This is a genomic window from Serratia sp. EWG9 (assembly GCF_019913725.1).
GTDB lineage: Bacteria > Pseudomonadota > Gammaproteobacteria > Enterobacterales > Enterobacteriaceae > Serratia > Serratia ureilytica.
Genome location: NZ_JADNRO010000005.1, coordinates 281,220 through 338,890, shown reverse-complemented (window position 1 = coordinate 338,890; position 57,671 = coordinate 281,220). Strand labels below are relative to the sequence as shown.

At 60.8% G+C, this 57,671-nt stretch carries 50 protein-coding genes and 1 pseudogene (2 of these 51 cut by a window edge); 29 read left to right on the top strand and 22 right to left on the bottom strand.

Translation table 11 applies throughout. The annotated features are described in order from the left end of the window. Positions 1-272, bottom strand: partial view of an L-asparaginase 2 gene (gene ansB / locus ITX55_RS14315; RefSeq protein WP_033650671.1) — the start only. It extends 775 nt beyond the left edge of the window; 272 of the gene's 1,047 nt are visible here — the first part of the coding sequence; its start codon is at positions 270-272; the stop codon falls past the left edge of the window. Between the two features lie 148 nt (positions 273-420). Between ansB and ycaO the strand changes: the two genes are divergently transcribed. The 4 genes from ycaO (at position 421) to pflA (ending at position 6,864) form a co-directional block, all read left to right on the top strand. Further along, positions 421-2,184 (top strand): 30S ribosomal protein S12 methylthiotransferase accessory factor YcaO, encoded by a 1,764-nt coding sequence (gene ycaO / locus ITX55_RS14310; RefSeq protein WP_072627952.1) that lies wholly within the window; start codon positions 421-423, stop codon positions 2,182-2,184. Positions 2,185-2,644: 460 nt separating this feature from the next. After that, positions 2,645-3,505, top strand: coding sequence for a formate transporter FocA (gene focA, locus ITX55_RS14305; protein WP_019454548.1), 861 nt, complete (start codon positions 2,645-2,647; stop codon positions 3,503-3,505). Between the two features lie 54 nt (positions 3,506-3,559). Beyond that, positions 3,560-5,842 (top strand): formate C-acetyltransferase, encoded by a 2,283-nt coding sequence (gene pflB / locus ITX55_RS14300; protein ID WP_004928286.1) that lies wholly within the window; start codon positions 3,560-3,562, stop codon positions 5,840-5,842. 281 nt (positions 5,843-6,123) lie between these two features. Continuing rightward, positions 6,124-6,864 (top strand): pyruvate formate lyase 1-activating protein, encoded by a 741-nt coding sequence (gene pflA, locus ITX55_RS14295; protein WP_031299859.1) that lies wholly within the window; start codon positions 6,124-6,126, stop codon positions 6,862-6,864. A gap of 48 nt (positions 6,865-6,912) precedes the next feature. Here pflA and ITX55_RS14290 read toward each other — a convergent pair whose 3' ends face one another. Then, entirely contained in the window at positions 6,913-8,064 is a 1,152-nt protein-coding gene (locus tag ITX55_RS14290) for an MFS transporter (protein WP_033642558.1), read from the bottom strand. 163 nt (positions 8,065-8,227) lie between these two features. On the opposite strand from ITX55_RS14290, the gene ITX55_RS14285 reads away from it, so the two are divergent. Further along, positions 8,228-8,593 carry a DUF1801 domain-containing protein gene (locus ITX55_RS14285; RefSeq protein ID WP_033650668.1) on the top strand — a complete coding sequence of 122 codons (366 nt, stop codon included), beginning with the start codon at positions 8,228-8,230 and terminating at the stop codon, positions 8,591-8,593. Between the two features lie 54 nt (positions 8,594-8,647). Here the strand turns inward: ITX55_RS14285 and serS are convergent, their stop codons facing one another. The 5 genes from serS to lrp form a co-directional block, all read right to left on the bottom strand. Next, positions 8,648-9,940 carry a serine--tRNA ligase gene (gene serS / locus ITX55_RS14280; RefSeq protein WP_033642556.1) on the bottom strand — a complete coding sequence of 431 codons (1,293 nt, stop codon included), beginning with the start codon at positions 9,938-9,940 and terminating at the stop codon, positions 8,648-8,650. A 109-nt stretch (positions 9,941-10,049) separates the two neighbouring features. Then, on the bottom strand, positions 10,050-11,336 hold the full coding sequence (locus ITX55_RS14275; protein WP_197845201.1) for a replication-associated recombination protein A: 1,287 nt from the start codon (positions 11,334-11,336) through the stop codon (positions 10,050-10,052). A 67-nt stretch (positions 11,337-11,403) separates the two neighbouring features. Beyond that, positions 11,404-12,015, bottom strand: coding sequence for an outer membrane lipoprotein chaperone LolA (gene lolA, locus ITX55_RS14270; protein WP_033642555.1), 612 nt, complete (start codon positions 12,013-12,015; stop codon positions 11,404-11,406). 198 nt (positions 12,016-12,213) lie between these two features. Beyond that, positions 12,214-15,864: a DNA translocase FtsK 4TM domain-containing protein gene (locus ITX55_RS14265; protein WP_223085171.1), complete on the bottom strand. Its 3,651-nt coding sequence runs from the start codon at positions 15,862-15,864 to the stop codon at positions 12,214-12,216. Positions 15,865-15,984: 120 nt separating this feature from the next. Beyond that, positions 15,985-16,479, bottom strand: coding sequence for a leucine-responsive transcriptional regulator Lrp (gene lrp / locus ITX55_RS14260; RefSeq protein WP_004928318.1), 495 nt, complete (start codon positions 16,477-16,479; stop codon positions 15,985-15,987). A 55-nt stretch (positions 16,480-16,534) separates the two neighbouring features. On the opposite strand from lrp, the gene ITX55_RS14255 reads away from it, so the two are divergent. From ITX55_RS14255 to infA, 6 genes are all read left to right on the top strand, one after another. After that, positions 16,535-16,975 (top strand): hypothetical protein, encoded by a 441-nt coding sequence (locus ITX55_RS14255; protein ID WP_129993320.1) that lies wholly within the window; start codon positions 16,535-16,537, stop codon positions 16,973-16,975. 158 nt (positions 16,976-17,133) lie between these two features. Beyond that, a complete protein-coding gene (trxB, locus tag ITX55_RS14250) occupies positions 17,134-18,105 on the top strand; it encodes a thioredoxin-disulfide reductase (protein WP_019454557.1) in 972 nt (323 codons plus the stop codon). A gap of 240 nt (positions 18,106-18,345) precedes the next feature. After that, positions 18,346-20,112 (top strand): cysteine/glutathione ABC transporter permease/ATP-binding protein CydD, encoded by a 1,767-nt coding sequence (cydD, locus tag ITX55_RS14245; RefSeq protein WP_108680391.1) that lies wholly within the window; start codon positions 18,346-18,348, stop codon positions 20,110-20,112. 2 nt (positions 20,113-20,114) lie between these two features. Further along, positions 20,115-21,854: a cysteine/glutathione ABC transporter ATP-binding protein/permease CydC gene (gene cydC / locus ITX55_RS14240; RefSeq protein ID WP_108680390.1), complete on the top strand. Its 1,740-nt coding sequence runs from the start codon at positions 20,115-20,117 to the stop codon at positions 21,852-21,854. 29 nt (positions 21,855-21,883) lie between these two features. Beyond that, positions 21,884-22,609: a leucyl/phenylalanyl-tRNA--protein transferase gene (gene aat / locus ITX55_RS14235; RefSeq protein WP_108680389.1), complete on the top strand. Its 726-nt coding sequence runs from the start codon at positions 21,884-21,886 to the stop codon at positions 22,607-22,609. Between the two features lie 105 nt (positions 22,610-22,714). Continuing rightward, complete coding sequence (infA, locus tag ITX55_RS14230) at positions 22,715-22,933, top strand: translation initiation factor IF-1 (RefSeq protein ID WP_002211347.1); 219 nt, start codon at positions 22,715-22,717, stop codon at positions 22,931-22,933. A gap of 207 nt (positions 22,934-23,140) precedes the next feature. Here the strand turns inward: infA and clpA are convergent, their stop codons facing one another. Continuing rightward, positions 23,141-25,420, bottom strand: coding sequence for an ATP-dependent Clp protease ATP-binding subunit ClpA (gene clpA, locus ITX55_RS14225; protein ID WP_004928343.1), 2,280 nt, complete (start codon positions 25,418-25,420; stop codon positions 23,141-23,143). 27 nt (positions 25,421-25,447) lie between these two features. Further along, the gene (gene clpS / locus ITX55_RS14220; protein ID WP_004928347.1) at positions 25,448-25,768 is read right to left on the bottom strand and encodes an ATP-dependent Clp protease adapter ClpS; all 321 of its coding nucleotides are present in this window, start codon (positions 25,766-25,768) and stop codon (positions 25,448-25,450) included. Between the two features lie 355 nt (positions 25,769-26,123). Here clpS and cspD point away from each other — a divergent pair, with 355 nt between their 5' ends. Further along, entirely contained in the window at positions 26,124-26,345 is a 222-nt protein-coding gene (gene cspD / locus ITX55_RS14215; RefSeq protein ID WP_004928349.1) for a cold shock-like protein CspD, read from the top strand. Positions 26,346-26,432: 87 nt separating this feature from the next. Here cspD and macB read toward each other — a convergent pair whose 3' ends face one another. Both macB and macA read right to left on the bottom strand, forming a co-directional pair. Continuing rightward, a complete protein-coding gene (macB, locus tag ITX55_RS14210; protein WP_108680388.1) occupies positions 26,433-28,379 on the bottom strand; it encodes a macrolide ABC transporter ATP-binding protein/permease MacB in 1,947 nt (648 codons plus the stop codon). After that, positions 28,379-29,494, bottom strand: coding sequence for a macrolide transporter subunit MacA (gene macA / locus ITX55_RS14205; protein ID WP_033642548.1), 1,116 nt, complete (start codon positions 29,492-29,494; stop codon positions 28,379-28,381). Before macA ends, macB begins: the two co-directional genes overlap by 1 nt. Positions 29,495-29,688: 194 nt before the next feature. Between macA and ITX55_RS14200 the strand changes: the two genes are divergently transcribed. Next, positions 29,689-30,642 carry a VirK/YbjX family protein gene (locus ITX55_RS14200; RefSeq protein WP_089191452.1) on the top strand — a complete coding sequence of 318 codons (954 nt, stop codon included), beginning with the start codon at positions 29,689-29,691 and terminating at the stop codon, positions 30,640-30,642. A 14-nt stretch (positions 30,643-30,656) separates the two neighbouring features. Here the strand turns inward: ITX55_RS14200 and ITX55_RS14195 are convergent, their stop codons facing one another. Next, positions 30,657-32,315 carry an ATP-dependent endonuclease gene (locus ITX55_RS14195; RefSeq protein ID WP_033650660.1) on the bottom strand — a complete coding sequence of 553 codons (1,659 nt, stop codon included), beginning with the start codon at positions 32,313-32,315 and terminating at the stop codon, positions 30,657-30,659. Positions 32,316-32,502: 187 nt separating this feature from the next. Between ITX55_RS14195 and ITX55_RS14190 the strand changes: the two genes are divergently transcribed. From ITX55_RS14190 to ltaE, 5 genes are all read left to right on the top strand, one after another. Beyond that, positions 32,503-33,399 (top strand): lysine exporter LysO family protein, encoded by an 897-nt coding sequence (locus ITX55_RS14190; protein ID WP_033642544.1) that lies wholly within the window; start codon positions 32,503-32,505, stop codon positions 33,397-33,399. Positions 33,400-33,580: 181 nt separating this feature from the next. Continuing rightward, positions 33,581-35,230, top strand: a complete 1,650-nt coding sequence (gene hcp, locus ITX55_RS14185; protein WP_033650659.1) for a hydroxylamine reductase — start codon at positions 33,581-33,583, stop codon at positions 35,228-35,230. A gap of 55 nt (positions 35,231-35,285) precedes the next feature. After that, positions 35,286-36,287 (top strand): NADH oxidoreductase, encoded by a 1,002-nt coding sequence (hcr, locus tag ITX55_RS14180; protein WP_108680387.1) that lies wholly within the window; start codon positions 35,286-35,288, stop codon positions 36,285-36,287. A gap of 198 nt (positions 36,288-36,485) precedes the next feature. Beyond that, complete coding sequence (gene poxB / locus ITX55_RS14175) at positions 36,486-38,207, top strand: ubiquinone-dependent pyruvate dehydrogenase (protein ID WP_042784096.1); 1,722 nt, start codon at positions 36,486-36,488, stop codon at positions 38,205-38,207. Between the two features lie 75 nt (positions 38,208-38,282). Further along, positions 38,283-39,299: a low-specificity L-threonine aldolase gene (ltaE, locus tag ITX55_RS14170; protein ID WP_197756020.1), complete on the top strand. Its 1,017-nt coding sequence runs from the start codon at positions 38,283-38,285 to the stop codon at positions 39,297-39,299. Positions 39,300-39,328: 29 nt separating this feature from the next. Here ltaE and ITX55_RS14165 read toward each other — a convergent pair whose 3' ends face one another. Next, positions 39,329-39,676 carry a DUF1294 domain-containing protein gene (locus ITX55_RS14165; RefSeq protein WP_033642539.1) on the bottom strand — a complete coding sequence of 116 codons (348 nt, stop codon included), beginning with the start codon at positions 39,674-39,676 and terminating at the stop codon, positions 39,329-39,331. 150 nt (positions 39,677-39,826) lie between these two features. Between ITX55_RS14165 and ITX55_RS14160 the strand changes: the two genes are divergently transcribed. Together ITX55_RS14160 and ITX55_RS14155 are read left to right on the top strand one after the other, a co-directional pair. Continuing rightward, the gene (locus tag ITX55_RS14160) at positions 39,827-41,266 is read left to right on the top strand and encodes a DUF2867 domain-containing protein (RefSeq protein ID WP_108680385.1); all 1,440 of its coding nucleotides are present in this window, start codon (positions 39,827-39,829) and stop codon (positions 41,264-41,266) included. Between the two features lie 158 nt (positions 41,267-41,424). Beyond that, complete coding sequence (locus tag ITX55_RS14155) at positions 41,425-42,435, top strand: NAD(P)-dependent oxidoreductase (RefSeq protein ID WP_004928393.1); 1,011 nt, start codon at positions 41,425-41,427, stop codon at positions 42,433-42,435. Here ITX55_RS14155 and ITX55_RS14150 read toward each other — a convergent pair whose 3' ends face one another. Further along, a complete protein-coding gene (locus tag ITX55_RS14150) occupies positions 42,436-43,272 on the bottom strand; it encodes an N-acetylmuramoyl-L-alanine amidase (RefSeq protein WP_047024954.1) in 837 nt (278 codons plus the stop codon). 187 nt (positions 43,273-43,459) lie between these two features. On the opposite strand from ITX55_RS14150, the gene ITX55_RS14145 reads away from it, so the two are divergent. After that, positions 43,460-45,025, top strand: a complete 1,566-nt coding sequence (locus tag ITX55_RS14145; protein ID WP_108680384.1) for a DUF3300 domain-containing protein — start codon at positions 43,460-43,462, stop codon at positions 45,023-45,025. A gap of 53 nt (positions 45,026-45,078) precedes the next feature. Here ITX55_RS14145 and ITX55_RS14140 read toward each other — a convergent pair whose 3' ends face one another. After that, complete coding sequence (locus tag ITX55_RS14140; protein WP_004928400.1) at positions 45,079-45,402, bottom strand: heavy metal-binding domain-containing protein; 324 nt, start codon at positions 45,400-45,402, stop codon at positions 45,079-45,081. 159 nt (positions 45,403-45,561) lie between these two features. Between ITX55_RS14140 and ITX55_RS14135 the strand changes: the two genes are divergently transcribed. From ITX55_RS14135 to ITX55_RS14100, 8 genes and pseudogenes are all read left to right on the top strand, one after another. Beyond that, positions 45,562-46,104 carry a lipoprotein gene (locus ITX55_RS14135; protein WP_033642535.1) on the top strand — a complete coding sequence of 181 codons (543 nt, stop codon included), beginning with the start codon at positions 45,562-45,564 and terminating at the stop codon, positions 46,102-46,104. Between the two features lie 264 nt (positions 46,105-46,368). Continuing rightward, positions 46,369-47,097, top strand: coding sequence for an arginine ABC transporter ATP-binding protein ArtP (gene artP, locus ITX55_RS14130; RefSeq protein WP_089192582.1), 729 nt, complete (start codon positions 46,369-46,371; stop codon positions 47,095-47,097). A gap of 32 nt (positions 47,098-47,129) precedes the next feature. Then, positions 47,130-47,861: an arginine ABC transporter substrate-binding protein gene (artJ, locus tag ITX55_RS14125; RefSeq protein WP_004928409.1), complete on the top strand. Its 732-nt coding sequence runs from the start codon at positions 47,130-47,132 to the stop codon at positions 47,859-47,861. A 9-nt stretch (positions 47,862-47,870) separates the two neighbouring features. After that, complete coding sequence (gene artQ, locus ITX55_RS14120) at positions 47,871-48,587, top strand: arginine ABC transporter permease ArtQ (RefSeq protein WP_025159684.1); 717 nt, start codon at positions 47,871-47,873, stop codon at positions 48,585-48,587. Then, positions 48,587-49,255 carry an arginine ABC transporter permease ArtM gene (gene artM / locus ITX55_RS14115; RefSeq protein ID WP_033650651.1) on the top strand — a complete coding sequence of 223 codons (669 nt, stop codon included), beginning with the start codon at positions 48,587-48,589 and terminating at the stop codon, positions 49,253-49,255. The genes artQ and artM overlap by 1 nt, the downstream gene beginning before the upstream one ends. A gap of 199 nt (positions 49,256-49,454) precedes the next feature. After that, positions 49,455-50,189 (top strand): arginine ABC transporter substrate-binding protein, encoded by a 735-nt coding sequence (gene artJ / locus ITX55_RS14110; protein ID WP_223085170.1) that lies wholly within the window; start codon positions 49,455-49,457, stop codon positions 50,187-50,189. A 101-nt stretch (positions 50,190-50,290) separates the two neighbouring features. Beyond that, a complete protein-coding gene (locus ITX55_RS14105) occupies positions 50,291-50,542 on the top strand; it encodes a type II toxin-antitoxin system Phd/YefM family antitoxin (RefSeq protein ID WP_004928423.1) in 252 nt (83 codons plus the stop codon). Beyond that, positions 50,532-50,814, top strand: a pseudogene (locus ITX55_RS14100) (type II toxin-antitoxin system RelE/ParE family toxin). The gene ITX55_RS14105 and the pseudogene ITX55_RS14100 overlap by 11 nt, the downstream one beginning before the upstream one ends. Here the strand turns inward: ITX55_RS14100 and rlmC are convergent. The 7 genes from rlmC to ITX55_RS14065 all read right to left on the bottom strand — a co-directional run. Then, complete coding sequence (gene rlmC, locus ITX55_RS14095) at positions 50,811-51,938, bottom strand: 23S rRNA (uracil(747)-C(5))-methyltransferase RlmC (protein WP_108680383.1); 1,128 nt, start codon at positions 51,936-51,938, stop codon at positions 50,811-50,813. The pseudogene ITX55_RS14100 and the gene rlmC overlap by 4 nt on opposite strands. A gap of 68 nt (positions 51,939-52,006) precedes the next feature. Then, the gene (locus ITX55_RS14090; protein WP_047024958.1) at positions 52,007-52,486 is read right to left on the bottom strand and encodes a YbjO family protein; all 480 of its coding nucleotides are present in this window, start codon (positions 52,484-52,486) and stop codon (positions 52,007-52,009) included. A 161-nt stretch (positions 52,487-52,647) separates the two neighbouring features. Then, positions 52,648-53,493 (bottom strand): putrescine ABC transporter permease PotI, encoded by an 846-nt coding sequence (potI, locus tag ITX55_RS14085; protein ID WP_042784088.1) that lies wholly within the window; start codon positions 53,491-53,493, stop codon positions 52,648-52,650. Then, positions 53,490-54,452, bottom strand: a complete 963-nt coding sequence (potH, locus tag ITX55_RS14080; RefSeq protein ID WP_042784087.1) for a putrescine ABC transporter permease PotH — start codon at positions 54,450-54,452, stop codon at positions 53,490-53,492. The genes potI and potH overlap by 4 nt, the downstream gene beginning before the upstream one ends. A 24-nt stretch (positions 54,453-54,476) precedes the next feature. Next, positions 54,477-55,610, bottom strand: a complete 1,134-nt coding sequence (potG, locus tag ITX55_RS14075; protein WP_004938650.1) for a putrescine ABC transporter ATP-binding subunit PotG — start codon at positions 55,608-55,610, stop codon at positions 54,477-54,479. A gap of 120 nt (positions 55,611-55,730) precedes the next feature. Beyond that, positions 55,731-56,840, bottom strand: a complete 1,110-nt coding sequence (potF, locus tag ITX55_RS14070) for a spermidine/putrescine ABC transporter substrate-binding protein PotF (RefSeq protein ID WP_033642524.1) — start codon at positions 56,838-56,840, stop codon at positions 55,731-55,733. A 406-nt stretch (positions 56,841-57,246) separates the two neighbouring features. Then, positions 57,247-57,671, bottom strand: partial view of a YbjN domain-containing protein gene (locus tag ITX55_RS14065; protein ID WP_004938666.1) — the 3' portion only. The gene runs 55 nt beyond the window's last position; the window shows 425 of its 480 coding nt (coding positions 56-480); the start codon falls outside the window, past its right edge — the gene reads right to left on this strand; its stop codon occupies positions 57,247-57,249.

Below are 57,671 nucleotides of genomic sequence, written 5' to 3'. Positions count from 1 at the left end.
AACGTCAGCCAGACCTGATCGTTCATGTCCTGCGAGCCGATGTTAACCACCTGCTCCCCCTGCACGTTGGCGATGTTCTTCAGCGCCGGCACCGCATCGACCAGCGCCTCGACGCCCAGTTTGCCCGCGGTATAGTTGGATTTCGTCGCCGAATCGCCGCCGCCGGCGATGGTGCCGCCGGTCGCCAGCAGGGTGATGTTGGGCAGCGCCAGCGCCGAGGCGCTGACGCCGGTCAACAAAAGGGTTAACACGCTGAGTTTCACTGATTTCATTAGATTTCTCCGTGACAGATAACTCGCTGAATTATGGCCTTTATCCTTAAAAAAACTGTGACTTTGCCGCCGCTTTAGGAATACGTGGAGCTCCAGCGTAAAACCCCGTATCATTGCGCGTTTTTAGTACGCGCAAAAAGTGAAGACAATGACGCAAACTTTTATCCCCGGTAAAGACGCCGCCCTGGAAGATTCCATCGCCCGTTTCCAGCAGAAACTGAGCGATCTCGGTTTCAACATCGAAGAAGCCTCCTGGCTGAACCCGGTGCCGCACGTATGGTCGGTGCACATTCGCGATCGCGATTGCCCGCTGTGCTTCACCAACGGCAAAGGCGCCAGCAAAAAAGCCGCGTTGGCCTCTGCGCTGGGTGAATATTTCGAGCGCCTGTCCACCAACTACTTCTTCGCCGATTTCTATCTGGGCAAGCAGATCGCCGAAGGCGACTTCGTGCACTACCCGAATGAGAAATGGTTCCCGATCCCGGCGGACGATGCGCTGCCGGCCGGCATCCTCGACGAGCGTCTGCACGCCTTCTACGATCCGCAACAAGAGCTGAGCGCCAGCGATCTTGTCGATCTGCAGTCCGGCAATGCCGATCGCGGCATCTGCGCGCTGCCGTTCACCCGTCAGTCCGATCAGCAAACGGTGTACATTCCGATGAACATCATCGGCAACCTGTATGTTTCCAACGGCATGTCCGCCGGCAACACCGCCAACGAAGCGCGCGTGCAGGGCCTGTCGGAAGTGTTCGAGCGCTATGTGAAAAACCGCATTATCGCCGAATCCATCAGCCTGCCGGCGATCCCGGACGAGGTGCTGAATCGCTACCCGGGCGTGGTGGAAGCCATCGCCAAGCTGGAAGAGGAAGGTTTCCCAATCCTCTCCTACGACGCCTCGCTGGGCGGCAACTACCCGGTGATCTGCGTGGTGCTGTTCAACCCGACCAACGGCACCTGCTTCGCCTCGTTCGGCGCGCACCCGGACTTCGGCGTGGCGCTGGAGCGCACGGTGACCGAACTGCTGCAGGGCCGCAGCCTGAAAGATCTCGACGTGTTCACCGCGCCGACCTTCGATGACGAAGAAGTGGCGGAACACACCAACCTGGAAACGCACTTCATCGACTCCAGCGGTCTGATCTCTTGGGATCTGTTCAAGCAGGACGCGGACTATCCGTTCGTTGACTGGAACTTCAGCGGCAGCACGCAGGAAGAGTTCACCACCCTGATGAGCATCTTCGACAAAGAAGACGCGGAAGTGTACATCGCCGACTACGAACACCTGGGCGTCTACGCTTGCCGCATCATCGTGCCGGGCATGTCCGATATCTACCCGGCGGAAGACCTGCTGCTGGCCAACAACAGCATGGGCGCGCACCTGCGCGATACGCTGCTGGCGTTGCCGGGCAGCGAGTGGGAGCCGGAAGAATACCTGGCGCTGATCGAGCAGTTGGACGACGAAGGGCTGGACGATTTCACCCGCGTACGCGAACTGCTGGGCATTGCCAGCGGCAAAGACAACGCCTGGTATACCCTGCGCGTGGGCGAGCTGAAGTCGATGCTGGCGCTGGCGGGCGGCGATCTGGATCAGGCGCTGATTTGGACCGAATGGACGCAGGACTTCAACGCCTCGGTGCTGAGCCCGGCGCGCAGCAACTACTACCGTTGCCTGCAAACGCTGTTGCTGCTGGCGCAGGAGCCTGAGCGCGAAGCGGCGCAATACTATACCGCGTTCGTGAAAATGTACGGCCAGGAAGCTGTGGACGCGGCCTCGGCCGCCATCAGCGGTGAAGAGCGCTTCAACGGGCTGTTCGCCGTCGATGCCGATCTGAAGGCGTTGCCGGCCCATCAGGCGCTGCTGGCGGCCTACGAGAAGCTGCAGGCGGCCAAGCGCCGTCACTGGGCCAAGGCCTAATCGCCATTGGGGGTACCGCCACTTTTGGGGTACCCTCCCCGGTCAAACGCCGCACTCCGCTGCGGCGTTTTCATTTTGCGGTTTATTTCAACGCATCCTGTTTTATTTTCCCGCAGGAAAATAGGCGGTTAAACGAGCATAAGAATAAATAAACCGGCGATTGTTGCCGGACGGTGAAATAATAATTAACCGATAATTAAACTTTCAGCGACGAACGGCGACAAAACGCCTAAAAATTTAACTTTGACACCCTCGGCACATCGGGTGGATTCAAAAAAAATTGCAAACATTAAAAAATTGTTTTTTGTTTAAATTCAATAAATTAACCATAAAAACCACACAGAAAACATGCCATTTTGGCGCTCTACTTCCCCGCCTTATGATCCAAATCAAATTTTCCCCTATACTGCTTTGCTAGTATCTCATTGCGTTGTTTTAACCCTTAAGAGCGAGAGTTAGTTTGAAAACTGACAGCCCATTCGATCTGATTTTACCTGCGGCAACGGCGAAAATCGCTGAAGATGCCGGCGTGTATAAAGCCACCAAACATCCGCTGAAAACGTTTTATTTGGCGATCACCGCCGGTGTCTTCATTTCCATCGCCTTCGTTTTCTACATCACGGCGACCACCGGCACCGCCGGCGTGCCTTTCGGGCTGGCTAAACTGGTCGGCGGCATCTGTTTCTCTCTCGGGTTAATGCTGGTGGTGGTGTCGGGCGCCGACCTGTTCACCTCTACCGTGCTTATCGTCATCGCCAAGGCCAGCGGCCGCATCAGCTGGGGCCAACTGGGCGCCAACTGGCTGAACGTTTATCTCGGCAACCTGGTCGGCGCGCTGTTCTTCGTGGCGCTGATCTGGTTCTCCGGCGAGTATATGGTCGCCAACGGCCAGTGGGGCCTGAATGTTCTGCAAACCGCAGACCACAAGCTGCATCACACCTTTATCGAAGCCGTCTGCCTCGGCATTCTGGCTAACCTGATGGTCTGCCTGGCGGTCTGGATGAGCTACTCTGGCCGTACCCTGACCGACAAGATGCTCGCCATGGTGCTGCCGGTCGGTATGTTTGTCGCCAGCGGCTTCGAACACAGCATCGCCAACATGTTTATGATCCCTATGGGCATCGTGGTCAAACACTTCGCCACGCCGGAATTCTGGCAAGCCGTAGGGGCGGTACCTGAGCAATTCGCTCATCTGACAGTAAGCAATTTCATCATCGACAACCTGATTCCGGTCACCATTGGTAACATCATCGGCGGCGGTCTGCTGGTTGGGTTGACTTACTGGGTAATTTATCTGCGCGGGGGCCGCGAACAGCACTAAGCTGTGAGTTACCGCGCGCAGAGTTAGAAATCCACAATCAAAGGTAGGTGTACAATGACCGAACTTAACGAGAAATTAGCCAACGCTTGGGAAGGTTTCAGCAAGGGTGACTGGCAGAATGAAGTCAACGTTCGTGACTTCATCCAGAAAAACTACACGCCTTATGAAGGTGACGAATCCTTCCTGGCTGGCGCAACTCAAGCCACCACCACCTTGTGGGACAAGGTTATGGAAGGGATCAAACTGGAAAACCGCACTCATGCGCCGGTTGATTTCGACACCAACGTTGCTTCAACCATCGTTTCTCACGACGCGGGTTACATCGCCAAAGAGCTGGAAACCATCGTGGGTCTGCAGACCGACGCCCCTCTGAAACGCGCGCTGATCCCGTTCGGCGGCATCAAAATGGTCGAAGGTTCGTGCAAAGTGTACGGCCGCGAACTGGATCCGCAGCTGAAAAAAGTGTTCACCGAATACCGTAAAACCCACAACCAGGGCGTATTCGACGTTTACACCAAAGACATCCTGAACTGCCGTAAATCCGGCGTGCTGACCGGTCTGCCAGACGCTTACGGCCGTGGCCGCATCATCGGCGACTACCGCCGCGTGGCGCTGTACGGCATCGACTTCCTGATGGCCGACAAGCTGAACCAGTTCAAATCGCTGCAGGAAAAACTGGAAAACGGCGAAGACCTGGAAATGACCATCCAGCTGCGCGAAGAGATCGCTGAACAGCATCGCGCTCTGGCTCAGATCAAAGAGATGGCCGCCAAATACGGTTACGACATCTCCGGCCCGGCCACCAGCGCCCAAGAAGCGGTGCAGTGGACCTACTTCGGCTACCTGGCCGCGGTGAAATCCCAGAACGGCGCCGCCATGTCCTTCGGCCGCGTGTCCACCTTCCTCGACGTGTTCATCGAACGCGACATCAAGGCGGGCAAACTGACCGAAGAGCAAGCGCAGGAACTGATCGACCACCTGGTGATGAAACTGCGTATGGTGCGCTTCCTGCGTACCCCTGAGTACGATGAACTGTTCTCCGGCGACCCAATCTGGGCGACCGAATCCCTGGCCGGTATGGGCGTCGACGGCCGTACCCTGGTCACCAAAAACAGCTTCCGCTTCCTGAACACCCTGTACACCATGGGGCCGTCTCCGGAGCCGAACATGACCATCCTGTGGTCTGAGAAGCTGCCGCTGAACTTCAAGAAATTCGCGGCGAAAGTGTCCATCGACACCTCTTCCGTACAGTACGAAAACGACGACCTGATGCGTCCTGACTTCAACAACGATGACTACGCCATCGCCTGTTGCGTCAGCCCGATGATCGTCGGTAAGCAAATGCAGTTCTTCGGCGCCCGCGCCAACCTGGCGAAAACCATGCTGTACGCCATCAACGGCGGCGTTGACGAGAAACTGAAAATGCAGGTCGGCCCGAAAGAAGCGCCGATGATGGACGAAGTGCTGGACTATGACAAAGTCATGGCCCGCATGGACCACTTTATGGATTGGCTGGCCAAGCAGTACGTGACCGCGCTGAACATCATTCACTACATGCACGACAAGTACAGCTACGAAGCTGCGCTGATGGCGCTGCATGACCGTGACGTTTATCGCACCATGGCTTGCGGCATCGCCGGTCTGTCCGTTGCGGCCGACTCCCTGTCCGCCATCAAGTACGCGAAAGTCACCACCATTCGCGACGAAGACGGCCTGGCTATCGACTTCAAAGTGGAAGGCGAGTATCCGCAGTTCGGTAACAACGACGCCCGCGTCGATGACATCGCCTGCGACCTGGTGGAACGTTTCATGAAGAAAATTCAGAAACTGCGCACCTACCGCAACGCGGTACCGACTCAGTCCGTACTGACCATCACCTCCAACGTGGTGTACGGTAAGAAAACCGGTAACACCCCGGATGGCCGCCGCGCAGGCGCACCATTCGGCCCAGGTGCCAACCCGATGCACGGCCGTGACCAGAAAGGTGCAGTCGCCTCCCTGACCTCGGTAGCCAAACTGCCGTTTGCCTACGCGAAAGACGGGATCTCCTACACCTTCTCCATCGTGCCTAACGCGCTGGGTAAAGACGACGACGTGCGTAAAGCCAACCTGGCAGGCCTGATGGATGGTTACTTCCACCATGAAGCCTCCATCGAAGGCGGCCAGCATCTGAACGTCAACGTAATGAACCGCGAAATGCTGCTGGACGCGATGGAAAATCCTGAGAAATACCCTCAGCTGACCATCCGCGTCTCCGGTTACGCCGTGCGCTTCAACTCGCTGACCAAAGAGCAACAGCAGGACGTCATTACTCGTACCTTCACTCAAACGATGTAATAACGCCGACCGGGCGGGAAACCGCCCGGTGCCAACGTCAGGGCCGGTTCTGCCGGCCCTTTTCTCCCACCGCTCTCCCCTGACTCTGTGCGAGTCTGTTTTGCCGGACATCTATACTGAAATGGATAGCCGGCAAAACAGTTATCCGGCAACTGACCGGCCGACAGGCATCATTACCCCCGGTGGCGGATCCCCCGCCGCTGCATCGCAGATACCTGGCCGGCGGCCACGCGCCTATTTTTAGACTGCGTTTGACAGTCCATATTGGAGAAAACCCCGCAATGTCAGTAACTGGTCGCATCCACTCCTTCGAATCCTGCGGCACCGTCGATGGGCCCGGGATCCGCTTTATCGTCTTCTTCCAGGGCTGCCTGATGCGCTGCCTCTATTGCCATAACCGCGACACCTGGGACACCCACGGCGGCAAAGAAGTGACCGTCGAAGAGCTGATGAAAGACGCGGTGGCCTACCGCCACTTCATGAACGCTTCCGGCGGCGGCGTGACCGCGTCCGGCGGCGAGGCGATCCTGCAGGCTGAATTCGTGCGCGACTGGTTCCGCGCCTGCCATGCCGAAGGCATCAACACCTGCCTGGACACCAATGGCTTCGTGCGCCGCTACGATCCGGTGATCGACGAATTGCTGGACACCACCGATCTGGTGATGCTGGATCTGAAACAGATGAACGACGAGATCCACCAGAATCTGGTCGGCGTCTCCAACCACCGCACGCTGGAATTCGCCCGCTATCTGGCGAAACGCAACCAGCGCACCTGGATCCGTTACGTGGTGGTGCCGGGCTGGTCAGACGACGATAAATCGGCGCACCTGCTGGGCGAGTTCACCAAGGACATGACCAACATCGAGAAAATCGAGCTGCTGCCTTACCACGAGCTGGGCAAGCACAAATGGATAGCGATGGGGGAAGAGTACAAACTGGACGGCGTGCATCCGCCGAAGGCCGAGACCATGGATCGCGTCAAAGGCATCCTGGAAAGCTACGGCCACAAAGTGATTTACTGACTGACGCAGCGCCAAAGAAAAAACCGGCTCATGGCCGGTTTTTTATGCTCAGGCGGCGGCGAACGGCGTGTGATGGCGATCCGGCTTCTGCTTTTTCAGCAGCATCAGCAGGTAAACCAGCGCCACGGCGGCGATCATCACGAACAGCACGCGGTCGGAATAGTTCTGCATCAGCAGCGCCGTCATCGATGGGCCCAGCAAGCTGCCGATGGTGTAACTCATCAGCAGCGCCTGGTTCATCGCCACCAGTTCGTGCGGCATTGCCTTCTCACAGGCCCAGGACATCGCCACCGGATACAGGGTAAAGCCGGCGCAGCCGAGGATGAACAGTGAAGGCGCCATGGCGTAGTTGCCGAGCATCGCCACGCTGGCGAGGATCACCACAAACACCTGAATCCGCAGCACCAGCAAGCGCCCGTAACGATCGGCCAGGCGCCCGACCGGCCATTGGCCGACGATGCCGGAGCTGACCAACAGCGCCATCCAGTAACCGACGTTAGCGTCGCTCATGCCCTGATGAGAGAGATACAGCGGCATCAGGCCATACAGCGAACCGAGCACAATGCCGGAGATGATGCAGCCGTTGATGCCCAGGCGCGCGCTGCGGCGTCTCAACATTGTCCATACCGCCGCCTGCTGCGGCTCGTCTTCATGGCGGTTTACCCGCGCGAACAACATCGGCAACATGGCGCTGATCACGATCGCGGTCACCCACGGCACCACGTGCAGCAATTCGGTCGAGGTCATGCTCAACAGTAATTGGCCGGTCACCGTACCGAGGTAATAGACAATCATATAGGCCGCCAGCAGCTGGCCACGGTTGCTCAAATTGCCGCTGCGCAAAAGCGCGCTCTCCACGATCACCCAGATCCAGGCGCAACCGACGCCGGCGAAGAAGCGCCAGCCCAGCCAGCTCCAGAAATCGATCGACAGCACCATGCCGGCGGTCGCGGCGGCGAACAGCAAACAAGAGAGATGATAGCTGCGGGTGAAGCCGACGCGCTGGATCAGTTTGCCCGCTACCAACGTGCCCAACAGATTGCCGCTGAAATAAGAGGAGCTGACCATACCCACTTGCCAGGTCGACAGCTGAGCATGGGTTAACCAAAGCGGCACTAACGTATTCAAAACGGCAATGGATACCGTAAGCAGCAAAAGGCCGCAGAGCAATAAGAGCACCGGGCGGGAGTAAGCGGACATAGTGAAATTGTGACCGAACGCGCATTGAGAGTGCGCGCATCATGCCACTGGCGATAAAAAAGTCAATCGCCTCTTATCATTCCAGCGCACGATTTGTTTCCGGCTAAGCGGCTGAAAAAGCGCTATGCTCAGCGCAGAGCGGATTTAACGACGGAGAAGCGAGATGAGTCAGGCAAATAATGCGGCGGTCGAGACCTTGCTGGCAGACATCGGCAGCACGCACGGCGAGCTGCTGGAGATCGTACAACAGGTGCGCCGGGTCGCCACGGCGAGCGGCAGTGGCGTCACCGAATCGGTCAAATACGGCGGCATCATGTTCTCGCATACTCAATTTTTCTGCGGCGTTTTCGCCTACCGCAGTCACGTCACGGTGGAATTCGGCCAAGGGCACCGACTGGAAGATCGCTATCAGCAACTTGAAGGCAACGGCCAATATCGGCGGCACATCAAGCTCCACACGCCCGCCGAAGTGAAAAGCAAGCACCTGGCGGACTACATTAAACAGGCCTACGCGCTGGCGACAGACTGAATTTCCAACATAAAAAAAAGCGCCCGCAGGCGCTTTTTTCAAATGCTTTGCCGTTTAACCGATGTATTCCAGGCCGCCCATATAAGGACGCAGCACTTCAGGCACCTGAATGCGACCGTCGGCCTGCTGGTAGTTTTCCAGCACCGCCACCAGCGTACGGCCGACCGCCAGGCCGGAGCCGTTCAGCGTGTGGACCAGACGCGGCTTCTTGTCGGCCTTGCTGCGGCAGCGAGCCTGCATGCGGCGCGCCTGGAAGTCCCACATGTTGGAGCAGGACGAGATCTCGCGGTAGGTGTTCTGCGCCGGCAGCCACACTTCCAGATCGTAGGTCTTGCAGGCGCCGAAGCCCATGTCGCCGGTGCACAGCAGCACCTTGCGGTAAGGCAGGTTCAGCAGCTGCAACACTTTCTCCGCATGGCCGGTCAGCTCTTCCAGGGCATCCATCGAATCTTCCGGACGGACTATCTGCACCATTTCGACCTTGTCGAACTGGTGCATACGGATCAAACCGCGGGTGTCACGGCCGTAAGAACCGGCTTCCGCACGGAAGCATGGCGTGTGCGCGGTCATCTTCAGCGGCAGAGTTTCCTCTTCCACGATCTCGTCGCGCACCAGGTTGGTCAGCGGCACTTCCGCCGTTGGGATCAGCGCGTAGTTGCTGCTGTCGGCTTCTTCTTCCAGCGGACGAGTATGGAACAGGTCTTCGCCGAACTTCGGCAGTTGGCCGGTGCCGTACAGCGTGGCGTGGTTGACCAGGTAAGGCACGTAGGCCTCCAGATAGCCGTGCTGTTCGGTGTGCAGATCCAGCATGAACTGGGACAGCGCGCGGTGCATGCGGGCGATTTGCCCTTTCATCACCACGAAGCGCGAACCGGTCAGCTTAACCGCGGCGGCAAAATCCAGCCCGCCGGCCATTTCGCCCAGATCGACATGATCGCGCACCGCGAAGTCGTATTGGCGCGGTTCACCCCAGCGGGTGACTTCCAGGTTTTCGCTGTCGTCTTTACCGTCCGGCACGGCGTCGTCCGGCAGGTTAGGCAGCGTCAGGGCATAATCGCGGATCTCGCTCTGCAGCGCATCCAGTTCCGCCTTGGCGGCATCCAGCTTGTCACCCAGCTCGTTCACTTCGCGACGCAGCGGCTCGATGTCTTCCCCACGCGCTTTGGCCGCGCCGATGGATTTCGATCGGGAGTTGCGTTCCGCTTGCAGCGTTTCAGTTTCTACCTGCAGAACTTTGCGGCGTTCTTCCTGCGAACGCAGCAGATCCAGATCGAGTTTAAAGCCTCGGCGAGCCAGTTTGACGGCGACTGCGTCTAGCTCATTACGCAGCAGATTGGGATCGAGCATGCTAATCCTGTGCTTGTTGTTATTGAAAGAAGTGTTGTTGTTCTATGCGGCTGATTTATAGCCGCATAAAAGAAGAGTGATACCCGCTAACCTTACCGCAACGGCCACGCTAGCGGTAGCGTTTTGTCGGGCTATTTTGATCCTGCTCAGCCAGCCATGCCAACTTTTCGCCGATTTTCCCTTCCAGCCCTCGCGAGGTCGGTTGATAGTAGCGCGTGTTGGCCATTTCGGGCGGGAAGTAATTCTCGCCGGCGGCGTAGGCGTTGGGTTCGTCGTGAGCGTAACGGTATTCCGCCCCCAGCCCCATTTCCTTCATCAGCTTGGTCGGCGCGTTGCGCAAATGCTCCGGCACGTCATAATCGGCCTGCTCTTTGGCGTCGCGCATGGCGGCCTTGAACGCGGTGTAAACCGCGTTGCTCTTCGGCGCGCAGGCCAGGTAAACAATCGCCTGCGCAATGGCGCGCTCGCCCTCCGCAGGCCCCACGCGGGTGAAACAGTCCCAGGCGGCGATCGCCACCTGCATGCCGCGCGGATCGGCGTTGCCCACGTCTTCAGAGGCAATCGCCAACAGACGGCGCGCCACATAGAGCGGATCGCCGCCGGCGGTAATGATGCGCGCATACCAGTACAGCGCGGCGTCCGGCGCCGAACCGCGCACCGATTTATGCAGCGCGGAAATCAGGTCGTAATAACGGTCGCCCTTGTTGTCGAAACGCGCGCTGCGCTCGCCCGACACCTCCTTCAGCAGCTCCGGCGTCAGCACCCGTACGCCTTTGGCGTCGAGCTCCGCCATGTCCGCCATCATTTCCAGGCTGTTCAGCGCCCGGCGCGCATCGCCCCCCACCAGCTCCGACAGCAGGCGGCGCGTTTCCGCCGGCAGCTCGACGTTCTGGCCGCCAAAACCGCGCGCCTTGTCGTTCATCGCCTGATCCAGCACCTGGCAGATGTCTTCGGCAGTCAGCGCCTTCAACAAATAGACGCGGGCGCGCGACAGCAGCGCCGAGTTCAGTTCGAACGACGGGTTTTCGGTAGTGGCGCCGATAAAGGTGATGGTGCCGTCTTCAATGTGCGGCAGGAAGGCGTCCTGCTGACTTTTGTTGAAGCGGTGCACTTCATCGACGAACAGAATAGTGCGGCGGCCGGCGTCACGGTTTTGCCGCGCCCGTTCGATCGCCTCGCGGATCTCCTTGATCCCGGAGGTCACGGCGGAGATCCGTTCGACGTCCGCCTGACCATAACGGCCGATCAGCTCTGCCAACGTCGTCTTCCCTGTGCCCGGCGGCCCCCATAGAATCATCGAGTGCAGCTGCCCGGCCTCGATAGCGCGCGGCAGCGGCTTGCCGGCGGCCAGCAGGTGCTGCTGGCCGATATACTGCGCCAGCGTGGTCGGCCGCATACGCGCGGCCAACGGCTGGAACTCGTTCTGGGAAAAATCGAGCGACAGATTATTACTCACTTGCACCTCACTGGCGCTGGTCGTCCAGCGTCACCCCCTTCGGCGGGGTAAATTTGAATTTGGCCGGATCGGCGGTGACGTTCTGCTGGCTTTTCAGCGTATAAGCGCTGCGCTGGCCGTCCTGCTCCACCGCGGCGAAGCTGCGGATGGTGCCGCTGTTGGTCACGCTGATGGCGAACTGCTTCAGGTTGCCGCTGGCGGATTTCGGCGTCAGCTCGAAATCATCGCCCTTTTGCTTCACGTTGTACTGCTTCCAGTCGCTGGCATTGTTGCGGGTGATCAGCATAAACGGCGTATTGCCGGTGGCGTTCTTCAGCCAGGTAGCCGTCACCTGCTCAACGAACGGGTTATAGAACCACAGGGTTTGGCCATCGGAGACCAGCACGCTCTCATCGGGTGACGTCATGTGCCAGTTGAACAGGTTCGGCCGCTTCACCCATAGCTCGCCTTCACCCTGTTGCACCGCGGCACCGTCGGCGCTGGTCACGGTTTGCGAGAAGCTGGCGTGGAAACTGTTCACCTTCGCCAGGCGACTTTGCAGATCCTGTGCGGCGTCGGCCAGCACGGAGGTAGAAGCGAATCCCGAAAGCAGACAGCAGGCAACTAACAGTTTTTTCATTATTCCAGATACCTTATGAAATGCGTTAACCGCAAGGCGACGCCGTGCGGGTCAAATCAACCCTTTACCCCGTTACTTTACCCGAAGCCGGCGAACGGCCGGTAGGCCAATGTTCCGAGAAGAAACGGGTTTACGCTTCTTTGCACAAGGGCCGCTTAAGCGGCCCTTTCTTATTGAGTTGCAATGGCTAAACGACCATCAATCGTGCCGCGGCGGCGCCAGCACCTCGCGGTTGCCGTTGTGCCCCTGCTCGCTGACGATGCCCTGCGCTTCCATCTGTTCGATGATGCGCGCGGCGCGGTTATAGCCGATGCGGAACTGGCGCTGTACGCCGGAGATGGAGGCGCGGCGTTTATCCACCACGAAATCCACCGCCTGATCAAACAGCGGATCCAGCTCTTCGTCACCGTCCATACCGCCGCCGGCACCGCCCTCGCCGTCTTCACCGCCGCTGAGAATGCCCTCTTTATATTGGGGCCGCTCGCGCGCTTTCCAATCCTTGACCACCGCGTGCACTTCCTGATCGCGCACGAATGCGCCATGTACGCGCACCGGGATCGAGGAGTTCGGCGCCAGATAAAGCATATCACCCATGCCCAGCAAGGACTCGGCGCCCCCCTGATCGAGGATGGTGCGGGAGTCTATCTTGCTCGACACGGTAAAGGCGATACGCGTCGGGATGTTGGCCTTGATAAGACCCGTGATCACATCCACCGACGGACGCTGGGTCGCCAGCACCAGGTGGATGCCCGCCGCACGCGCTTTTTGCGCCAGACGGGCGATCAGCTCTTCGACCTTCTTGCCGACCGTCATGATCAGGTCGGCGAATTCGTCGACCATCACCACGATGTACGGTTCTTTCTCCAGCACCGGCGGCGTGATGTCCATGCTGTCGGTCGGTTTCCAGAACGGATCCGGGATCGGACGCCCCATCGCTTCGGCCTGATCGACACGTTCGTTGTAGCCGGCCAGGTTACGCACGCCCAGAGCTGACATCAGCTTATAGCGGCGTTCCATTTCACCCACGCACCAGCGCAGCGCATTGGCGGCGTCTTTCATGTCGGTGACCACATCGGTCAACAGGTGCGGAATGCCTTCGTAAACCGACAGTTCCAGCATTTTCGGGTCAATCATGATAAAGCGCACTTCTTTCGGCGTGGCCTTATACAGGATGCTCAGGATCATGGCGTTGACCCCGACCGATTTACCGGAGCCGGTGGTACCGGCGACCAGCAAGTGCGGCATTTTGCCCAGATCGGCCACCACCGGCTCGCCGGAGATGTCTTTACCCAATACGATGGACAGCGGCGACGGGTTGTCGCGGAAGGCCGGGCAATCCAGCACCTCGCGCAGATATACCGTTTGCCGCTTGGCGTTCGGCAGCTCCAGACCGACATAAGGCTTACCGGGGATCACTTCCACCACGCGCACTGCCGAAGTCGACAGCGAACGCGCCAGATCGCGCGACAGGTTGGAAATGCGCGCCGCTTTAACGCCCGGCGCCAGATCCAGCTCGAAGCGGGTGATGACCGGCCCCGGCAGGATGTCCACCACGTCGGCTTTCACGCGATAATCGGCCAGGCTGGCCTCCACCAGGCGCGCTTTCTGTTCCAGCGCGAAGGAATCGACCGGCTCCACTTCTTTCGGCGCTTCGGTCAGCAGATCCAGCGTCGGCAGAGGCGTGGTCGGTTTCTGCAGCGGCTGATCGTTGCGCATCAGGAACGGGTGAATTAAGCTGTCCATCGCCGGATGCTGCTCGGCCTGAGGTTGCTGAGGCTGCTGCACCTGCGGCTGTTGCTGCGGCTGCTGATATTGCTGCTGCGACGGCTGCTGATACGGTTGCTGCTGCGGCTGCTGGTATTGTTGAGGCTGAGAGTGCGATTGCTGAGGTTGAGCAGCCGGCGCCGCAGGCTCAAACTGGCCGAACGGCACATCGTCCTCTTGTTCGCTTTCCAGTTCAATGCGCTCTTCAAGCTGCGGCGACAGCGTGAACATCGGCTCGCTCGGACCATCGTCCACCAGATCCGCCATCGGCGAGAAGCTGAAAGCATTGCGGGTATCGACCGGACTGGCGGCCGGCGCCTGCGGAGCAGGCTCTTGCTGGCCATAACGCGCCTGCTGCTGCTCGGCGAATGCCTGACGCAGCGCAGCCTCTTGCCGCGCCGCTTCGTCGTCCTGCTGGTCTTCGCCGTAACGCTGGCTCTGTTGCTCGGCGAACGCTTTGCTCAGCTCAGCCTCCTGCTGAGCCTGTTCATCATCCTGCTCCGACGCGTAGCTTTCGCCGTAGCGCTGGCTTTGCTGCTCGGCGAACGCCTGGCGCAGCGCGGCTTCTTGCAGCGCCTCTTCTTCCTGCGGGTTCGCCGCCGTCAGCTGTTGAGGCTCCGCCTCTGTCTGGCGCTGTTCCTGTTCGGCCGCACGCTGCGAAGGCAGCTTGATACCGTAGGAAGCCAGCTCGCGACGGGTCGGGATGCGCACCGGGTTCGGCCGCGGCAGCTCAGGACCGATGCCCTGCTTAACCTGCGGGTTGCCGTCGCTGGTCGCCGTGAAGGCCGGCATAAAGGTCGCCGCCGCAACGCCCGCAGCAGCGGCTGCCGCCGTATCCGGCTGCGGTTTGGCGCCGGTGGCGCTGAAACCGCTCGAACTGCCGATGTCAACGCTGTCACGCTGTGCGGCGGTAAAATCAAAGGGAGAACGCGCCGGCGGCTGCGGCGCGGCCGGCTCTTGCCAGTTACCAAGGCGCGGCTCATCGTCATCCTGATAAGGATCGACAGGACGCGTCGCCTTAGGCGCAGGCGTTTCTTCCGGGATCTCGAAGGAATACAGCGGCGGCGTAGCGTCTTGCGCCGACGCACTTACCGGGTGCTGATTGACCGAGGCCGGCGCGGCCGGCGCCACCGTTACCGACGGCGCCTGAGCGGCGATCGGCGCAGCAACGGGCTCGTGGATCTCTGCCTTCACCGTCGGTGCAGGCGAAGCCACCGGCGCGCTGGGTGCGGCTTCTGCTTCAAGCTCACCATCGTCGGCGCGCAGGCCGCTGAGCAGCGGATCGGCGGCGTCTTCCGCCGCCGCTTTGGCGCTTTCGGTAACCGAAGGCGCGGAGAACAGCACGTCGTCATCGGCGGCCGCGGCTCCGACGGCGGTCGCGGCAACCGCTGCGGCGGCACCCTTCCCTGCCTGCTCAGGCTCGTCGTCAACGTAACGCTCGTCATCTTCGAAATAGCGCTCTTCGCGGCGTGAGCGATTGGTCATCACCGTCGCAACGCCCAACACCGCCCCGCCGATCTTCTCGGCGATCACCAGCCAGGACCAGCCGGTAAACAGCGTCAACCCCGCCGCCCATACGCACAGCAGCGCCAGCGTAGCGCCGATGCCGTTGAACCACGGCAACATGGCGTTGCTCAGCAGGCTGCCGATCACGCCGCCGGAGGCGAAGTAATAGAGATCGTCAACGTTCAGCGACGCCAACCCACAGGAGGTGAGCACTAACGCCAGGGTGCCGATCAGGCGCAGGGAAAGCGCGAAATAGTCGATGTAGTCTCTGTTGCTGCGTTGGCGATAAGCCGCCCAGCACAGGACCAGCATGATCGGCGGTATCGCGTAGGCGAGCACCCCGAAGGTGAAGAACAGCGTATCGGCCAACCAGGCCCCGACACCGCCGCCCAGATTGTGAATCGGCTCATGCCACGCGGTCTGCGACCAGCTTGGGTCAGACGGGTTGAAACTGACCAGCGCAGCCATGAGGTAAACGGCAAAAATCGCTACCACGATAAGCACAGCTTCCAGCAAACGCCGGCCACTGCTGAGTCTTTTCAGGGTAACTTCTTTATCTTCTGTATATTCCTGGCTCAAGAAAGGCTCTCCAGGTTCCTGTTAGCTGACATAGCAACAGCGCCGAGAAACTGCCCCGGCGCCGAAACTGTATGAATAAACAGGAGTGTAACCAATTTAATCAGGTTTTGCACCTGCACCTTACCGTGTTTTGATAACCAGACGGTTACTCTGTTTCACTTCTTCCATCACTACGTAGGTACGGGTGTCGTTAACCCCCGGCAAACGCAGCAAGGTTTCGCCCAGCAATTTGCGGTAAGCCGACATGTCCGGTACGCGGGTTTTCAACAGGTAGTCGAAATCGCCGGAAACCAGATGACACTCCTGAATCTCTTCAAGCTTCTGCACTGCCGAGTTGAATTGCTCAAACACATCCGGCGCGCCGCGGTTCAACGTGATCTCCACGAAAACCAGCAGGGACGCATCCAGATAATGCGGGTTCAGCAATGCGGTATAGCCATGAATGAAACCCTGGCGCTCGAGACGGCGCACGCGTTCCAAACATGGTGTCGGGGATAACCCCACGCGCTTCGAAAGCTCGACGTTCGAAATACGCCCATCCTTCTGCAGCTCATTCAGGATGTTGCGGTCGATACGGTCAAGATCTTTACCCGGGCGTTTCTTGTTGTCTGCCATTATTATTGTCTCTCTTATTTTCTTCCGTGCACTTGCCACACCCTAGCCAACGTCAATGTGTAAGGGTTCGTTCCAAGCGAAGACCCGATGCCTGTCATGTGCTTCTTCACTACCATCATTCCACGCCGCGCAGCCTGTCTGTCCAACTCCGCGCAGCGCCGGCAACGATGTTTCGGTCGAGAAAAAATCAGCAAACGCTTGCGCGCCCTGCTCCGCACTCCCGCTGCGTATCGTTGCCTTGCGGCGCAAATACGTACGATTTGCTGGTGTTACGGGGATAATTTCTTCTTCCTATGATGTTTTCGCAAATGCGCAGCGGATTGTCAAAGTAAAAGAAGCAAAATCAGAACAACGTACCGTCATGAAAAGTCTGCATCCCATTTTTGATTATGAATCTCTGGCTGATAAACCCCGGTCGGGAGCGGCGGAAGCCGCAGAGTGCGCCGTTTTTGCACGGTTGGCGATTCGCTGGCCGAATGCGGCTTTGATAAGTTAAATTTCTGCGTTCGACGACCGATTTACCGACAACGGATGCATTAATAGGCGACAACTATCATACAAATCGTTAACAACGTCGCCCGGCGCTTTTTTTACTGCGCCATTTTCCCTACAATCGGCTTCATTGTCCGCCATTGTGGAATAAAGAGGTTATTCATGGGCACGGCTAAACATAGCAAATTACTGATTCTGGGTTCCGGCCCGGCCGGTTACACCGCCGCCGTCTACGCGGCGCGCGCCAACCTGAACCCGGTGCTGATCACCGGTCTGGAACAAGGCGGCCAGCTGACCACCACCACCGAAGTGGAAAACTGGCCGGGCGACGCCGAAGGCCTGACCGGCCCGGCGTTGATGGAGCGCATGCGCGAGCACGCGGAGAAGTTCCAGACTGAAATCGTCTTCGACCACATCAACAGCGTCGATCTGCAGCAGCGTCCGTTCCGCCTGTTCGGCGACAGCGGTGAATACAGCTGCGACGCGCTGATCATCGCGACCGGCGCCTCCGCCCGCTATCTTGGCCTGCCTTCCGAAGACGCGTTCAAGGGCAAAGGCGTTTCCGCCTGCGCAACCTGCGACGGTTTCTTCTACCGCAACCAGAAAGTCGCGGTGGTCGGCGGCGGCAATACCGCCGTTGAAGAAGCGCTGTACCTGTCAAACATCGCCGCCGAGGTTCACCTGATCCACCGTCGCGACAGCTTCCGTTCGGAGAAAATCCTGATCGACCGGCTGATGGAAAAAGTGAAGAGCGGCAACATCGTGCTGCACACCGACCATACGCTGGACGAAGTGCTGGGCGATGAAATGGGCGTGACCGGCGTGCGTATCCGCAGCACCAAAGCGGAAAACGAAACCCGTGAGCTGGAACTGGCCGGCGTGTTCATCGCCATCGGCCACAGCCCGAACACCGGCATCTTCGGCGGTCAGCTGGAGCTGGAAAACGGCTACATCAAGGTGCAGTCCGGCATTCACGGCAATGCGACCCAAACCACTATCCCCGGCGTCTTCGCCGCGGGCGACGTGATGGATCACATCTACCGTCAGGCGATCACCTCCGCCGGCACCGGCTGCATGGCGGCGCTGGACGCAGAGCGTTATCTGGACGGCATCGCCGGCGCAGAAGTCTGCTAAGACGTTTTCATCATCGGCAAAAAGCGGCTCTCGAGCCGCTTTTTTTGTTTCTGGGTTCAGCAATCTCTCCCTCCCATCTGTTATAGCCATATTTGCCCGCTTTATTCTTTTCAGTCTGCCGGGTCACGAGGTAACATGAGGCCTCGCTTGTTTGTCGCCGATTGCGCCAAACACTATTATTTAACAGTACGTTAACCCAGCCCGTAACAAACGGGCGCCGGCGACGCAGACGCATATCTGATGAAAAAAACCAGACAGCAACAGTTAACCCGTTGGCTTAAAACCCAGAGTTCGTTAGCGCAGCGTTGGCTGCGCCTTTCCATGCTGTTGGGGTTGTTCAGCGGCCTGCTGATCGTGGCGCAGGCGTGGCTGCTGGCCAGCCTGCTGCATGCCCTGATCATCGAACATACCCCGCGTGAGCAACTGATCCCTTCGTTTATCTGGCTGGCCATCGCGTTCGCGCTGCGGGCGCTGCTGAGCTGGCTGCGGGAACGGGTCGGTTTTCTGTGTGGGCAGGTGATCCGCCAGCGCATGCGCCGGCAGGTGCTGGATAAGCTGCAGCAGCTCGGGCCGGCCTGGATCCAGGGCAAACCGGCGGGCAGCTGGGCCAGCATCATCGTCGAACAGATCGAGGATATGCAGGACTATTACTCGCGCTATCTGCCGCAGATGTATCTGGCGGTGTTTATCCCGCTGCTGATCTTGATCGCCGTCTTCCCGATCAACTGGGCCGCCGGTTTGATTCTGTTGGCGACCGCGCCGCTGATCCCGCTGTTTATGGCGCTGGTGGGCATGGGGGCCGCCGACGCCAACCGCCGCAACTTTGTGGCGCTGGCGCGATTGAGCGGTAACTTCCTCGACCGCCTGCGCGGCCTGGACACCCTGCGGCTATTCGACCGCGCGCAGGCCGAAACCGCGCAGATCGCCAAATCCTCCGAAGACTTCCGCAGCCGCACCATGGAAGTGCTGCGCATGGCCTTCCTCTCCTCCGGCGTGCTGGAGTTCTTCGCGTCGATCTCCATCGCCGTAGTGGCGGTGTATTTCGGCTTTTCTTACCTCGGCGAACTCAACTTCGGCAGCTATGGCCTCGGCGTAACGCTGTTTTCCGGTTTTCTGGTGCTGATTCTGGCGCCGGAGTTCTTCCAACCGCTGCGCGATCTCGGCACCTTCTATCATGCCAAGGCGCAGGCGGTCGGCGCGGCGGAAGCGCTGGAAACCTTCCTCAGCGCCGAAGGCGAGCAGATGGGCAACGGCACGCGGAAGTTGCCCGCCTATCAATCGCTGACGCTACAGGCGAACGAATTGGAAATTCTGTCGCCGAACGGCGTGTTGCTGGCCGGGCCGCTGAGTTTCACCCTGCAACCGCAGCAGCGCGTGGCGCTGGTCGGGCTGAGCGGCGCCGGCAAAAGTTCGCTGCTCAATCTGCTGCTCGGCTTCCTGCCCTACCGTGGATCGTTGACCGTCAACGGCATCGAACTGCGTGACTTGTCCGCAGAGAACTGGAGGCAGCAGCTGAGCTGGGTCGGGCAAAACCCGCACCTGCCGGCGCAAACCTTGCGCGCCAATATCCTGCTAGGCTGCCCGCAGGCCGATGAAACGCAGCTGCAGCAGGCGGTGGAACACGCCTACGTCAGCGAGCTGTTGCCGTATCTGCCGCAGGGGCTCGACACCGAAGTGGGCGATAACGCCGCCCGCCTGTCGGTCGGCCAGGCGCAGCGCGTGGCGGTCGCCCGGGCGCTGATCGGCCCGCGCCGCTTGCTGCTGCTCGATGAACCGGCCGCCAGCCTCGATGCCCATAGCGAACAACGGGTGATGCAGGCGTTGAATGCCGCTTCGCATCAACAAACCACCCTGCTGGTGACGCATCAGCTGGAAGATACCGAAGACTACGATCAGATTTGGGTGATGGATAACGGGCGTATCGTGCAACAGGGCGATTACGCCACCCTCAGCGCCCAACCGGGCCTGTTCGCCACTCTGATCGCCCACCGCCGCGGGGAGCTTTAATCATGCGCGTGTTGCTGCCGTTTTTGGCGTTGTATCGCCGCCATAGCCTGCTGATTAGCCTGGGCATCATTTTGGCGATCGTCACCCTGCTGGCCAGCATCGGCCTGCTGGCGCTCTCCGGCTGGTTCCTGGCCGCCTCTTCGCTGGCCGGATTGGCGGGCCTGCTAACCTTCAACTACATGCTGCCCGCCGCCGGCGTGCGCGGCGCGGCGATCTTCCGCACCGCCGGGCGCTACGCCGAGCGTGTGGTCAGCCACGACGCCACCTTCCGCGTGCTGTCGCACCTGCGGGTGTTCACCTTCAGCAAGATCCTGCCGCTGACGCCGGGCGGCATCGCCCGTTTCCGCCAGGCCGACCTGCTCAACCGCCTGGTGGCGGACGTGGACACGCTGGATCATCTTTATCTGCGGGTGATCTCGCCGCTGATCAGCGCGGCGGTGGTGATCCTGGTCGTCACTTACGGCCTGAGCTGGCTGGATCCTGTGCTCGCCCTGACGCTGGGTGGCATTCTGCTGCTGTTGCTGCTGCTGGTGCCGCCGGTATTCTATCGCGCCGGCAAACCGATCGGCGGCCAACTCACCGCGCTGCGCGGTCAATACCGCACCGACCTGACCGCCTGGCTGCAGGGGCAGGCGGAACTGGTGGTGTTCGGCGCCGTCAACGACTTCCGCCAGACGCTGAACGCCACCGAACAGCGGTGGCAACGCCGCCAGTGGCAGCAGGCCTCGCTGAGCGGCAAGGCGCAGGCGCTGATGATCCTCGCCAGCGGGCTGACGGTGACGCTGCTGCTGTGGCTGACCGCCGCGGGCATCGGCGGCGATACCCAACCCGGCGCGTTGATCGCGTTGTTTGTCTTCGCCGCGCTGGCGTCGTTCGAAGCGCTGATGCCGGTGGCCGGCGCCTTCCAGCATCTCGGTCAGGTGATCGCCTCCGCCACGCGGGTCAAACAGATCATCGATCGCCAACCGGAAGTCACCTTCCCTGCCGCCGGCCCGGCCGCGGCCGATCGGGCGCAGCTCAGCCTGCGGCAGCTGAGTTTCACCTACCCCGATCAGCCGCAGCCGGTGCTGCGCGACGTCACGCTCGAGGTGGCGGCCGGCGAACACATCGCCTTGCTCGGCCGCACCGGCTGCGGCAAGTCCACCCTGCTGCAGCTGCTGACCCGCGCCTGGCGCACCGACGGCGGCAAAATTCTGCTCAACGGCGAACCGCTGGAGGATTATGATGAAACCACGCTGCGCCGAATGACCACGGTCGTCAGCCAGCGAGTGCATATCTTCAGCGATACGCTGCGGGAAAACCTGCGGCTGGCCGCACCGGATGCCGACGACGCTCGTTTGAGTGACGTCCTGCAGCAGGTGGGGCTCGGCAAATTACTGGCCGGCGACGGCGGGCTGAACGCCTGGCTCGGCGAAGGCGGCCGGCAGCTGTCCGGCGGCGAACAACGCCGACTGGGTATCGCCCGCGCGCTGCTGCATCCGGCCCCGCTGCTGCTGCTTGACGAACCGACCGAAGGGCTGGACGCCGAAACCGAGCAGCAGATCCTGGCGCTGCTGCGCCGGCATTGTCAGGGCAAAACGCTGATCCTGGTGACGCACCGTTTGTACGGCCTGGAACATCTCGACCGCATTTGCGTGATGGATGACGGCCAAATTGTCGAACAGGGCAATCACGCGGCCCTGATGCGCCAGCAGGGCCGCTATGCCCGCTTTCGCAACCGTATCAGCAACCTGGCGCCTTAATCGGCCCGTAGAGGACGCAGAGACCCTGTATGCGCATCGTTAAGCTCTCCCCGCAGTCGCTGGCGTTTCCCTCGCCTGAGGGCGCCCTGCGCGACCCCAACGGCCTGCTGGCGATCGGCGGCGACCTCACGGCGCCGCGGCTGCTGGCGGCCTATGAGCGCGGCATCTTCCCCTGGTATTCGCCGGGAGAGGCCATCCTGTGGTGGTCGCCCGATCCGCGTGCGGTGCTGTTCCCGGCCGAGTTTCATCTTAACCGCAGCCTGAAACGCTTTCTGCGCCACGATCCGTTTCGCATCACGCTCAATCACGACTTCGCCGCGGTGATCGCCGCCTGCGCCCACCGACCGGATGAAGGCACCTGGATCGGCCCGGAGGTGCAGCGCGCCTATCAGCATCTGCATCGCCTCGGCTACGCGCACTCGGTGGAGGTCTGGCAGGATGATCAACTGGTTGGCGGCATGTACGGCGTGGCGCAGGGCGCGTTGTTCTGCGGCGAATCGATGTTCAGCCGCGTCACCAACGCCTCAAAATGCGCATTGATGGCCTTTTGCCGCCATTTTGCCGCTTATGGCGGGGAATTGATTGACTGCCAGGTGCTGAACGCTCACACTGCCCGCCTTGGCGCGCGTGAAATTCCGCGCCGTCAATTCTTGCAGCAGCTCAGCACCCTTCAACGGCGGCCTTTGGCACCGGCGTGCTGGGCGCCGCAAGTCATATCCCCACAGCCGGTTGAACCGCCCCATCCAGTAAACTAATTGATGGAAACGGTGCAATGTTCACCGACACATCTTTACATAATGGGGGTTTTTCGGCATTATCTTGCCGGTTAAAAACTAAGGTAGTTAGACCTAGAGGATTCGATGGCCAAAGAAGACAATATTGAAATGCAGGGCACCGTTCTTGATACGCTGCCCAACACCATGTTCCGCGTTGAATTGGAAAACGGGCACGTGGTAACCGCACACATCTCCGGTAAAATGCGTAAAAACTATATCCGCATCCTGACGGGCGACAAAGTCACTGTAGAGCTGACCCCGTACGACCTGAGCAAAGGCCGCATTGTCTTCCGTAGCCGTTAATCGGCTCATCGCGCGCCACACGCTGGCGGCATCGAGGATGTAATCCCTCGGGAGCCCTTTCCGTTTACCCCCGCAGCGACGTTAAACAACGGGTTGCAGGTGCGCAGGTAAACTGAGAGGGCTCACTCGTTTCTGTTGTACGGTGAATCTCACCCATAAAAAAAAAGCGATGCCGAAGCATCGCTTTTTCTTTGCCTGCAGGCAGCCTTAGTGCACCGCGCCCTCGTCCGCCTTGCGCTTGGCGGCGCTGAGGAAGTGGTAAGTCAGCTGTTTCTTGTCCTTGTCCAGCTCGACCTTCACGGAACCGCCGTCCACCAGCGAACCGAACAGCAATTCGTTGGCCAACGGTTTCTTCAGGTTTTCCTGCATGACGCGCGCCATCGGACGAGCGCCCATCGCACGGTCGTAGCCCTTCACCGACAGCCAGTCGCGCGCTTCGTCGCTCACTTCCAGCGAGACGCCCTTCGCATCCAGCTGCGCCTGCAGTTCGACGATAAACTTGTCGACCACCTGCTGGATCACCTCGGTAGACAGATGGTTGAACCAGATGATGTTGTCCAGACGGTTGCGGAATTCCGGCGTAAACACCTTCTTGATCTCTTCCATCGCGTCGGTGCTGTTGTCCTGCTGCACCAGGCCGATCGACTTGCGTTCGGTTTCCCGCACACCGGCGTTGGTGGTCATCACCAGGATCACATTGCGGAAGTCCGCCTTGCGGCCGTTGTTGTCGGTCAGCGTGCCGTTGTCCATCACCTGCAGCAGCAGGTTGAACACGTCCGGGTGCGCCTTCTCGATCTCATCGAGCAGCACCACCGCATGCGGATGCTTGATCACCGCATCGGTCAGCAGCCCGCCCTGATCGTAACCGACGTAGCCCGGAGGCGCGCCGATCAGACGGCTGACGGTATGCCGCTCCATGTACTCGGACATGTCGAAACGCAGCAGCTCGATATCCATCGCCTTGGCCAGCTGTACGGTGACCTCGGTTTTCCCGACCCCGGTCGGCCCGGCGAACAGGAAGGAACCGACCGGCTTGCGCTCGTGGCCCAGACCGGCGCGGCTCATCTTGATCGCTTCCGTCAACGCTTCGATCGCCTGATCCTGACCGAATACCAGCATCTTCAAGCGATCGCCCAGGTTTCTCAGCACGTCGCGATCGCTGGCCGACACGGTTTTCTCCGGGATGCGAGCGATACGCGCCACCACGGATTCGATATCGGCCACGTTGACGGTTTTCTTGCGCTTGCTGGCCGGCATCAACCGGCTGCGGGCGCCCGCCTCGTCGATCACGTCGATCGCCTTGTCCGGCAGATGGCGATCGTTGATGTATTTCACCGACAGCTCCACCGCGGCGCGGATCGCCTTGGCGGTATAACGCACGTCGTGGTGCGCTTCATACTTGGCCTTCAGGCCGTTGATGATCTGAACGGTCTCTTCCGCCGTCGGTTCGGTGATATCGATCTTCTGGAAACGGCGCGCCAGAGCGCGATCCTTTTCGAAGATGTTGCTGAACTCCTGGTAGGTGGTCGAGCCGATCACCCGGATCTTGCCGCTCGACAGCAGCGGTTTGATCAGGTTGGCGGCATCCACTTGCCCACCGGAAGCCGCACCGGCGCCGATGATGGTGTGAATTTCATCGATGAACAGGATGCTGTTCTGATCCTGTTCCAGCTGCTTGAGCAGCGCCTTGAAGCGTTTCTCGAAGTCGCCGCGGTATTTGGTGCCGGCCAGCAGTGAACCGATATCCAGCGAATACAGCGTGCAGTCCGCCATCACTTCCGGCACGTCGCCCTGCACGATACGCCAGGCCAGGCCTTCGGCGATGGCGGTCTTGCCCACGCCGGATTCGCCGACCAGCAGCGGGTTGTTTTTACGACGACGGCACAGCACCTGAATCGCGCGCTCCAGCTCACGATCGCGGCCGATCAGCGGATCGATGCCGCCCACACGGGCCAACTGATTGAGGTTGGTGGTGAAGTTTTCCATACGGTCTTCCCCTCCGGACTGCTCTTCGTTCACCGGGTTTTCCGCATTCGGCGCTTGGCCCGGCTCGTCTTTACGCGTGCCATGTGAAATGAAGTTCACCACGTCGAGACGGCTGACGTCGTGCTTGCGCAGCAGATAGGCCGCCTGCGATTCCTGCTCGCTGAAAATAGCCACCAACACGTTGGCGCCGGACACTTCGCTGCGGCCGGAGGATTGCACATGGAAGACCGCGCGCTGCAGCACGCGCTGGAAGCTGAGCGTCGGCTGAGTGTCGCGCTCTTCTTCGCCGGCGGGCAGCGTCGGTGTGGTTTGTTCGATGAAGGCTTCCAGCTCCTGGCGCAACGCGGCCAGATCCACCGTACATGCCTCGAGCGCTTCTCGCGCGGCAGGGTTGCTCAGCAACGCCAGCAACAGGTGCTCCACGGTCATAAACTCGTGTCTGTGCTCACGCGCCCTGGCGAAAGCCATGTTGAGACTGAGTTCCAGTTCTTGATTGAGCATAAGCACCTCCCCAATAGATTGCCTTATTCAGGCTTTTTCCAGCGTACAAAGCAACGGATGCTCGTTCTCCCTTGCGTACCGGTTCACATGGACGACTTTGGTTTCCGCCACCTCGGCGGTAAAAACACCACAGATCGCCTTGCCTTGATAGTGGACCGTGAGCATCAGTTGCGTTGCGCGTTCAATATCATAAGAAAAGAACTTTTGCAGAACGTCAATCACAAATTCCATCGGTGTGTAATCGTCGTTGTTAAGTATAACTTTATACATAGACGGCGGTTTTACCGCATCGATTTGTTTTTCTTCGGCCAAGTGTTCAAAGTTTAGCCAATCGTTGTTATTGCCCATCGCTGCTCATCTTCTCTGCTCTGCCCTCTGATATGGGGACAGGTTTCGGTTATTCAAAGTGGGGATAGTTACTATTTTATCATCTTCGGCATCGTCCCGCCGCACTGTAACGTGCGCAAAAAAACGGGCCAATTGTGACTGAATCGTGGCAATAGCGTTACCTGCTTCAAACTTTGGTGAACTGCTCCCCGCCGACAAAAGCCGATCCCTTGACGCCCCGATCATTTGCTCTAGAGTGTAAATTCGTGGCTGGTGGTCTTTTAACCACCCCTTGTCCACCCTGCTACTCGCCCACGGCGAGTGCGAAATCAGTTATTCATCTCACTTAAAATAGCGTTGCGAGGGATGTAAAAGCATGGAGACGGGTACTGTTAAATGGTTTAACAACGCCAAAGGTTTTGGCTTCATCTGCCCAGCCGGCGGCGGCGAAGATATTTTCGCGCATTATTCCACAATCAAGATGGATGGTTACAGAACGTTGAAGGCGGGCCAGCAGGTCAGCTTTGACGTGCATCAAGGGCCCAAAGGCAACCATGCCAGTCTTATTGTGCCAGTGGAAAGCGAGGCGCTGTCCTAAACGCTTCCGGCAGCGTCGCGCTGCACTGACTCTGACTGCGATAAAAATGCCAGCCGCCGTGTGACTGGCATTTTTTATGCCTGTGACTTACTCGCGCGCCAGCGCATCGATCGGATTCAGCCGCGCGGCATTGCGCGCCGGCAGATAGCCGAACACCACGCCGATGCCGGTGGAACAGAGGAACGCGCTCAGCAACGCCGCCGGCGGGAAACTGATCTGCCAACCCGGCAACACCAGCTGCACCGCCAAACCGATAGCGAACGACAGCGTAATCCCCAGCGCGCCCCCCACCAGGCAAACCAATACCGCCTCGATCAGAAACTGCTGCAACACATCGCCGGAACGCGCGCCCACCGCCATGCGGATGCCGATCTCGCGCGTGCGCTCGGTCACCGACACCAGCATGATGTTCATCACGCCGATGCCGCCCACCACCAGCGAAATCACCGCCACCAGCGTCAGGAACAGCTGCAGCGTGCGAGTGGTTTTCTCCGCGGTTTGCACCAGGCTGTCCATGTTATAGGTGAAGAAATCCTTCTTGCCGTGGCGCAACGTCAGCAGACGCGACAGCTGTTGTTCCGCTTCCTTGCTGTCGTAGCCGTCGCGGATGCGCACGGTGATCGAATCGAAATAGCTGTTGCCCATCAGCCGGTTGGCCATGGTGCTGTACGGCACCCACACGTTCAGCGTCTTGCTGCTGCCGAACATCGACTGCTTCTCTTTAGCCACGCCGACCACCGTCGCCGGCATGTTGCCCACCAGGATCACCTCGCCCACCACGTTTTTCTGGTGCGGGAACAGCCGCCGTTGGGTATTGGCGTCGATCACCACCGTCTGCGCCTGTGACTGCACCTGCATCGGGTCGATGCCGACGCCCTGGGTAAAGCTCATGCCGTACACGCGGAAGAACTGCTCGCTGACGCCGTTGACGTTGGCCGCCGCGTCGACGTTGCCCAGCCGCAGCCGCATGCTGCTGCTGATGCTCGGCGACAGCGCGCTGATGTACGGCTGTTCGCGCAGCGCGTCGAGATCGCCGTATTTCAACGATTGCCGGTAGGTCGGATCGTCGTCGCCGAAGTCCTTGCCGGGGTAGATATCGACGGTGTTGGTGCCGATCGATTTGATGTCCGCCAGCACCATCTTCTTGGCGGCGTCGCCGATCACCAGGATCGATACCACCGAGGCGATGCCGATAATGATGCCGAGCATGGTCAGCGCGGTGCGCATCTTGTTGGCCGCCATCGCGCGCCAGGCCATGACCAGCGCTTCGCGAAAGCGGCCGCCCATCTGCCGCCAGGAAGGCGCCGCGGCGGCCAGCGTCAGCGGCTTGGCCTGGGCATCCTCCGACGGCGCCGGACGGGAATCGGCGATGATTTCGCCGTCGCGGATCTCGATGATCCGTTCAGCCTGACGCGCCACCGCCGGATCGTGAGTCACCAGGATCACCGTGTGGCCCTGGGCGCACAACTGTTTGAGGATCGCCATCACCTCTTCGCCGGAATGGCTGTCGAGCGCGCCGGTCGGCTCATCCGCCAGGATCACCTGCCCGCCGTTCATCAGCGCGCGGGCGATACTGACGCGCTGCTGCTGGCCGCCGGAAAGCTGGCTCGGCCGATAGTTGACGCGCTCCCCCAGCCCCAGACGGCGCAACAGCGCCTCCGCCCGTTCGCGCCGCGCCGCTTTGCCCAGCCCGGCGTACACCGCCGGCACCTCGACGTTATGCGCCGCGCTCAGGTGCGGCAGCAGATGATAACGCTGAAAGATAAAGCCGAAATGCTCGCGCCGCAGCTGCGCCAGCGCATCGTCGCTCAGCGTCGCCACGTCCTGGCCGGCCACCCGATAGACGCCGGCGCTCGGCTTGTCCAGGCAGCCGAGAATGTTCATCAGCGTCGATTTGCCGGAGCCGGAAGCCCCCATGATCGCCACCATTTCACCGGCGTCGATGCTCAGACTGATCCCCTTCAGCACCTCCACCGTCTGCTCGCCGGAACGGTAGCTGCGGCGAATGCCGTTCAGCTGCAACAGCGCCGCCATCAGCCGGCCTCCACGCCGCCGCGGCTGACGATCACCTCATCACCCGCCTCGAGCCCGCTAAGGATCTGCACATCGATATTGTTGCGCAGGCCGATGGCCACCTCACGCTTCTCTTCCTTGCCCTGTTTCAGCACCGAAACGTGGTAGCGATTGTCGGCGATCTGATCGCCCAGCGCCGCCAGCGGGATCACCAGCGCCTGCTGGACGCCGGCCAGCTGAATGTGCACCTGCGCCGTCATTTGCAAGCGCAGCAGCCTTTCCGGGTTGGGCACTTCGAAACGCGCGTAATAGAAGATGGCGTTGTTGACTTTTTCCGGCGTCGGCTGAATGTCTTTCAGCACGCCGTCGAAGCGCCGGGTCGGATCGCCCAGCACCGTGAACCAGGCCTTCTGACCCGGCTTGAGGTTAATGACGTCGGCCTCCGAGACCTGCGCCTTCACCAGCATGGTGCCGAGATCCGCCAGCGTCAGAATGTTCGGCGCCTGTTGCGCCGCGATCACCGTCTGGCCCTGCAGCGTGGTGATCTGCACCACGTCGCCATCCATCGGCGCTTCGATGCGGGTATAGGCCAGATTGATCTTGGCGGTATCCAGGCTGGCCTGGTTGCGGGCGATCTGCGCATTGATGGTGCCTACCTGCGCCTTCTTCACCGCCAGCTGCGTCGCCGCCTGATCCAGATCCTGACGCGATACCGCCTGCAGTTTGGCCAGCGCCTGGTTGCGCTGCAGCGTAACCGCCGCCAGCTGCTGTTCCGCTTGCGCCTGCAGCAGTTGCGCATGCAGCTCGCGCAGCGTCGCCTCGCCTTCACGGATGCTGTTCTGCGCCTGTTGCGGATCGATAACCCCCAGCAACTGACCTTTTTTCACCTTGTCGCCGATCTCGACATACAGCTTTTCCAACTGCCCGCTGACCTGCGCGCCGACGTCAACCTTGCGCACTGCGTCCAGCTGGCCGGTCGCCAACACGTTCTGCTGCAGATCGCGCTTGGTGACCTTTACCGTTTTGAAATCGGTCGGCGCCGGATGGCGGAAGTGCCAAACGGCCGCCGCGGCAATCGCCGCAATCACCGCCAGTGCGAGTATCCAGCGGCGTTTATGTCCTTTAAACCCTGTCAAAATTGACCTGCCTGTGCTTGTGAATATCGACCGCCCATTGCGGCGGCGGAGCTAAATTAGCACGCACCGTAGGGAATAACTAAACCTTAGCTCAACACAATGTGGAGACACGCTTGGTTACAGTTCGGCATTGAACTCCCGTTTAGTGAAGCCTTGATGAAATAGCGCCATTCAACACAGCCAAGGATTTCATCATGTCACAGCTCAGCTACCCACTCGCCTCCGCCCGGCCGCTTAACGGCTGGCAACTGATGACGGCGCTGATCAATGGCGAAAAGGCACCGAGCAACGCCTGGAAAAAAACCTCGTTTCGCCTGAAGTTTCTCGGCCGTTCGCTGCTCAACTGGCGCACCACCAGCGGCCTGCTCAGCACCCTGGCCAGCAATCCGCTGCTGGAGGAGATCCTGAGCGCGCAGCCGAACCTGCCGTGCAAACTGCATCGTCCCTACCTGGCGGCCAACATGAGCAAGATCGAATGCCTGTTCGCCCTGCGCGATCATTACGATCTCATCGTACAGCGCATGCCGCTGAAGATGCGCCTCGGCCACCTCGGCCCGCATGCCTTCGTGCTGGCCAGCGCGATGGGCAAGAACGAAGCGCCGATCACGCTGGAGCTGGCGGCGATCGACAAACTGAATAAGGAAGGAGAAGCCACGCTGCTGCTGCGCAACGCCAACGGCGTGATGCTGGCGGAGATCACCTTTGCGCTGATGCATTATCAGCAGCAGCCGACGTTGTTCATCGGCGGCCTGCAGGGCGCGAACCATGACGTGCCGCACGCCGAGATCCAGCACACTACCAAAGAGTGTCACGGCCTGTTCCCTAAACGGCTGGTGCTGGAAGGCATCTGCACGCTGGCGCGGCACCTCGGCATCCGCCGGATCGTGGCGGTCGGCAACGCCACCCATATCTATCAAAACTGGCGCTACCAGAGTAAGAAGAAGGACAAGCTGCACGCCGATTACGATCAGTTCTGGCTGTCGATGGGCGCCAAACCGCTCGACAGCGGCTATTTCCTGCTGCCCGAACGCATCGCCCGCAAGCCGATCGAAGAGATCGCCAGCAAGAAGCGCGCCGAGTATCGCCGCCGCTATCAGCTGCTGGACGAGCTGGAACAGGGATTGGCGGCGCACTTCTGCGCCCGATAACGCCCGGCGGGCCGTCAGTCCGCCCGGCCGCGCGCCAGCCAGATCACCCGTGAGAACATTTTCTTCAGCAGCGGCGGCACCGAGTCCGTGCCCCATTCGCCGGCCTGCATCGCGACCTCGATCGCCAAATCCGGCTTCGAAGAGTGGTGGACCGCTTTCAGGATCACCTTGCGCACCGGCATCTGCGCGTTGATCGGCACCGACGCCATTCGGTGATAGACCGGGGCGAACCCTTCGCGGAACATGAAGTGTTCCATGTCCGGCGCCGGCAGCGCGGTCAGCCGATCGCGTTCGTTGTCTTCATGATTGTCCAGCAGGCTGCGCACGGTGTTGGCGTACTTTTTGCCCGCTTCATCGCCGTCCACCAGCGCATGCCACTCGATGCCCATGCGGCGGGCGAAGCGCAGCAGCGGCTTCAGGCCGCACTGAGCGAATTCGATGACCCTTACCCCTTCCGCCTCGAAATGGTAGCCGCACTGGCGCGCCAGTTCGTTCAGCAGCCACACTTCGGTCTCGCCCTCCACCAGCAGCCAGCAGCGGGCGAACAGCGACGACGGCCGGTTGAAACGGATGTGAAACGCGATGCGCCGCCCGTCTTCGGCGCTCAACCCGCGCGGCCCGAGACGATAGGTCGCGACGCGGCCTGACTCGCGCACCAGCCGGCACACGTGCTCCACCGGCACCAGCGACACCAATTCGCTGGAGTTGGTGGTGGTGATGCGCTGCAGCGGCAGCTGATTGAGCAGCCCCCAGGCCACCGACAGCATGATCGGATGCAGGCGAGTTTCCGGGTCTTCCACCAGCAGCAGCGGCCGGGCGTGCGGATCCAGCTTGACGTCGCCCTTGGCCTGCAGCAGGGTGGAAAACATGCCCAGCAGGATCAGACGCATGCTGCGGCTGTTCGGCTCGGCAACCATGCGGTTGATGCCGTCCAGCGCGCGCCAGGCGTCCTGCTCCGGTTCACCGCCGCGGCGGCGCGGCCGCGCCACCTGCGAGCTCTGCTCGGCAAAGTAGTGCTCGAGCAACTGCTGCATCGCCGCCAGCCCCTGACGCAGCTCGCCGTTGGTCAGCTTCTGCGGATTGCGCACCAGCTCGCGCGTCAGCTGATCCAGCTGCTGCGCCAACGCCTGCGTATCGGGTTTGCGTTCATCGCCGAGGCTGCTGGGGCGCAGGCGGCGAATAAAGCGCGCGTCGCGCAGGCGCAAAACCGGGTGGATGCGGATGATGGCGTGGGCCAGTTGTTCGATATGGTGCAGTTGAAAGGCGTTGCCGTCGGCGTCGAGAAAACCGCGCCAGGTGCACACCGTGCCGTCATCGGCCAGCTCGCCCTCGCAGCGGTAATGAATGCGGCTCAGGCCGTCTTCCCCCTTGACCCACAGCGGCGTCAGATGGCGGTAGCGCGGCAGGTGCGCGTGGCCGATGTCTTTCTCGCAGAAGGTGAATACCACCTGCAGGTGGCGCTCTTTGGCCGCCTCCTCACCGGGGGGAAAATGGAAGTCGTGCGCTTCAAATCGATACAGTTTCTGCTCCGGCGCCAGCAGCAGCGTCAGCGCATCCAGCAGGCTGGATTTACCCCAGGCGTTTTCGCCGAGCAACAGCGTATTGTCGTCCAGCATCAGGGACAGCCGATTAATACCGCGAAAACCTACAATTTCGATACGCTCCAAGAACATCCGCCGCCTCCCGTGCGCGCCGTCGCCTCTTCAATGAGGCGACTTTCACAGAGCATGGTCAAAAAACCCCTTGCAGGTCAAGCGGCCAGCGTCAAATCTGCCGCTTTACTCCGGCCGGGCTTTTGGTTAGCGTGTGCTCCTCGCCGCCGTTCGTCGCGCATCAAAACTCAAGGACACTCGTTGCACCATGTACTCAGGACTGTTGATTATTCTGTTACCGCTGATTGTCGGTTACCTCATTCCCTTACGCCATCGCCCGCTGCTGGTGCTGATCAACCGCCTGCTGAGCTGGATGGTGTATGTGATCCTGTTTTTCATGGGCATCAGCCTGGCGTTTATGGAGAATCTCAGCAGCAATCTGATGCTGATCTTCCAGTACAGCGCGGCGTTCTTCTTCTGCATTCTCTGCGCCAATCTGCTGTTGCTGGCGCTGCTGGAGCGGCGCATGCCGTGGCGCAGCAGCCATAAACAGGAAAAGCTGCCTTCGCGCGTGCATATGGCGCTGGAGTCGCTCAAGCTGTGCGGCGTGGTGCTCGGCGGCTTCCTGCTCGGCCTGACGCAGTGGCAATGGCTGCAGTTCGCCCATAAAGGCAGCGAATATGCGCTGATCTTCCTGCTGTTGCTGGTCGGCATTCAGCTGCGCAACAGCGGCATGACGCTGCGCCAGATCGTGCTCAACCGCCGCGGCACGCTGGTGGCGCTGGCGGTGGTCGTCGCGTCTCTGGCCGGCGGCGCGCTGGCGGCGCAGCTGCTGGGGCTGCCGGTCAAGGCCGGGCTGGCGATGGCCTCCGGCTTCGGCTGGTACTCGCTGTCCGGCATTCTGATCACCGACGCCTACGGCCCGGTGATGGGCAGCGCCGCGTTCTTCAACGATCTGGCGCGCGAGCTGGTGGCGATCATGCTGATCCCGACGCTGGTGCGCCGCAGCCGCTCCACCGCCCTCGGCCTGTGCGGCGCCACCTCGATGGACTTCACCCTGCCGGTGCTGCAGCGCAGCGGCGGACTGGACATGGTGCCGCCCGCCATCGTGCACGGCTTCCTGCTGAGCCTGCTGGCGCCGGTGCTGATCGCCCTGTTCTCCTGATCCTTTCCCCTTGGGGGCCACCCGGCCCCCAAAGCGTAATCATTCCCATCCGCACGGCAAAATTGCGCTAAATCAAACTTGCCCGCAGTAGTCGCACAAAAGCCTTTTGCAACCCCGATCGCCGATCTATGCTTTTAAACAAGCATTATAAATGCAACTTTAAAAATAAAAGGAAGCGACTATGTTCTGTGTGCAATGTGAACAAACCATTCGAACCCCGGCAGGCAACGGCTGCGCGTATGCTCAGGGCATGTGCGGCAAAACGGCGGAAACCTCCGATCTGCAGGATCTGCTGGTGGCGGCGCTGCAGGGCCTCTCCGCCTGGGCGCTGCAGGCGCGTTCGCTGGGCATCGTCGACCACGAAATCGACAGCTTCGCCCCGCGCGCCTTCTTCTCCACCCTGACCAACGTTAACTTCGACTCCCAGCGCATCATCGGTTACGCGCGGGAAACCCTGCTGCTGCGCGATTCGCTGGCCGCCCGTTGCCGGCTGCTGGACGCCGGCGTGCGCGTCGATCACCCGATGGCGGCGCTGCAGCTGGCCGGTGACGATATGCCTGCGCTGCTGCAACAGGCGGCGCAGTTTGCCCTCAACAGCGACAAGGCCGAGGTCGGCGACGACGTACACGGTTTGCGCATGCTGTGCCTGTACGGCCTGAAAGGCGCGGCAGCCTATATGGAACACGCGCACGTGCTCGGCCAGTTCGACGAGCAACTCTATGCCGACTACCACGCTTTCATGGCCTGGCTCGGCACCCGGCCGCGCGACGTCGATACCCTGCTGAACAACGCCATGGGCATCGGCAAGATGAACTTCAACGTGATGGCGATCCTCGATCGCGGTGAGACCCAGGCCTACGGCGATCCGCAGCCCAGCGCGGTCAACGTGCGCCCTGTAGCCGGGAAAGCCATTCTGATTTCCGGCCACGATCTCAAAGATCTGCGCATGCTGCTCGAGCAAACCGAAGGGCAAAACGTCAACGTCTACACCCACGGTGAAATGCTGCCGGCGCACGGCTATCCGGAACTGAAAAAATTCAAGCACCTGGTGGGTAACTACGGCAGCGGCTGGCAAAACCAGCAGACGGAATTCGCCAAATTCCCCGGCCCGATCGTGATGACCTCCAACTGCATCATCGATCCTAACGTCGGCAACTACGGCGATCGCATCTGGACCCGCAGTATCGTCGGCTGGCCGGGCGTCAACCATCTGGAAGGCGACGACTTCGGCGCCGTGATCCGCCAGGCGCAGGGCATGAACGGCTTCCCTTACACCGAGATCGAGCACCTGATCACCGTCGGCTTCGGCCGCCAGACGCTGCTGAACGCCGCCGACACGGTCATCGACCTGGTGTCGCAGAAAAAACTGCGCCACGTCTTCCTGGTGGGCGGCTGCGACGGCAGCCGTGACGAACGCAGCTATTTCACCGACTTCGCCCGCAGCGTGCCGCAAGACTGCCTGATCATGACGCTGGCCTGCGGCAAATACCGTTTCAACAAACTGGATTTCGGCACGCTGGAAGGGCTGCCGCGCCTGCTGGACGTCGGCCAGTGCAACGACGCTTACTCCGCCATCATGCTGGCGGTCAAGCTGGCGGATACGCTCGGCTGCAGCGTCAACGAGCTGCCGCTCAGCCTGGTGCTGTCGTGGTTTGAACAGAAGGCAATCGTCATTCTGCTGACGCTGCTGTCGCTGGGGGTGAAAAACATCGTCACCGGCCCGACCGCGCCGGGCTTCCTGACCGACAACCTGATGGCGATCCTCAACGAGAAATTCGGCCTGCGTCCGATCACCACCGTCGAGCAGGATATCGCAGCGCTGCTCGCCTGATGCCGTTACGTTATGGGGCCGCCTGCGCCGGCCCCTTTGCTTTTTGAGGTGCCCGATGACTCAACCCACTCCGCTTTGCCCGAACCGCATGCAGGTGCATTCCATCCGGCGTGAAACCGCCGACGTCTGGACGCTGAACCTGATCTGCGACGTTTTCTATCCTTACCAGGCCGGCCAGTTCGCGCTGGTCAGCATTCGCAACAGCGAGGAGACGCTGCGCGCCTATACGCTCTCCTCCTCGCCTGGCCAGAGCCGCTTTCTCAGCATCAGCGTGCGCTGCCTGCCGGACGGCGTCGGATCGCGCTGGCTGACGCAAGAGGTCAAGCCCGGCAACACGCTGTGGCTGTCCGACGCGCAGGGCGAATTCAGCTGCGAGCGCCACCCGGCCGATCGTTATCTGATGCTGGCGGCCGGCTGCGGCGTGACGCCGATCGTCTCGATGTGCCGCTGGCTGACCGCCAACCGTCCAACCTGTGATATCGCCGCCATCGTTAACGTGCGCACCCCCGCCGACACGATTTTCGCCGATCAATGGCGCGCGCTGTGCGCCGCCCATCCGCAGCTGCGCCTGACGCTGATGGCCGAGCAGGATCTGCAGCCCGGCTACCTCAGCGGCCGCATCGATGAACAGACGCTGCGGCAGGCGGCGCCGGATATCGCCGAACGCACGGTGATGACCTGCGGCCCCGCGCCCTACATGGCTCAGGTGGAGCAACTTTGTCGCCGGCTCGGCGTGCCGGCCGAGCGTTTCCATAAGGAGCAGTTCCACACGCCGACGGCGCAGGCTGACGCCACCGAAGGGCTGACGCTGCGCGCCGCCCGCCCGCTGCGCGAATTCCGCGTGCCGGTCGGCAGCACCCTGCTGGCAGCGATGGAGGCCAATGCCCTGCCGGTCAACGCTGCCTGCCGCGCCGGAGTATGCGGTTCGTGCAAAACCCGCCTCCTCGAGGGCGACTACACCACCACCAGCACCATGACGTTGAGCGAGGAAGAGGTAGCGCAGGGCTACGTGCTGGCCTGCAGTTGCCAGCTGCAGGGCGACGTCACGCTGGCGTGATCCCTGGCCCCATCGCCGCGATGGGGCATTTATCGGCAAGTTCCCCGTGGCCAGCCCGGTTACACTTTTCCTCGTCCTACGCTCTTTACCCTTCCTGACCGCATCTCGTCCACAGCCGGTAAGCTATGCTTGCAGTTGTTCTGCTGCCACTCACCGGATCGAGTCCACATCGTTTTTCAAACCATGTTTGGGGGAACCATGAAGCAAACCGTAGCCACACTGATCGCCAAAACGCTGGATCAAGCCGGCGTAAAACGCATTTGGGGCGTGACCGGCGATTCGCTCAACGGCCTCAGCGACAGCCTGCACCGCATGGGCACCATCGAATGGCTGGGCACCCGCCATGAAGAGGTGGCCGCCTTCGCCGCCGGCGCCGAAGCCCAGCTCACCGGCCAGTTGGCGGTGTGCGCCGGTTCCTGCGGCCCCGGCAACCTGCATCTGATCAACGGCCTGTTCGACTGCCACCGCAACCATGTGCCGGTGCTGGCGATCGCCGCGCACATCCCTTCCAGCGAAATCGGCAGCGGCTACTTCCAGGAAACCCATCCGCAGGAGCTGTTCCGCGAATGCAGCCACTATTGCGAACTGGTTTCCAACCCGGAACAGCTGCCGCGCGTGCTGGAGATCGCCATGCGCAAGGCGATCCTCAATCGCGGCGTGTCGGTGGTCGTCTTGCCGGGCGACGTGGCGCTGCGCATGGCGCCGGAAGACGCGGCCGTGACCTGGCATACCCCGGCGCTGCCGCTGGTGCAGCCGCCGATGAGCGAGCTGAACAAGCTGGCGGAAACGCTGAACAAGGCGAAGAACATCACCCTGATGTGCGGCAGCGGCTGCGCCGGCGCGCACGATGAAGTGGTCAAGCTGGCCGAACTGCTGCAGGCGCCGGTGGTGCACGCGCTGCGCGGTAAAGAACATATCGAATGGGACAACCCGTACAGCGTCGGCATGACCGGGCTGATCGGTTTCTCCTCCGGTTATCACGCGATGATGAACGCCGACACGCTGGTGCTGCTCGGCACCCAGTTCCCCTATCGGGCGTTCTACCCCACCAACGCCAACATCATTCAGATCGACATCAACCCCGGCAGCATCGGCGCGCACTGCCCGGTCAATATGGCGCTGGTGGGCGATATCCACACCACCCTCACCGCCCTGTTGCCGCAGCTGGAGCCGAAGCGCGATCGGGCGTTCCTCGACAAGGCGCTGGAGCATTACCGCAACGCGCGCAAGGATCTCGACGGGCTGGCGACCGCCGGCGACGACCAACCGATCCACCCGCAGTATCTGGCGCAGCAGCTCAGCCACTATGCCAGCGACGACGCCATCTTCACCTGCGACGTCGGCACGCCGACGGTGTGGGCCGCCCGCTACGTGAAAATGAACGGCAAGCGCCGCCTGCTCGGTTCGTTCAACCACGGTTCGATGGCCAACGCCATGCCGCAGGCGATCGGCGCTCAGGCCACCGCGCCGGATAAACAGGTGATCGCCATGTGCGGCGACGGCGGCTTCACCATGCTGATGGGCGATTTCCTGTCGCTGGCGCAGCTCAAGCTGCCGGTGAAAATCGTGGTGTTCAACAACAGCGTGCTGGGATTCGTGGCGATGGAGATGAAGGCCGGCGGCTACCTGACCGACGGTACCGATCTGCATAATCCGGACTTCGCGGCGATCGCCAACGCCGCCGGCATCAAGGGCATCCGCGTGGAAAAAGCCTCCGATCTGGACGGCGCGCTGCAGGAGATGTTGGCGCACCCCGGCCCGGCGCTGCTGGACGTGGTCACCGCCAAGCAAGAACTGGCGATGCCGCCGCAGATCAAGTTCGAACAGGCGAAAGGCTTCAGCCTGTACATGCTGCGCGCCATCATCAACGGCCGCGGCGACGAAGTGGTCGAGCTGGCGAAAACCAACTGGCTGCGTTAAGCAAGCTGCCCCGGTAAAATAAAGGGTATATGATGCCATGTACCCTTCTCCTCTCCCTTACATTTCAGGAACCCTATGCTTATCGATCTACGCAGCGACACCGTCACCCGCCCCAGCGCCGCCATGCGCCAGGCGATGGCTCAGGCAGAAGTCGGCGACGACGTCTACGGCGATGATCCGACGGTCAACGCGCTGGAGGCGGAGGCGGTGCGTCTGTCGGGCAAAGAAGCGGCGCTGTTTCTGCCCAGCGGCACCCAGGCCAACCTGGTGGCGCTGCTGAGCCACTGCCAGCGCGGCGATGAATATCTGGTCGGCCAGCAGGCGCACAACTACAAATACGAAGCCGGCGGCGCAGCGGTGCTGGGCAGCATCCAGCCGCAGCCGATCGAGGCCGACGCCGACGGCACGCTGCCGCTGGACAAGCTCGCCGCCGCCATCAAACCCGACGATATCCACTTCGCCCGCACCCGGCTGTTGAGCCTGGAAAACACCATCAGCGGCAGAGTCTTGCCGCAGGCCTACCTGCAGCAGGCGTGGCAGTTTACCCGCGAGCGGCAGTTGGCGCTGCATATCGACGGCGCGCGCATCTTCAACGCCGCCGTGGCGCTGAACCTGCCGCTAAAAGAGATCGTGCAGTACTGCGACACCTTCACCATTTGCCTGTCGAAAGGGTTGGGCGCGCCGGTCGGCTCGCTGCTGTGCGGCAGCGAGGCTTTCATCCAACGCGCGCTGCGCTGGCGCAAGATGACCGGCGGCGGGCTGCGCCAAGCCGGCATTTTGGCGGCGGCCGGCCTCTACGCGCTGGAGCATAACGTCGCGCGGCTGCGCGAAGACCATGACAACGCGGTCTGGCTGGAACAACAACTGCGGCAGATCGGCGTGGAGATCGCCGATCCCGGCGCGCAGACCAACGTGCTGTACCTGCGCCAAACGCCGGCGCTGGCGGCCAAACTCGGCCCGTGGATGCGCGAACGCGGCGTGCTGATCAGCAGCGGCCCGCTGACGCGCATTCTGACCCACCTCGACGCCAGCCGTCAGGATCTGCAGCGGGTGGTCGAACTGTGGCGGGAGTTTCTTCAGCAGCACGCCTGATCGCTCGGGACGCAGACTGCGCCCCGCACTCAGAAGATCCAGCGGCCATAAACCCAGTACCACAGCCCCAGCACCGCCGCCAGATTGAGCGCCACGCTGAGGATGAACCAGGTTTTAAACGGCTGCTTCTGGGTCTTGTGGCGAAACAGCTGCTGCGCCAGCAGCGCGCCCAACCAGCCGCCCAGCGCGCCGAACAGCAACAGCGTCGTCTCCGGCACCCGTCGCCATCCCTTGCGCGCCGCCAGCTTATCGCCGCCGTAGATCAGAAACGTCAGCAGGTTGGCCGACAGCAGCCACATCCACACCGGATGCGGCGAGAACAGGCTGGCGATCAGCGCCAGGCCCAGCAGGGCGTAACAAATCACATTGAGTTTCATGGCATTCGGTTTTTCGTGCGATAAGGGGCGCGTAGTGTGAACTCGCGCCGCGGCGGATGCAACCGGCTTATACCCATACAAAAAGTGCATTTAAACCCTGAATTTGGCATCCTGTCGTTCTGCCAATCCTCTACCGCACAAGGCGGCCCGATGACACCCCAACGCGTACTGGTTCTTGGAGCCAGCGGCTATATAGGCCAGAACCTGATCCCGCACCTGATCGAACAGGGGCACCAGATTACCGCCGCCGCGCGGCGCATCGAGTGGCTGCAGGAGCAGAACTGGCCGCAGGTCAACTGCCTGTATGTCGATCTGTACCGCCCGGAAACCCTGAGCGCGGCGCTGTGGGAAATCGATACGCTTTACTATCTGGTGCACGCAATGGGCGACGGCGACGACTTTATCGAGAAGGAACGCCAGGCGGCGGAAAACCTGCGCGACGCGCTGCGCAATGCCGGCGTCAAGCAGGTGATCTTTCTCGGCGCGCTGCAGCCGAACGACGACAGTTCGCCGCACCTGGCGGCGCGCCGCCTGACCGGCGAGATCCTACGCCAGAGCGGTGTGCCGGTGACCGAGCTGCGCGCCGGCATCATCGTCGGCCCCGGCTCGGCGGCGTTCGAAGTGATGCGCGACATGGTCTATAACCTGCCGGTGCTGACGCCGCCGCGCTGGGTGCGCTCGAAGTCCTCGCCGGTGGCGCTGGAGAACCTGCTGGTTTACCTGGCCGATCTGCTGGCGCACCCGGCGGAGGAACACCGCATCTTCGACGTCGCCGGGCCGGAATACCTCAGCTATCAGGACATGTTCCAACGCTTTATCGCCATCAGCGGCAAACGGCGCTGGCTGATCCCGATCCCCTTGCCGACGCGGCTGATTTCAGTGTGGTTCATCAGCCTTATCACCTCGGTGCCGACGCCGATCGCGCGCGCGCTGATCCAGGGCCTGAAGCACGATCTGCCCGCCGACGGCAAACCGTTGCAGGCACTGATCCCGCAACGTCTGCACACCTTCGATCAGGCGGTCACCGCCACGCTGCAGCGCGAGCTGGAGGTGGTCGATTCCGCCGACTGGGGCTACGATCCGGCGGCGCGGGCCCGCTGGCGCCCCGGCTACGGCTATTACCCGAAACAGGCGGGGTGTTCGCTCGACACCGCCGCCTCCAGCCAGGCGCTGTGGCAGACGGTGCAGCAGTTGGGGGGCGAGGAAGGCTATTTCTACGCCAATATCCTGTGGCGGATCCGCGCCCGCATGGACGACATGATCGGCAACGGCGTGGTCTATGGCCGCCCGGCGCACGCGTCCCTGGCGCTGGGCGACGAGATCGACGGCTGGAAAGTCATCACGCTGAAGCCGCTGCGGCAGCTGGCGCTGCTGTTCGGCATGAAGGCGCCGGGGCTAGGGCGGCTGAGCTTCACCATTACCGATCGCGGCGATCGCCGCACGCTGGACGTGCGCGCCTGGTGGCATCCGGCCGGCTTCAGCGGGCTGCTGTATTGGTTCGCCATGATGCCCGCGCATCTGTTCATTTTTCGCGGCATGGCGAAGCGCATCGCGACGCTGGCCGAGAACCTGGACCGCCAACAGCGCTGAATGCCGTTCATTTGTCGATCAACCGCACAGTTTGCCGCTGTGCTTCGGGGCTTTCCGATTGCATAGCGCACGAAATCACGGAAGAATGGCATCTTATTTGCTGGGAGCGCCGCAAGCGCCCGCCGGTATTCCGATTTTGGGTGAGAATAGAGTCCGTTATGAAGGTATTGGTCACCGGTGCAACCAGTGGGTTAGGCCGTAACGCCGTTGAATATCTGCGCCGCCAGGGCATCAAAGTGCGCGCCACCGGTCGTAACCAGGCGATGGGCGGCCTGCTGGAAAAAATGGGCGCGGAGTTCATTCATGCCGATCTCACCAACCTGATCTCTTCGCAGGCCAAAGCGATGCTGGCGGACGTCGATGTGCTGTGGCACTGCTCCAGCTTTACCTCGCCCTGGGGCACCGAAGAAGCCTTCGAACTGGCCAACGTCCGCGCCACCCGCCGCCTCGGCGAATGGGCGGCGGCCTATGGCGTGGCGCAGTTCATTCACATCTCTTCCCCGGCGATCTATTTCGACTACCACCATCACCGCAACGTAACCGAAGACTTTCGCCCGCAGCGTTACGCCAACGAGTTCGCGCGCAGCAAGGCCGCCGGCGAGCAGGTGATCCAGCAATTGGCGCTGTCCAATCCGCAGACCCATTTCACCATTTTGCGCCCGCAGGGCCTGTTCGGGCCGCACGACAAGGTGATGCTGCCGCGGTTGCTGCAGATGATCAAACGCTACGGCAACCTGCTGCTGCCGCGCGGCGGCGCGGCGATGGTGGACATGACCTATCTGGAGAATGCGGTGCACGCCATGTGGCTGGCGACGCTAAAAGAAGACACGCCGTCCGGCCGCGCCTACAACATCACCAACCAGCAGCCGCGCCCGCTTCGCACCGTGGTGCAGCAGCTGATCGACGATTTGGGCATGAAGTGCCGCATCCGCTCCGTCCCCTATCCGATGCTCGACATGATGGCGCGCGGCATGGAGCGCCTGGGCAGCAAAAGCGAAAAGGAGCCGGTGCTGACCCATTACGGCGTCGCCAAACTCAACTTCGATCTCACGCTCGATACCACCCGCGCGCAGCAAGAGCTGGGCTATCAGCCGATCGTCTCGCTGGAAGAAGGCATCGCGCGCACCGCCCGCTGGCTGAAAGATCACGGCAAACTGCACGGCCTGTAATCAACGCCACGCGCCGTACTTCAACAGCAGCGCATCGATAATCGCCTCACTCTCTGCATCCGGCTCGCCGCGAACATCGTCGGGCCGGAAATGCATCTGAAACGCCGCCAGCACATTGCGCTGCTGCCGCGCATCCCACGACGGGTCGATCGCGTAGCCGTAACGCGCCAGCTTTTCGAGCAGCGGAGCCAGCGGCACCGGCGCCTGTCTGTCTCGCCCCGCCAGCAGCCGCTGCACATCTGCCTCGTCCGGCCATGCGCCGATGCCGGCCTGCGCCAGTTGCCGCCAGGGGAACAGCGGGCCGGGATCCTGTTTGCGCTGCGGCGCGATGTCGCTGTGCCCCACCACGTCCTGCGGCTGAATGCCATAGCGTTGGATAATGTCGCGGCTCAGCGGAATCAACACGGCGATCTGTTCCGCCGTGTAGGGCTGCCAGCGGGTGAACAGCATGCTGCGGGTGAAACCCTTGTTGACGATTTCAATGCCGATCGAGGTGTCGTTGAGATTGCTGCGCCCGCGCCAGCCGCTGGCGCCGGCATGCCAGGCGCGCATCGCCTCCGGCACCAACCGGTACACCGTCGGTTTGCCGTGTTCGCGCTGCGGGTGCGCCGGCAACAGGTAGTGTGCGCTGACGTGTTCATCGGTCAGCGTTTTCAGTGATGAATGAAAGTCTTCCGCCGTATAGTGCATCACCAGAAACCGAATGCGCTGATCGGCGCCCTGCGCCTGATGCAAGGTTTCGAGCTGGTAAGCGCCACGATCGACGAGCGTGTCCTGCTGCGGATTTTGGCATCCCGCCAACAGCGCGGCGGCGATGATCCCTGGCCAAATTTTCACTTATCCTCCTGATTGACGTCCGTGAAAGATGTAACGCGACGCGATTGATCTGTATCCAATCATCACGCTCATCGAGAAATAATGACAGATAGCGCCGATGTGCAAGCGAGTGTTGCTCCCGGCTGGCGGCCTTTCCCGCCCATGATAGTCTCAAAGTATCATCTGCGCTGAAAGAGCGGAGTCGAACATGTTCACGCCACGCTATCTGTCCTGGTTGCTCTGTGCCGCCATGCTGCCGCTCAGCGGCTGCGATCGGCAAAAAGTCGCCGACGCGATGGGCGGGAGCGCCCCGCCCTCGGCCGCGCCCGTCACGAGTGCCAGCGCGCCGGCCTATACGCCGCTGAGCGCCGATCAACTGTACCAGTTGGTCAGCCCGGTGGCGCTGTTCCCCGACAAGCTGCTGGCGCAGGTGTTGGCCGGCGCGGGCTATCCTGACCAAATCAGCGCCGCGGATGCCTGGCTGGCGCAAAACCGCGGCTTACAACCGGCGGCGCTCAGCTCAGCGGCCGACGCTCAGCCCTGGGATCCCAGCGTGCGCGGCCTGGTGCAATTCCCCGACGTGCTCGATCAAATGGCGAAAAACATCCCCTGGACCACCGCCCTGGGCAGCGCCTACCTGAACGATCCCACCGACGTGATGAACGCCATTCAGGTGATGCGTCAACGGGCGGCCAACCAAGGCACGCTGAAAAACACCCCGCAGCAGCGCATCGTCGTGGCGCCGACGACGCATTATGTCGAACAGCAGCCCTATCGCCAGCGCGTGGTGGCGGCGCCGGGCGAGACCATCGTTATCGAACCCAGCCAGCCGGATACGGTTTACGTCCCGCATTACGATCCCTGGCAAGCCTACGGCACGCCGGTCCCGGCCTATCCGAGCTATCAGTATCAGCCCTCGGGCTACAGCGGCGGCGACATGCTGGCGGCCGGCGTGATCAGCTTCGGCGTCGGCATCGCGGTGGCTACCTTGCTTAACCAGCACGACAGCGGCTGGCACAGCTGGGATATGCGCTGGGACGATCGCCGCCAGCCGGTGGTCTACCGCAATGCGCCCTATGTCTCACACTCCACCACCGTGGTGAATCGCGTCACCAACATCAACCAATATAACAACGTGAACACTGTGAATCGCAGCAGCACCAGCACGGTGAACAACTACAATACCGCCGCCGCGCCGGCGCCCCGCGTCACTCAACCGACGCCCATCGGCGCGCCGCAACAGCCGCACGTCGCGCCTGCGGCCCACGCGCCGATGACGCTGCCGAACTTTGCGCATACCCAGCCGGTGGCGCCTCATGTACAGCAGCCGGTAGCCATACACCAGCCGGTAGCGGCCGTCCCGCACGTGCGACAGCCGGTCATCGCGCCTCATGCACAGCAGCCGATGAGCACGCCGACGTTCACGCATGCCGTTCCGACGGCACCTCACCCGCAGCAGCCGACAGCCGTACATTCAGCGCCGCTGCAGACGCATCCGATGCCGGCCGCTGCGCCGATGCATCCAGCCGTCGCGCGCCCGCAGGTTCTGCAGGCCCCGCACATCGCTCAGCCGGTGATCCGCGAACCGGCAGCGCCGCAGCATCCGGCGGCGATAAGCCCGATGCCGGCGCCGCAACAGCGCATCATGCCGCATGCGGCCCCGACGCCGCAGCGCCATCAGACGTCCGTTCAGCCGATGCCGCATCGCCAGGAGCCGGTGCCCACGAAGCCGCAGGAACACCGCACAATCGTCGAGCAGCACAAGGTGGGATAAATCAAGAGGATGTCGCCCCGGCGGAATGGCCGGGGCGAAAAGAAAGCATGGCGTTAGCGGCTCACTTTCACCGCGGTGCCGCTGACGGTCACCATCAGCATGCTGCCGTCTTTGCCAACGGTTTCATAATCGATATCAATGCCGACCACCGCGTTGGCGCCCAGCTCTTTCGCCTGGTCTTCCAGCTCTTCGAATGCGATCAGGCGCGCCTTGCGCAGCTCTTTCTCATAAGCGCCCGAGCGGCCGCCGACGATATCGCGCACGCCGGCGAAGAAATCACGAAAAATGTTGGCGCCGAGGATCGCTTCGCCGGTGACGACGCCGCAGTATTCGGTGATGGTAAACCCTTCCAGGGTCGGGGTAGTTGAAAGCTGCATCAGAACTCCTTGTTTGATTAATTCAACGTATCTATGACCAGAAGATTGGCATTATGTTCGCTTAATCAATGGCACGCAGTACGAATGCAAGGCCAAAAAACGCATTTATACTGTAAGCTATCGGTCTTCATGGTAGAGACTTTCACATAAGGTAATAAGATGAAAACAAAAACGATTGCGGCTGTTTTACCCTTAGCGCTGTTGCTGAGTGCCTGTACCACGGTGGAACCGGCATACAAGGATATCGGCACCCGCAGCGGCAGCTGTGTGGAAGGCGGCCCGGATACGGTCGCGCAAAAGTTCTATGACCTGCGCATCCAGCAAGGTTCCAGCCTGCCGGACAGCAACCGCCTGGCGCAGCTGCAGCCTTATCTGAGCAAAGTGCTGTATCAGGATCTGGTCAGCGCCGCTCAAAATCCGGGCAAGCATCAGATAACCGGCGATCTGTTCTCCGGCAACGCGCAAGGGCCAAGCAGCGCGTCCGTCGCCAGCGCCTCGACCATTCCCAACACCGATGCGAAGAACATCCCGCTGCGCGTTGACTTGAGCTACCAGAAAGACGCCAACAGTACCGTGAACTGGCAAGACGAAGTGCTGATGGTGCGCGAAGGCACCTGCTGGGTGGTTGATGATATTCGCTACCTGAATGTTCCAGCACACGCCACCAACGGCAGCGTGCGTCAGGTGCTGGAAAACCGATAACCCGCACTCCCCGGCCGACGCGGGCCCGCCGCGTCGGTCGTTCCCGTCTCCCCTTGCGCCGCTCAGATTTCGTCCGATAGAAAAAATTTCGCTACCGATCTCACAGCCTGCGCCACAAATCCCCTCCCTCGGCCTGAGTCGCGGTATCTTGTGCTAATCTTTTACTGTCCCGCCGCACACTCATAAATTTTAACGCACAAAGATTGCATAAGTATTCTGTGGAAGTTAACATTTGCGGCATCAATGTCTATTCAATTCTGGCGCATGAGTATTCAACTTAACGGTATCAATTGCTATTACGGCGCTCACCAGGCGCTGTTTGACATCACGCTGGAATGTCCAGCCGGGGAAACCCTGGTGCTGCTTGGCCCAAGCGGCGCCGGGAAAAGTTCATTGCTGCGGGTGCTGAACCTGCTGGAAATGCCGCGTTCGGGTCAGCTAAAGATCGCCGGCAACCAATTCGATTTCAAGCAGGCGCCGGGCGAAAAAGCCATTCGCGAACTGCGGCAAAATGTCGGCATGGTCTTCCAGCAATACAACCTGTGGCCTCACCTCACCGTGGTCCAGAACCTGATCGAAGCGCCTTGCCGCGTGCTGGGTCTGACCAAGGCTCAGGCAATGGAGCGCGCCGACAAGCTGCTCAAGCGTCTGCGCCTGACCGACTTCGCCGATCGCTTTCCGCTGCACCTTTCCGGCGGCCAGCAGCAGCGCGTAGCGATCGCTCGCGCCCTGATGATGGAGCCGCAGGTGCTGCTGTTCGATGAACCGACCGCAGCGCTGGATCCGGAAATCACCGCCCAGATCGTCAGCATCATTCGCGAACTGGCCGGCACCGGCATCACTCAGGTGATCGTCACCCATGAAGTGGAAGTGGCGCGCAAGACCGCCAGCCGCGTGGTGTACATGGAAAACGGCCATGTGGTGGAGCAAGGCGACAGCAGCCACTTCACGCAGCCGCGGACCACCGAGTTTGCCAACTACTTATCACACTAACAATTAACTTGCTGTAATTTGGGGAGTTTGCGATGAAAAAACTAATAATCGCCGCCGTTCTGGCCGGCATCAGCGTTTCCGCCTCCGCAGCCGAAACCATCCGTTTCGCTACCGAAGCCTCCTATCCTCCGTTTGAATTTATTGACGCCGGCAACAAGATTCAGGGTTTTGATGTCGATCTGGCCAACGCGCTGTGCAAAGAGATGCAGGCCGAGTGTACCTTCACCAACCAGGCGTTCGACAGCCTGATCCCGAGCCTGAAGTTCAAGCGCTTCGATGCGGTGATGGCCGGTATGGACATTACGCCGGAGCGTGAGAAGCAGGTGCTGTTCACCAAGCCTTACTACGATAACTCGGCGCTGTTCATCGCGCAGAAAGGCAAAATCGCCGACGTGGCGGCGCTGAAAGGCAAGAAAGTCGGCGTGCAAAACGGCACCACCCACCAGAAATACCTGACCGACAAGCACCCGGAAATCACCACCGTGCCTTACGACAGCTACCAAAACGCCATTTTGGATCTGAAGAACGGCCGCGTTGATGCGGTGTTCGGCGATACCGCGGTGGTCAACGAGTGGCTGAAGCAGAATGACGCGCTGGCGGCAGTGGGCGCCAAAGTGACCGACAAAGACTACTTCGGCACCGGCCTCGGCATCGCGGTACGCCAGAAAAATACCGATCTGCAGGGCAAGTTCAACGCCGCCCTGGACAAGATCAAGCAGGATGGGACCTATGAAACCATCTACAAAAAATGGTTCCAGCAGTAATACGCCCCGATGAATGAATTACAACCTTTAGCAAGCGCCGCCGGCATGACCGTCGGCCTTGCCGTTTGCGCCCTGATCCTCGGGCTGATTCTGGCGATGCTGTTCGCCGTATGGGAATCGTCCCGCTGGAAAGCCGTCAGCTGGCTCGGCACCGCCTGGGTGACCGTGCTGCGCGGCCTGCCGGAAATCCTGGTGGTGCTGTTTATCTATTTCGGCTCGTCGCAGCTGCTGCTGATGCTCTCCGACGGCTTTACCCTTAACCTCGGTCTGTTTCAGTTGCCGATTCAGCTGGCGATCGACAATTTCGAAGTCAGCCCGTTCCTGTGCGGGGTGATCGCCCTGGCCTTGCTCTATTCCGCCTACGCCTCGCAGACGCTGCGCGGCGCGCTCAAAGCGGTACCGCAGGGGCAGTGGGAATCCGGCCAGGCGCTGGGTCTCGGCAAAGCGGCGATCTTCTTTCGCCTGATCATGCCGCAGATGTGGCGCCATGCCCTGCCCGGCCTCGGCAATCAGTGGCTGGTGCTGCTGAAAGACACCGCGCTGGTGTCGCTGATCAGCGTGAACGATCTGATGTTGCAAACCAAAAGCATCGCCACACGCACCCAGGAACCCTTTACCTGGTACGTGATCGCGGCGGCCATCTATCTGCTGGTGACGCTGTTCAGCCAATACGTCATCAAGCGCATTGAGCTGCGCGCCACGCGGTTTGAACGGGGGCCGGTCTGATGATTGAATATTTACCGGAAATCCTCAAAGGGCTGCATACCAGCCTGACGCTTACCGTCGCCGCGCTGCTGGTCGCGCTGCTGCTGTCGCTGCTGCTGACGGTGATCCTGACGCTGAAAACGCCGGTTCTGACGCCGCTGGTCAAGGCCTACGTGACGCTGTTCACCGGCACGCCGCTGCTGGTGCAGATCTTCCTGATCTACTACGGCCCCGGTCAGTTTCCGGCGATCCGCGACTACCCTTGGCTGTGGAACCTGCTGTCGCAGCCCTGGCTGTGCGCGATGATTGCGCTGGCGCTGAACAGCGCGGCCTATACCACGCAGCTGTTCTACGGCGCGGTGCGCGCCATCCCCGCCGGACAATGGCAGTCGTGCGAAGCGCTGGGCATGTCGCGCCGGCAGACGCTGCGCATTCTGCTGCCGTTCGCCTTCAAGCGCGCGCTGTCATCTTACTCCAACGAAGTGGTGCTGGTGTTCAAAAGCACGTCGCTGGCCTACACCATCACGCTGATGGAAGTGATGGGCTATAGCCAGCTGATGTACGGCCGCACCTACGACGTGATGGTGTTCGGCGCCGCAGGTCTGGTGTACCTGTGCGTCAACGGCCTGCTGACGCTGCTGATGCGGCTGGTGGAGCGCCGCGCGTTGGCGTTTGAGCGCCGCAACTGAAGCCATCCCCCTCTCCAGCCCCGCCATTGCGCGGGGCTTTTTTTATCCCCATTGCAATATTTAATCATTTATATTGCATTTTAATTCACTCAGTGGCAGGGTTGTCAGCAGGTGTCCTCGCAAAAACCTCTGGCGATTACCAGTAAAAACAAACGATAGCGAAATAATCACTTTCAGGATCCAGACAGGAGCTCTACGCATGAAAAAACTGCTGCTTGCCGCGACGATGTTGACCGGAATGACCTTTAACGCCACCGCAGCCGAGACTATCCGCTTCGCCGCCTCCGCCACCTATCCGCCGTTCGAATCGCTGGACGCCAACAACCAGATCGTCGGTTTCGATATCGACTTGGCCAACGCGTTGTGCAAACAGATGCAGGCGCAGTGCACTTTCACCAACCAGGCGTTCGACAGCCTGATCGCCGCGCTGAAATTCAAAAAATACGATGCGGTGATTTCCGGTATGGATATCACGCCGGAGCGCAGCAAACAGGTCGCCTTCACCCAACCTTACTATGCCAACTCGGCGATTGTGATCGCGCAAAAAGGCAAGTTCAGCTCGCTGGCGGATCTGAAAGGCAAAAAGCTCGGCATGGAAAACGGCACCACCCACCAGAAATACATGCAGGACAAGCACCCGGAGATTAACACCGTCTCTTACGACAGCTACCAGAACGCTATTCTGGAGCTGAAAAACGGCCGTATCGACGGCGTCTTCGGCGATACCGCCGTAGTGAACGAGTGGCTCAAAACCAACCCGCAGCTGGCGCCGGTCGGCGAACATATCACCGATGCGCAATACTTCGGCACCGGCCTCGGCATCGCGGTGCGCCCGGACAATCAGGCGCTGCTGGCCAAGCTGAACGCCGCGCTGGACGCCATCAAGGCCGACGGCACCTACAAGGCCATCAACGACAAATGGTTCCCGCAGTAAGTCCGCATGTGGAGTCGCCATCCTTCGGCGGCTCCATCCGATTGCCACCCCATTCGGTTAGTGCTAAATTTGATACTGAATTTAGCATCAAGGATAACATCATGACGGTTCAACCCATTCTTGCCGACTCGGCTGTCAGCATCAGCGATTTTAAGAAATCGCCCAACGCCGCTCTTAAAGAGGCACAAGGGCAACCGGTCGCCGTCCTGACCAACGGTAAGATTTCGGGATATTACGTCTCTCCGGAAACCTGGGAGGCGATCGCGGAATACCTGGAAGATATCGAACTCGCTGAAATCGTTCGTTCACGGATGAACGGCAAACGCATTAAGGTCAATTTGGATGACTTATAAGCTTGAATTCGAAGAACATGCGCTGAAGGAATTTAAAAAACTGTCCCCGGTGATCCGGGAACAGTTCAAAAAAGCTGGCATCGGTGCTGGTTAATCCCCACGTCCCCGCCAACAAACTCGCCGGTTTGCCCGATTGCTACAAAATCAAACTCAGAGCCTCAGGCTTTCGTTTGGTATATCGCGTCATGGAAACGGAGATCGTGGTTCTGGTCCTGTCTGTGGGCAAACGCGAACGTTCAGCGGCTTACACCGCTGCCAAAAAGCGCCTTTAACGCCGCACCAACAGCGTCAACACTTCGTAGTGCGCGGTATGCGGGAACATGTCGAACAGCTGCACCCGTTCGATGCGGTATCCCGGCAACATCTCGATATCCTTCGCCATGCTCTCGGCGTTGCAGCTGGAATACAGAATGTAATCCGGCGCCATCCGGCTCAAATAATCGCACAGCGCCTGGCCGATGCCGCGGCGCGGCGGGTTGACCAATACCAGCTGCGGCACCTGCCCTTCGGCGGTGGCGAAGCGGGTGGAATCGAGCGCCTGAAAATCGACCTGCAGCAACCCCAATCGCTGCGCCGACTGGCGCGCGCAGGCGATCGCTTCCGCGCTGATTTCGATGCCGGTCAGGCGAGTTTGCGGCTGCGCGCAGTGCAGGCCGAAACCGCCGACGCCGCAAAACAGATCCCACATGCTGTCGATACCCAGCGCGCGCACCCAGTCGCGGGCGGTGGCATACAGATCGGCGGCCACCTGCGGGTTGGTTTGGAAGAAGCTTTGCGGGCGGATGAACAGCGGCACCTGATTGAACTGTTCCTCCAGCGCCTGCTGTTCGGTCAGCGCTATCTCGCGCTCCCCTTCCATGATCGCCATATGCACCGGCTGAATATTGGCGGAGATCACCTTGAGCTGCGGCAGCTGCTGCTGCAGCCACGGCAGCGCGGCGCGCAGCTGCGCCAGCTTGGTTTCCGAGCGCAGCACGAAGCGCAGCATCACGCCGCCGTCGAGCGTGCTTTCGGTCAGCAGCAGGTATTTCAGCTCGCCACGTTTGCGCGCCACGTTATACGGCGTCAGGCCGGCGCGGGCGATGAAGCTTTTCAGCACCGCAAACATCGGCGCAAAACCGGCGGGATACAGCGGGCAGTCGCTCAGATCGACCGGCGTGCCGTCGCGGTGCAGCATGCCGAGCAGCGGGCGCTCCACGCTGCCGCTGACCACCATCTTGGCTTTATTGCGAAATGCGCTCAGTTCCCCCGCCGCCGGCTGCAGCCACTGCGCGACATCGCGCCCGGCCAGCAGCGATTGCAGGTGATGCTGTTTGTCGGCCAGCTGCTGCGGATAGGGCTTTTCCAGCCACTGACAGGAACGGCAGGTGCCCGCCATATACAAAGCGCAATGCATGAAGATACCGTGAAGTTCAGGATGACGAATTAAGGGCGCAGAGTTTACCACTCCGCGCGCCTAAAATCTCACTTGCGCGCGGTGAAGAAGCGGCGGCTGGCGGTGGGGACGAACAGCAGCGCCAGGATCACCGCGTCGGGGATCTTTTGCAGTATCAGAACGTGCAGGATTTGGCCGCTGGTTTCCCCTTCCACGGTGAATACCTCGGGGAAGACGCTGCCGATGGTGGCCAGCAGCAGGTAAAGCACCACGATGCACTGACAGGCCACGTAGCCCCAGCGCCCCCAGTTGCGGCCGCGCATCACCGCAAAACCGCAGCTGATTTGCAGGCACAGCAGCATCAGCCCGGCCAGAAAGATAAAGGTGGAATCCCACGCCTGCGCGCTGGTGCTGACAAACTCCTTCGCGCCGTCGACGCCCAGCTCGCCCAGCAGCAGCACCACGCTGATACACTTGATCGCCACCATGGCGGTGCCCGCCACCATCACCGGCACCGGCGCATCCGAAGTCGATCTTATTCCCTGCCCGCTTTTCAGCATGTCTGACATATCCGTGTTCCGCTACGACGCGCCACTGCCCCTACGCCTTTCACATTGCCGCGTTGTTGGCGGCAGTGTGAAATTCATTGGAGCCATTCAAATGGCGCATGTAAAGTCAGGTAGTTAGTTGCAATACTTATTGATTGCAAAAATAGCAGGTTTGTTACGATTCAGCTACGGGCCGCCCGCTGCAATTCACGCGATCGTTGTTTTTCCGAGCGCGCCATAAACCACCAGGCGATCAGGCCGAGAATGCCCACCACCAGCAGGATCAGGCTGGCCAGCGCGTTAATTTCCGGATTCACCCCCATGCGCACGCTGGAGAACACCAGCATCGGCAACGTGGTGGCGCCCGGGCCGGAGACGAAACTGGCGATCACCAGATCGTCCAGCGACAGGGTAAACGCCAGCATCCAGCCGGAGATCAGCGCCGGCGCAATCATCGGCAAGGTGATGACGAAAAACACCTTCAGCGGCGGCGCCCCCAGGTCCATCGCCGCCTCTTCAATTGAGCGATCCACCTCGCGCAGGCGCGAACTGATCACCACCGCCACATAAGCGGTACAGAAGGTGACATGCGCCAGCCAAATGGTGAACATGCCGCGCTCCGACGGCCAACCGAAGGCGTGCCCCATCGCCACGAACAGGAGCAGCAACGACAGGCCGGTGATCACGTCCGGCATCACCAGCGGCGCGGTCAGCATAAACGCGAAACCGGTCGAACCGCGAAAACGGCCGAAACGCACCATCACCACCGCCGCGATGGCGCCCAGCACCACCGCGGCAGTGGCGGCGGCGGCGGCGATGGTCAGGCTGAGCCCCACCGCGCTAATCATCGCCGAATCGTGGAACAGTTCGCTATACCAGCGCGTGGACCAGCCGGCCCACACCGTCACCAACTTGGAGCTGTTGAAGGAGTAAATCACCAGCATCAGCATCGGCGCATACAGGAAGGTAAAGCCGACAGTCAGGATGGCGATGCGCCACGGTGAACGCACTACCGGCAAGTTGTTCATGCCTGGCCTCCCATTTCCTTGTTCTGGTGCTTGTGGAACCACAATATTGGCACGATCAGCAACAGCAACATGATGGTGGCGACCGCCGAGGCCACCGGCCAGTCGCGGTTATTGAAGAACTCCTGCCACAGCACGCGGCCGATCATGATGCTGTCCGGCCCGCCGAGCAGCTCCGGGATCACGAACTCCCCCACCGCCGGAATGAACACCAGCATCGAGCCGGCGATGATGCCGCCGCGCGTCAGCGGCACGATCACGCTGAAAAAGGTTTTCAGCGGCCGGGCGCCCAGATCCAGCGACGCCTCCACCAGCGAGTAATCCAGCCGGATCAGCGCCGTGTAGATCGGCAACACCATAAACGGCAGGTAGGAATAGACGATGCCGATATACACCGCCAGGTTGGTGTGCAGGATCACCAGCGGCTGGTCGATCACCCCTAACCACATCAGAAAGTTGTTCAGCGTGCCGTTGTTTTTCAGAATGCCCATCCAGGCATAGACGCGGATCAGGAACGAGGTCCAGGAAGGCAGGATCACCAGCAACAGCAGGATGTTGCGGGTCGACGCCTTGCTGTGGGCCACCGCCCAGGCCAGCGGATAGCCGATGATCAGGCAACACAACGTCGAAACCGCCGCCACGCGCAGCGACTGCAGATAGGCGTCGATATACAGCGGATCGTCGGTCAGCTGCAGGTAGTTGGCGAAGTTGAGCGCGATGTTCAGTTTGCCGTCCACCCAGCTCATCAGCTCGGTGTAAGGCGGCACCGCCATCGCCAACTCTGCCAGGCTGATCTTGAACACGATCAGGAAAGGCAGCATAAACAGCAGCGTCAGCCATAAATACGGCAGCGCGATAACCAGCTTGCGGCCATGGGCCATCAGCAGGCGATGGAACAGCGCCCTGAGGGCACCAGGCGCTTTGGCCGGCGGTTCCGGCGCGCGTTCAGAAAGCAGGGTCATACGGGTTACTCCTCACCGGATCCACTACACCGTCAACACGACGCAGCTGTCGGTTTCCCAACATAGACGCACTTCATCGCCCCAGGTGGGCATCCCCTTGCGGAAACGATGGCCGTTTTGCAGCTGGGCGCTGATGATCTGCCCGCTGTGCAGCTTCACGTGGTAGATGGACAGATCGCCCAGATAGGAAATGTGCGCCACTTCCCCCACCGCGAAGTTGCAGCCGTCTTCCGGCACTTGTTCGCACAGCAGGATCTTTTCCGGCCGCAGCGCGACCTGGATCGGCACGCCGTCCACCACCGAGGCGTCCGGATCCACTTTGATCGCATGGCGCAGCCCCGGGCTTTGCAGGATCAGCGCATCGTCGTGGCGCTCTTGCAGCACGCAGTCGAAGACGTTGACCGAACCGATAAATTCGGCGCTGAAGCGGCTGTTCGGATGCTCGTAGATCTCTTCCGGCTCGCCGATCTGCACGAACTTGCCGCGGTTCATGATGGCGATGCGCCCCGCCATGGTCATCGCTTCTTCCTGATCGTGCGTCACCATCACGCAGGTCACGCCGACGCGCTCGAGAATGTCGGTCACTTCCAGCTGCATGCGGTCGCGCAACTTCTTGTCCAGCGCGCCCATGGGTTCATCCAGCAGCAGCAGCTTCGGCCGCTTGGCCAGGCTGCGCGCCAGCGCCACCCGCTGCCGTTGGCCGCCGGAAAGCTGGTGCGGTTTGCGCTTGGCGTACTCCTGCATGTGCACCAGCGCCAGCATTTCCGCCACCCGTTCGGCGATCTCCGCCCGCGGCATTTTGTCCTGCTTAAGGCCAAACGCGATATTCTGCTCCACGGTCATGTGCGGGAACAGCGCGTACGACTGAAACATCATATTGATCGGCCGCTGGTACGGCGGCACATGCGACATATCCTGCCCGTCGAGCACGATCTGCCCTTCCGTCGGCTGTTCAAAACCGGCCAGCATGCGCAGCAAGGTGGACTTGCCGCAGCCGGACGGGCCAAGCAGCGCAAAGATCTCACCCTTATAGATGGTGAGGCTGACGTCTTCGACCGCATTCTGCCCGTCGAAGGTTTTGGTGAGGTTACGGATTTCCAGCAGAGGGGTGAAAACCTTCTGCGACTTGGCTTGAGGACGAGGAATAGCGTCGTTCAATCGGGGTGCTCTCCGGCGTAAAGCGGCACAAAACCACGGCGAGCGCCGTGGCCCAAAACGGCAATGCAGGCGGGGAACACCCGCCTGCCGGTTTACCGACGATGGGGGGCTCCCCCATCATCACTTCCCGCTTTTAACTTTAGTCCATGCGCGGGTAATGACACGGTCCAGCTTCGGCGACTGCACGTTGAGCGTGAACAGCTTGGCGCGCAAATCGGCCGGCGGATAGACGTTCGGGTTATCGCGCACTTCGGCGTTCACCAGCGGCGTGGAATCTTTCACCGCATTGGCGTAGTAAATGTGGTTACTGATGTCCGCCATCACGTCCGGCTTCAGCAGGAAGTTCAGGAACTGGTAGGCGGCGTCCTTGCTTTTGGCGTCCGCCGGCATGGCGAACATGTCAAAGTAGGTCAGCGCCCCCTCTTTCGGGATCGCATAGGCCACATTCACGCCGTTCTTCGCCTCTTTGGCGCGGTTGGCCGCCTGCATCACGTCGCCGGACCAGCCGATCGCCACGCAGATGTCACCGTTCGCCAGATCGTTGATGTACTGAGAAGAGTGGAAATAGCGGATGTTCGGCCGCAGCTTCAGCAGCAGATCGTTGGCCGCGCCGGTGTAGTCCGCCGCGTTGGTGCTGTTGGGATCTTTGCCCAGATAATGCAGCACGGTGGCGTAGACCTCGCTCGGCGCATCGAGGAAGGAGACGCCGCAGCTCTTGAGCTTCTCCAGGTTTTCCGGCTTGAAGATCAGATCCCAGCTGTTGACCGGCGCGTCTTTGCCCAACGCCGCCTTCACCTTGTCGACGTTATAGCCGATGCCGGTGGTCACCATCATGTAAGGGATGCCGTATTTGTTGTCTTTGTCGTTATGCGCCACCAGCTTCAGCATCTCGGGATCGAGATTTTTGTAGTTGGGGATCTTGCTCTTGTCGAGCGGCTCGAAAATGCCGGCCTGCGACTGACGCTCGAGGAAGTTGGATGAAGGGACCACCAAATCGTAACCGGTGCTGCCCGCCATCAGTTTGCCTTCCAACACTTCGTTGGAGTCAAAGACGTCGTACACCACTTTGATACCGGTTTCTTTCTGGAATTTGGCCAGGGTATCCGGCGCGATATAGTCGGACCAGTTATACACGTGCAGCGTTTTCTCTTCGGCTGACGCCGTGACGGACGCGGCCATCAACAGACCGGCAACCACACCCGATAACCACTTTTTACGTTGGGTGACCATCCGTAACTTCCTCCAAAACAGGGTAAATCATAGAATTGAACTTGTATCTGCAGCGATACAAAACCTTTCCTGATTGAGCGCAATCGTTGCAACCGCGAAATGAATGGCTATGCATATGATTGCATGCGCCTTTTTGCACTGCCCTGCTCGCGTGGTTACAAGGGAAATCGCAAGCCCTTTGCAGAATCAGCAGCATAGCCGCTGCCATCGCAACCCGCCAGCCCCCAGGGTAAAAAACGCCATTTATCGATTTTTTATGCAATTTTTCTCTATGTGATACGGCATTAACGGCGTAAAAGCCGAGAAAGATCGGGCGGCAGAGGCCTAAGTGCAGAATATTTAATTGCGGAGGGGAGTCACGGCAGCATGCCGCCGGAGCGACGGCATGCTTAAGGTACAGCGAGGATCAGTGCAGCATCGGCTGACGCACGGCGCCAGCGGGGATCTCTTCTTCGTCGCCCATAAACAGCAGATCGTTCGCCCGCGCCTCGAGGATCACCATCGAGACCTGCTCTTCGCCCTGCTGCATGAAGTGGGTGAACTGCTCGTAGGTGATGCCGACCGCCACGCTCAGCGACTGGCAGACGATCAGCTTCGGCAGGTTGTCGTCCTGAATGTCGACAAAGGCCTTGATGGTCAGCGAGCTGGCGTTGATCTGGCTCAGGTCCGCCACCAGCGGGATCAGCGCGGTCGGCTTCACCTCGGCCAGCGCGGAGAACAGAATGACGTTGTCCACCAGATCTATCTTGGCGTCGAACACACCGTCGAAGTTCTGCATGTGCGGCAGGTGCAGCGCCTGGCAGGAATCGCACTCAAAGAAAGAAATGCCCG

Coding starts and splice junctions, on each gene's coding strand:
- hcr (WP_108680387.1), top strand. CDS start 35,286: ATGACTCAACCCACTCCGCTTTGCCCGAACCGCATGCAGGTGCATTCC.
- trxB (WP_019454557.1), top strand. CDS start 17,134: ATGGGCACGGCTAAACATAGCAAATTACTGATTCTGGGTTCCGGCCCG.
- macB (WP_108680388.1), bottom strand. CDS start 28,379: ATGGCGGCGCTGTTGCAGCTGAACGGCATTCGCCGCAGCTACCGTTCC.
- ITX55_RS14285 (WP_033650668.1), top strand. CDS start 8,228: ATGAGTCAGGCAAATAATGCGGCGGTCGAGACCTTGCTGGCAGACATC.
- ITX55_RS14290 (WP_033642558.1), bottom strand. CDS start 8,064: ATGTCCGCTTACTCCCGCCCGGTGCTCTTATTGCTCTGCGGCCTTTTG.
- aat (WP_108680389.1), top strand. CDS start 21,884: ATGCGCATCGTTAAGCTCTCCCCGCAGTCGCTGGCGTTTCCCTCGCCT.
- ITX55_RS14200 (WP_089191452.1), top strand. CDS start 29,689: ATGTCACAGCTCAGCTACCCACTCGCCTCCGCCCGGCCGCTTAACGGC.
- poxB (WP_042784096.1), top strand. CDS start 36,486: ATGAAGCAAACCGTAGCCACACTGATCGCCAAAACGCTGGATCAAGCC.
- ITX55_RS14165 (WP_033642539.1), bottom strand. CDS start 39,676: ATGAAACTCAATGTGATTTGTTACGCCCTGCTGGGCCTGGCGCTGATC.
- ITX55_RS14090 (WP_047024958.1), bottom strand. CDS start 52,486: ATGTCAGACATGCTGAAAAGCGGGCAGGGAATAAGATCGACTTCGGAT.
- cspD (WP_004928349.1), top strand. CDS start 26,124: ATGGAGACGGGTACTGTTAAATGGTTTAACAACGCCAAAGGTTTTGGC.
- ITX55_RS14160 (WP_108680385.1), top strand. CDS start 39,827: ATGACACCCCAACGCGTACTGGTTCTTGGAGCCAGCGGCTATATAGGC.
- ltaE (WP_197756020.1), top strand. CDS start 38,283: ATGCTTATCGATCTACGCAGCGACACCGTCACCCGCCCCAGCGCCGCC.
- artJ (WP_223085170.1), top strand. CDS start 49,455: ATGAAAAAACTGCTGCTTGCCGCGACGATGTTGACCGGAATGACCTTT.
- artQ (WP_025159684.1), top strand. CDS start 47,871: ATGAATGAATTACAACCTTTAGCAAGCGCCGCCGGCATGACCGTCGGC.
- clpA (WP_004928343.1), bottom strand. CDS start 25,420: ATGCTCAATCAAGAACTGGAACTCAGTCTCAACATGGCTTTCGCCAGG.
- ITX55_RS14145 (WP_108680384.1), top strand. CDS start 43,460: ATGTTCACGCCACGCTATCTGTCCTGGTTGCTCTGTGCCGCCATGCTG.
- potH (WP_042784087.1), bottom strand. CDS start 54,452: ATGACCCTGCTTTCTGAACGCGCGCCGGAACCGCCGGCCAAAGCGCCT.
- artJ (WP_004928409.1), top strand. CDS start 47,130: ATGAAAAAACTAATAATCGCCGCCGTTCTGGCCGGCATCAGCGTTTCC.
- infA (WP_002211347.1), top strand. CDS start 22,715: ATGGCCAAAGAAGACAATATTGAAATGCAGGGCACCGTTCTTGATACG.
- ITX55_RS14255 (WP_129993320.1), top strand. CDS start 16,535: ATGTGTAAGGGTTCGTTCCAAGCGAAGACCCGATGCCTGTCATGTGCT.
- clpS (WP_004928347.1), bottom strand. CDS start 25,768: ATGGGCAATAACAACGATTGGCTAAACTTTGAACACTTGGCCGAAGAA.
- ITX55_RS14190 (WP_033642544.1), top strand. CDS start 32,503: ATGTACTCAGGACTGTTGATTATTCTGTTACCGCTGATTGTCGGTTAC.
- artM (WP_033650651.1), top strand. CDS start 48,587: ATGATTGAATATTTACCGGAAATCCTCAAAGGGCTGCATACCAGCCTG.
- ITX55_RS14195 (WP_033650660.1), bottom strand. CDS start 32,315: ATGTTCTTGGAGCGTATCGAAATTGTAGGTTTTCGCGGTATTAATCGG.
- ITX55_RS14275 (WP_197845201.1), bottom strand. CDS start 11,336: ATGCGGCCGACCACGCTGGCGCAGTATATCGGCCAGCAGCACCTGCTG.
- pflB (WP_004928286.1), top strand. CDS start 3,560: ATGACCGAACTTAACGAGAAATTAGCCAACGCTTGGGAAGGTTTCAGC.
- lrp (WP_004928318.1), bottom strand. CDS start 16,479: ATGGCAGACAACAAGAAACGCCCGGGTAAAGATCTTGACCGTATCGAC.
- potI (WP_042784088.1), bottom strand. CDS start 53,493: ATGAACAACTTGCCGGTAGTGCGTTCACCGTGGCGCATCGCCATCCTG.
- lolA (WP_033642555.1), bottom strand. CDS start 12,015: ATGAAAAAACTGTTAGTTGCCTGCTGTCTGCTTTCGGGATTCGCTTCT.
- cydD (WP_108680391.1), top strand. CDS start 18,346: ATGAAAAAAACCAGACAGCAACAGTTAACCCGTTGGCTTAAAACCCAG.
- ITX55_RS14135 (WP_033642535.1), top strand. CDS start 45,562: ATGAAAACAAAAACGATTGCGGCTGTTTTACCCTTAGCGCTGTTGCTG.
- ITX55_RS14105 (WP_004928423.1), top strand. CDS start 50,291: ATGACGGTTCAACCCATTCTTGCCGACTCGGCTGTCAGCATCAGCGAT.
- potF (WP_033642524.1), bottom strand. CDS start 56,840: ATGGTCACCCAACGTAAAAAGTGGTTATCGGGTGTGGTTGCCGGTCTG.
- artP (WP_089192582.1), top strand. CDS start 46,369: ATGAGTATTCAACTTAACGGTATCAATTGCTATTACGGCGCTCACCAG.
- pflA (WP_031299859.1), top strand. CDS start 6,124: ATGTCAGTAACTGGTCGCATCCACTCCTTCGAATCCTGCGGCACCGTC.
- cydC (WP_108680390.1), top strand. CDS start 20,115: ATGCGCGTGTTGCTGCCGTTTTTGGCGTTGTATCGCCGCCATAGCCTG.
- serS (WP_033642556.1), bottom strand. CDS start 9,940: ATGCTCGATCCCAATCTGCTGCGTAATGAGCTAGACGCAGTCGCCGTC.
- ITX55_RS14140 (WP_004928400.1), bottom strand. CDS start 45,402: ATGCAGCTTTCAACTACCCCGACCCTGGAAGGGTTTACCATCACCGAA.
- ycaO (WP_072627952.1), top strand. CDS start 421: ATGACGCAAACTTTTATCCCCGGTAAAGACGCCGCCCTGGAAGATTCC.
- rlmC (WP_108680383.1), bottom strand. CDS start 51,938: ATGCATTGCGCTTTGTATATGGCGGGCACCTGCCGTTCCTGTCAGTGG.
- ITX55_RS14155 (WP_004928393.1), top strand. CDS start 41,425: ATGAAGGTATTGGTCACCGGTGCAACCAGTGGGTTAGGCCGTAACGCC.
- hcp (WP_033650659.1), top strand. CDS start 33,581: ATGTTCTGTGTGCAATGTGAACAAACCATTCGAACCCCGGCAGGCAAC.